44 protein-coding genes (2 of these 44 cut by a window edge) are annotated in these 57,671 nt (G+C 66.1%); 16 read left to right on the top strand and 28 right to left on the bottom strand.

The features are described from left to right. Both AB4Z00_RS22045 and AB4Z00_RS22040 read right to left on the bottom strand, forming a co-directional pair. Positions 1–1,150 carry the 5' portion of a carboxylesterase/lipase family protein gene (locus AB4Z00_RS22045; protein ID WP_442047255.1) on the bottom strand. 338 nt of this gene lie to the left of the window's left edge, so the window shows 1,150 of its 1,488 coding nt (coding positions 1–1,150); the start codon lies at positions 1,148–1,150; its stop codon lies off the left edge, out of view. A 132-nt stretch (positions 1,151–1,282) separates the two neighbouring features. Next, positions 1,283–1,765 (bottom strand): hypothetical protein, encoded by a 483-nt coding sequence (locus AB4Z00_RS22040; protein WP_442047254.1) that lies wholly within the window; start codon positions 1,763–1,765, stop codon positions 1,283–1,285. A 288-nt stretch (positions 1,766–2,053) separates the two neighbouring features. Here AB4Z00_RS22040 and AB4Z00_RS22035 point away from each other — a divergent pair, with 288 nt between their 5' ends. Continuing rightward, positions 2,054–3,706 carry an FAD-binding protein gene (locus AB4Z00_RS22035; RefSeq protein WP_442047253.1) on the top strand — a complete coding sequence of 551 codons (1,653 nt, stop codon included), beginning with the start codon at positions 2,054–2,056 and terminating at the stop codon, positions 3,704–3,706. A gap of 45 nt (positions 3,707–3,751) precedes the next feature. Here the strand turns inward: AB4Z00_RS22035 and AB4Z00_RS22030 are convergent, their stop codons facing one another. From AB4Z00_RS22030 to AB4Z00_RS21975, 12 genes are all read right to left on the bottom strand, one after another. Beyond that, positions 3,752–4,465 carry a GntR family transcriptional regulator gene (locus AB4Z00_RS22030; RefSeq protein ID WP_132265529.1) on the bottom strand — a complete coding sequence of 238 codons (714 nt, stop codon included), beginning with the start codon at positions 4,463–4,465 and terminating at the stop codon, positions 3,752–3,754. A gap of 30 nt (positions 4,466–4,495) precedes the next feature. Beyond that, positions 4,496–5,626 carry a Rieske 2Fe-2S domain-containing protein gene (locus tag AB4Z00_RS22025; protein WP_442047252.1) on the bottom strand — a complete coding sequence of 377 codons (1,131 nt, stop codon included), beginning with the start codon at positions 5,624–5,626 and terminating at the stop codon, positions 4,496–4,498. A gap of 91 nt (positions 5,627–5,717) precedes the next feature. Next, a complete protein-coding gene (locus AB4Z00_RS22020) occupies positions 5,718–7,196 on the bottom strand; it encodes an aldehyde dehydrogenase (RefSeq protein WP_132265527.1) in 1,479 nt (492 codons plus the stop codon). A gap of 13 nt (positions 7,197–7,209) precedes the next feature. Beyond that, positions 7,210–8,034: an FAS1-like dehydratase domain-containing protein gene (locus AB4Z00_RS22015; RefSeq protein ID WP_442047251.1), complete on the bottom strand. Its 825-nt coding sequence runs from the start codon at positions 8,032–8,034 to the stop codon at positions 7,210–7,212. Beyond that, a complete protein-coding gene (locus AB4Z00_RS22010) occupies positions 8,031–8,993 on the bottom strand; it encodes an SMP-30/gluconolactonase/LRE family protein (protein WP_442047250.1) in 963 nt (320 codons plus the stop codon). Before AB4Z00_RS22010 ends, AB4Z00_RS22015 begins: the two co-directional genes overlap by 4 nt. Positions 8,994–9,018: 25 nt before the next feature. After that, positions 9,019–9,894 carry an NAD(P)-dependent oxidoreductase gene (locus AB4Z00_RS22005; RefSeq protein ID WP_442047249.1) on the bottom strand — a complete coding sequence of 292 codons (876 nt, stop codon included), beginning with the start codon at positions 9,892–9,894 and terminating at the stop codon, positions 9,019–9,021. 19 nt (positions 9,895–9,913) lie between these two features. Further along, positions 9,914–11,107 carry a CaiB/BaiF CoA transferase family protein gene (locus tag AB4Z00_RS22000; protein ID WP_442047248.1) on the bottom strand — a complete coding sequence of 398 codons (1,194 nt, stop codon included), beginning with the start codon at positions 11,105–11,107 and terminating at the stop codon, positions 9,914–9,916. Next, on the bottom strand, positions 11,104–12,270 hold the full coding sequence (locus AB4Z00_RS21995) for a CoA transferase (protein WP_442047247.1): 1,167 nt from the start codon (positions 12,268–12,270) through the stop codon (positions 11,104–11,106). Before AB4Z00_RS21995 ends, AB4Z00_RS22000 begins: the two co-directional genes overlap by 4 nt. Before the next feature lie 10 nt (positions 12,271–12,280). After that, positions 12,281–13,489: an FAS1-like dehydratase domain-containing protein gene (locus AB4Z00_RS21990; RefSeq protein ID WP_314466205.1), complete on the bottom strand. Its 1,209-nt coding sequence runs from the start codon at positions 13,487–13,489 to the stop codon at positions 12,281–12,283. Between the two features lie 176 nt (positions 13,490–13,665). Then, on the bottom strand, positions 13,666–14,244 hold the full coding sequence (locus AB4Z00_RS21985; protein ID WP_442047246.1) for a cysteine hydrolase family protein: 579 nt from the start codon (positions 14,242–14,244) through the stop codon (positions 13,666–13,668). A 48-nt stretch (positions 14,245–14,292) separates the two neighbouring features. After that, complete coding sequence (locus AB4Z00_RS21980) at positions 14,293–14,943, bottom strand: GntR family transcriptional regulator (protein WP_207912925.1); 651 nt, start codon at positions 14,941–14,943, stop codon at positions 14,293–14,295. Next, the gene (locus AB4Z00_RS21975; RefSeq protein WP_442047245.1) at positions 14,940–16,166 is read right to left on the bottom strand and encodes a CaiB/BaiF CoA transferase family protein; all 1,227 of its coding nucleotides are present in this window, start codon (positions 16,164–16,166) and stop codon (positions 14,940–14,942) included. Before AB4Z00_RS21975 ends, AB4Z00_RS21980 begins: the two co-directional genes overlap by 4 nt. A 380-nt stretch (positions 16,167–16,546) precedes the next feature. On the opposite strand from AB4Z00_RS21975, the gene AB4Z00_RS21970 reads away from it, so the two are divergent. Further along, positions 16,547–17,758, top strand: coding sequence for an MFS transporter (locus AB4Z00_RS21970; protein WP_442047244.1), 1,212 nt, complete (start codon positions 16,547–16,549; stop codon positions 17,756–17,758). On the opposite strand, the gene AB4Z00_RS21965 is transcribed toward AB4Z00_RS21970, so the two are convergent. The 3 genes from AB4Z00_RS21965 to AB4Z00_RS21955 form a co-directional block, all read right to left on the bottom strand. Further along, positions 17,718–19,085, bottom strand: coding sequence for a DUF5690 family protein (locus AB4Z00_RS21965; protein ID WP_442047243.1), 1,368 nt, complete (start codon positions 19,083–19,085; stop codon positions 17,718–17,720). The genes AB4Z00_RS21970 and AB4Z00_RS21965 overlap by 41 nt on opposite strands. A gap of 340 nt (positions 19,086–19,425) precedes the next feature. Further along, positions 19,426–21,543, bottom strand: coding sequence for a phosphocholine-specific phospholipase C (locus AB4Z00_RS21960; RefSeq protein ID WP_442047242.1), 2,118 nt, complete (start codon positions 21,541–21,543; stop codon positions 19,426–19,428). 70 nt (positions 21,544–21,613) lie between these two features. Further along, positions 21,614–23,962, bottom strand: coding sequence for a TonB-dependent receptor domain-containing protein (locus tag AB4Z00_RS21955; RefSeq protein ID WP_132265509.1), 2,349 nt, complete (start codon positions 23,960–23,962; stop codon positions 21,614–21,616). Between the two features lie 207 nt (positions 23,963–24,169). Between AB4Z00_RS21955 and AB4Z00_RS21950 the strand changes: the two genes are divergently transcribed. Continuing rightward, positions 24,170–24,949, top strand: a complete 780-nt coding sequence (locus tag AB4Z00_RS21950) for a DeoR/GlpR family DNA-binding transcription regulator (RefSeq protein WP_442047241.1) — start codon at positions 24,170–24,172, stop codon at positions 24,947–24,949. An 11-nt stretch (positions 24,950–24,960) separates the two neighbouring features. On the opposite strand, the gene AB4Z00_RS21945 is transcribed toward AB4Z00_RS21950, so the two are convergent. Genes AB4Z00_RS21945 through AB4Z00_RS21935 form a run of 3 tightly spaced genes read right to left on the bottom strand, consistent with a single transcriptional unit; the run spans position 24,961 to position 27,387 of the window. Then, positions 24,961–25,968, bottom strand: coding sequence for an SMP-30/gluconolactonase/LRE family protein (locus AB4Z00_RS21945; protein ID WP_442047240.1), 1,008 nt, complete (start codon positions 25,966–25,968; stop codon positions 24,961–24,963). After that, positions 25,965–27,074, bottom strand: a complete 1,110-nt coding sequence (locus AB4Z00_RS21940) for a Gfo/Idh/MocA family protein (RefSeq protein WP_132265503.1) — start codon at positions 27,072–27,074, stop codon at positions 25,965–25,967. Before AB4Z00_RS21940 ends, AB4Z00_RS21945 begins: the two co-directional genes overlap by 4 nt. Positions 27,075–27,120: 46 nt before the next feature. Further along, the gene (locus AB4Z00_RS21935) at positions 27,121–27,387 is read right to left on the bottom strand and encodes a helix-turn-helix domain-containing protein (protein WP_132265502.1); all 267 of its coding nucleotides are present in this window, start codon (positions 27,385–27,387) and stop codon (positions 27,121–27,123) included. 334 nt (positions 27,388–27,721) lie between these two features. On the opposite strand from AB4Z00_RS21935, the gene AB4Z00_RS21930 reads away from it, so the two are divergent. Together AB4Z00_RS21930 and AB4Z00_RS21925 are read left to right on the top strand one after the other, a co-directional pair. Next, positions 27,722–29,068: a GntP family permease gene (locus AB4Z00_RS21930; protein WP_442047239.1), complete on the top strand. Its 1,347-nt coding sequence runs from the start codon at positions 27,722–27,724 to the stop codon at positions 29,066–29,068. 76 nt (positions 29,069–29,144) lie between these two features. Continuing rightward, entirely contained in the window at positions 29,145–29,822 is a 678-nt protein-coding gene (locus AB4Z00_RS21925) for a FadR/GntR family transcriptional regulator (RefSeq protein WP_132265500.1), read from the top strand. 113 nt (positions 29,823–29,935) lie between these two features. Here AB4Z00_RS21925 and AB4Z00_RS21920 read toward each other — a convergent pair whose 3' ends face one another. After that, entirely contained in the window at positions 29,936–30,421 is a 486-nt protein-coding gene (locus tag AB4Z00_RS21920; protein WP_314466179.1) for a gluconokinase, read from the bottom strand. Between the two features lie 212 nt (positions 30,422–30,633). On the opposite strand from AB4Z00_RS21920, the gene AB4Z00_RS21915 reads away from it, so the two are divergent. The 4 genes from AB4Z00_RS21915 (at position 30,634) to AB4Z00_RS21900 (ending at position 40,695) form a co-directional block, all read left to right on the top strand. Further along, positions 30,634–33,681: a glycosyl hydrolase family 28-related protein gene (locus AB4Z00_RS21915; protein ID WP_442047238.1), complete on the top strand. Its 3,048-nt coding sequence runs from the start codon at positions 30,634–30,636 to the stop codon at positions 33,679–33,681. Positions 33,682–33,822: 141 nt separating this feature from the next. Beyond that, on the top strand, positions 33,823–36,813 hold the full coding sequence (locus AB4Z00_RS21910) for a TonB-dependent receptor plug domain-containing protein (protein ID WP_442047237.1): 2,991 nt from the start codon (positions 33,823–33,825) through the stop codon (positions 36,811–36,813). A 73-nt stretch (positions 36,814–36,886) separates the two neighbouring features. Then, a complete protein-coding gene (locus AB4Z00_RS21905) occupies positions 36,887–39,934 on the top strand; it encodes a glycosyl hydrolase family 28-related protein (RefSeq protein ID WP_442047236.1) in 3,048 nt (1,015 codons plus the stop codon). Next, a complete protein-coding gene (locus AB4Z00_RS21900) occupies positions 39,931–40,695 on the top strand; it encodes a ThuA domain-containing protein (protein ID WP_431569069.1) in 765 nt (254 codons plus the stop codon). Before AB4Z00_RS21905 ends, AB4Z00_RS21900 begins: the two co-directional genes overlap by 4 nt. Positions 40,696–40,761: 66 nt before the next feature. Here the strand turns inward: AB4Z00_RS21900 and AB4Z00_RS21895 are convergent, their stop codons facing one another. Genes AB4Z00_RS21895 through AB4Z00_RS21885 form a run of 3 tightly spaced genes read right to left on the bottom strand, consistent with a single transcriptional unit; the run spans position 40,762 to position 45,649 of the window. Next, complete coding sequence (locus AB4Z00_RS21895; RefSeq protein WP_442047235.1) at positions 40,762–42,381, bottom strand: DUF5597 domain-containing protein; 1,620 nt, start codon at positions 42,379–42,381, stop codon at positions 40,762–40,764. Between the two features lie 14 nt (positions 42,382–42,395). After that, positions 42,396–42,782, bottom strand: coding sequence for an L-rhamnose mutarotase (locus AB4Z00_RS21890; RefSeq protein WP_442047234.1), 387 nt, complete (start codon positions 42,780–42,782; stop codon positions 42,396–42,398). 53 nt (positions 42,783–42,835) lie between these two features. Beyond that, positions 42,836–45,649 carry a TonB-dependent receptor gene (locus AB4Z00_RS21885; RefSeq protein WP_132265488.1) on the bottom strand — a complete coding sequence of 938 codons (2,814 nt, stop codon included), beginning with the start codon at positions 45,647–45,649 and terminating at the stop codon, positions 42,836–42,838. Between the two features lie 266 nt (positions 45,650–45,915). Between AB4Z00_RS21885 and AB4Z00_RS21880 the strand changes: the two genes are divergently transcribed. The 7 genes from AB4Z00_RS21880 to AB4Z00_RS21850 all read left to right on the top strand — a co-directional run bounded on the left by AB4Z00_RS21880 (position 45,916) and on the right by AB4Z00_RS21850 (position 54,851). Then, entirely contained in the window at positions 45,916–46,704 is a 789-nt protein-coding gene (locus AB4Z00_RS21880; RefSeq protein WP_314466164.1) for an IclR family transcriptional regulator, read from the top strand. Further along, positions 46,701–47,669 carry an alpha/beta hydrolase gene (locus AB4Z00_RS21875; protein ID WP_442047233.1) on the top strand — a complete coding sequence of 323 codons (969 nt, stop codon included), beginning with the start codon at positions 46,701–46,703 and terminating at the stop codon, positions 47,667–47,669. Before AB4Z00_RS21880 ends, AB4Z00_RS21875 begins: the two co-directional genes overlap by 4 nt. Then, a complete protein-coding gene (locus AB4Z00_RS21870) occupies positions 47,666–48,460 on the top strand; it encodes a GDSL-type esterase/lipase family protein (protein WP_442047232.1) in 795 nt (264 codons plus the stop codon). The genes AB4Z00_RS21875 and AB4Z00_RS21870 overlap by 4 nt, the downstream gene beginning before the upstream one ends. Beyond that, entirely contained in the window at positions 48,457–49,281 is an 825-nt protein-coding gene (locus AB4Z00_RS21865; RefSeq protein ID WP_442047231.1) for an SGNH/GDSL hydrolase family protein, read from the top strand. The genes AB4Z00_RS21870 and AB4Z00_RS21865 overlap by 4 nt, the downstream gene beginning before the upstream one ends. Next, complete coding sequence (locus AB4Z00_RS21860; RefSeq protein WP_442047230.1) at positions 49,278–50,906, top strand: alpha-L-fucosidase; 1,629 nt, start codon at positions 49,278–49,280, stop codon at positions 50,904–50,906. Before AB4Z00_RS21865 ends, AB4Z00_RS21860 begins: the two co-directional genes overlap by 4 nt. Before the next feature lie 112 nt (positions 50,907–51,018). Then, on the top strand, positions 51,019–53,382 hold the full coding sequence (locus AB4Z00_RS21855; protein WP_442047264.1) for a glycoside hydrolase family 31 protein: 2,364 nt from the start codon (positions 51,019–51,021) through the stop codon (positions 53,380–53,382). Further along, entirely contained in the window at positions 53,379–54,851 is a 1,473-nt protein-coding gene (locus AB4Z00_RS21850; RefSeq protein ID WP_442047229.1) for a GH1 family beta-glucosidase, read from the top strand. The genes AB4Z00_RS21855 and AB4Z00_RS21850 overlap by 4 nt, the downstream gene beginning before the upstream one ends. A 53-nt stretch (positions 54,852–54,904) precedes the next feature. On the opposite strand, the gene AB4Z00_RS21845 is transcribed toward AB4Z00_RS21850, so the two are convergent. The 4 genes from AB4Z00_RS21845 to AB4Z00_RS21830 all read right to left on the bottom strand — a co-directional run. Continuing rightward, positions 54,905–55,750, bottom strand: a complete 846-nt coding sequence (locus tag AB4Z00_RS21845) for an IclR family transcriptional regulator (RefSeq protein WP_314466153.1) — start codon at positions 55,748–55,750, stop codon at positions 54,905–54,907. Between the two features lie 91 nt (positions 55,751–55,841). Further along, positions 55,842–56,687 (bottom strand): fumarylacetoacetate hydrolase family protein, encoded by an 846-nt coding sequence (locus tag AB4Z00_RS21840; RefSeq protein ID WP_132265474.1) that lies wholly within the window; start codon positions 56,685–56,687, stop codon positions 55,842–55,844. Positions 56,688–56,709: 22 nt separating this feature from the next. Further along, positions 56,710–57,486, bottom strand: a complete 777-nt coding sequence (locus AB4Z00_RS21835) for an SDR family oxidoreductase (protein WP_442047228.1) — start codon at positions 57,484–57,486, stop codon at positions 56,710–56,712. Continuing rightward, a protein-coding gene (locus tag AB4Z00_RS21830; RefSeq protein ID WP_442047227.1) for an L-fuconate dehydratase crosses the window boundary here: on the bottom strand, positions 57,486–57,671 show its 3' end. It continues 1,089 nt past the right edge of the window; the window shows 186 of its 1,275 coding nt (coding positions 1,090–1,275); the start codon falls outside the window, past its right edge; its stop codon occupies positions 57,486–57,488. The genes AB4Z00_RS21835 and AB4Z00_RS21830 overlap by 1 nt, the downstream gene beginning before the upstream one ends.

The raw sequence follows: 57,671 nt of genomic DNA, 5'->3' as shown, positions 1-57,671 counted from the left end.
AGCGGAAGACCAGATCGTTCGCCGCATCTGTGAAGGCATGGCCCGGCTTCACCCCGCGGCGGCCCATGCCGTAAGCCTTGAGCAGCTTGCGCGCATGCGGATGGACGCGGTGGAACACGTACGTTGCCAGAAGCCTGCCGATCTTCTCGCGCAGCCCGCTCGGCACGAAGTAGAGGTTCATCTCCTCGGCATTGGTACCGATCAGCAGGTCTATTTCCGCGCCCGTGCCGGCCTTCAGCGCATCGAGCGGTTTCAACGGCAGGACATCGTCGCCATGGACCGGAACGAAGCGGCTGATGCCGAACACCGGTTCATGTCCTTCGGCGTCGCGCAAGTCGAGCCGGGTGGTGGGCAGGCTGACTTTCTCCACCGCGTCCAGCAACGTCTCGCCGGGCTCGACGCTGCGATAGCCTTCCGCATCCGGGGAAATGCGCAGGAGCTTGGCCAGCTTGCGGACGAGCCGCTGCGCCACCGCGATGTCGCGGGTCATGCGGCCGTGCCCGCTCTGGACGATGGCGCGGCGGAAAAGGCCCTTGGCGAGCGGCGAGGCCACAAGATCGGCGATCGCCATGGCGCCCGCGGATTCCCCGAAGACCGTGACATTGCCCGGATCGCCGCCGAACGAGACGGCATTGCACCGCACCCATTCGAGCGCGAAAAGCATGTCGCGCAGACCGAGATTGGTGGGCACGCCCGGAATGGGCAGGAAACCATCGACACCCAGGCGGTAGTTTATCGAAATGAAGACGATACCGTCCCGCGCGAAGCTGCTGCCGTCCTGGACCGGCGCGTCCTTGCTGCCGATCACGAAGCCGCCGCCATGGATGAACACCATGACCGGTCTTCTCCGGCCGTCTTCGGCCTGGCCATCCCCGGGCGCGAATACGTCCAGCGTCAGGTATTCATCGCCGTGCCGCCAGCCCTCGCCGACGAGCGCCGCCGCGTCGAGGCCGGGCACACCCTTGACGCGCTGCGGGGCATTCGGTCCGGGTTCGAGAGCGTCACGCACTCCGTCCCATGGCGCCGGATCGCGCGGGCTTGCAAACCGGGCCGCGCCGACCGGTGCCGCCGCATAAGGCACGCCCCTGAACCGCGCGACGCCTCCGTCCACGATGCCGCGTATCGCTCCCGCTGTTGTCCGGACGATCACCCTTGCCTTCTCCCTGCCATTCCTCGGCTTTTCAACGCGAGAATAGCGGCTTGGGGTCCTCCTCCCACCTGCTTTTACTATGCAGATCGGCGCAATTCGATTGCCTTCCGGCCGAGGAACGGAGCCGGGCGGTCAGAAATAGATGTCGATGTAGTCGGTCAACGCGTCGCACCATTCGAATTCCCGCAGCCGGTAATAGCTGCGGTTCTGAGTGATGGCGAAGTGCCAGGACTTGTCCTGCGAGCATGAGCGGCCGGGATCCGGCGTGTTCGTAATGCTGATGCGGCCCTGGAAGGTGAAGTAATCGGCGCCGATCTCGGTTATCGTGCCGTCCAGCACCAGCCTGCCCGGCCCGCCTGCTTCCGCCTGGGTGCCATGCAGCTTCCACACATCGCCCTCGCGCCGGACATCGGCGCTGCCGCGTCGATCCCAATCGATCCATTGCAGGGTCAAACCCTTGTTCGCCAGAAGCCGTTCCGCGCCTCGCTGGTCGAGTATGCGGGTCGCCTCGCTTCGGCTGACGGCGCGCGGCGGCGCCTCGTCCGCCTGCGCTGCGGGACCGCTGGCCGCCAGCAGGATGAGCGGCATGAGAATGTGCAGTGCAGTGGCTTTCATCGCCTTGGTTGCCTTCTTCGCTGCCGGGGTGGTCAATCGCCGGGCAGGATAGGCGGGGTTCGCCGCTCTTTCCAGTGGCTTGCGGGAAATGCCGGGTCGAGGCCGGCTCCTCCCGGCGGCGATGCGGGAACCTGTTCAATCTGACAGTCACGCTCAGAAAATCAGCCATTAGTCTCGTGCGCAAAGCAGCGCCCGCATCGAACGAGTCTCGGCAGGACCGGGTTGAGGCAGGGCCGCTCGCCCGAATAAAATCGACACGGGAAAAATCGAGCAAAAGGGAGACAAAGGATGGGCGAAGACCCCGAATGGGACCTGGAAGCTGACGTCGTGGTGCTCGGATCCGGCGGCGCGGCCATGACGGCGGCGATCTCCGCACACGATTTTGGCGCGAAGGATGTTGTCATCCTGGAGAAGACCGGAATGGTCGGCGGCACCACCGCCATGTCCGGAGGCATGCTCTGGATCCCGGGCAACCATCACCAGGCAGAGGCCGGTATCGCGGAATCCGACGAAGACGTGGTGGCCTACCTCGATGCCCTGGCTCCGGGCGCGCTCGATCCCGATACGCTGGGCGCCTTCATGGAATGCGGGCCGGAAATGATCCGCTATCTGGCCGACAGGACGCCGGTGCGCTTCCATGCCTACGCCGATTTTCCCGACTATCAGCCCTATATGCCAGGCGCGAAACCCGATGGCGGGCGCTCGCTGGACAACGATGCCTTTTCCTTCGAAAGACTTGGCAAATGGGCAACGCGGGTCAATCCCACGAAAATGGCCTATCCCGTCCGCGGCAGCCTCATGGAGGCGATCAACGGAACGCTGGATGAAGCCACACTCGCGGAGCGCGAGGCCGGCGACTACCGGGGGCTGGGCCAGGCGCTGGCCGGATCGCTGTTCCGGGCCGTGCTGGACCGCGACATTCCTGTCCAGTTCGAAAAGCGCGCCCGCAAACTGGTGAAGGACGGCGACCGTGTGGTCGGCGTCGTGGCGGAAGACGCCAATGGCCGCGATTTCCGCGTGCGCGCGCGCCGCGGGGTGGTGATCGCCACCGGCGGTTTCGAATGGAACGAGACACTGGTGAAGACCTTCCTGCGCGGTCCGCTGACCGGCCCGGTCAGCGTCCCGGAAAACGAGGGTGACGGCCTGCTCATGGCGATCGAGGCCGGCGCGCAGCTTGGCAACATGCAGCATGCCTTCTGGCAGCAAAGCGTGCTCGAATTCGAGCCACAGCACCGCGCGGCCAAGCCCAACTACCTGCTCGGCTCCGACGAACGCGCCCGTCCCGGGGCCATCCTCGTCAACCGCGCCGGCAAGCGCTTCGTCAACGAGGCAGCCAATTACAACGCCATGGGCAAGGCGCTGCACGCCTTCGACGCAGGCACCCACGCCTATGCCAACCTGCCTTACTGGCTGATCGTCGACCAGCGCTACCGCGAAAAGTACCAGACCTTCAACACGCCGCCGGGCGGCCCCACGCCTTCGTTCATGATGAAAGCTGAGACGCTGGAGGAACTGGCGGAAAAGGCAGGCATCGATGCCAAGGGGCTGACTGCCACCGTCGCCCGCTTCAACGACATGGTGCGCAAGGGGCACGACGACGACTTCAATCGCGGCGACAACACTTACGACAATTTCTATATGTGGGGCGATGCCGAATTCGACCCGCCTTACCGGACGCTGGGCGTGATCGATCGGCGGCCCTATTATGCCGTCAAGATGGAGTCCGGTGCGCTCGGGACTGCCGGCGGCCCCAAGACCAATGCAGATGCCCAGGTGCTGGACTGGAGCGGCCATCCGATCCCCGGCCTCTACGCTGCAGGCAATGCCATGGCGGCCGTGCTGGGCGAGGCCTATGGCGGCGCGGGCGGCACTTTGGGACCGGGGATGACCTTCGGCTATATCGCCGGGCGCCATCTCGGCACGTATATTCCCAATCACTGACGCGGGACGGACGGACCGGCGCAACCTTGTCCAGCGCCGGTTCCCTTAGCGAAAGCGCTGGAACAGGCGCTCGCTGCCCAGTGCCGCCCGGGCATGTTCGGCCATGCCGCGCTCCGCGGCCGGCGCATCCCCCAGTCTGATCGCGGCAATTACCGCCAGGTGATCGCGGTGCGCCGAATGGAGGTGGGCGAATTCGTCGGCCGGCTCGTTTTCCAGCGCGAGCGCAACAGCCGATGCGAACGGCAAATGGTCGTTCCGCTCCAGCGCCTGGCCGATCGAAGGGTTGCCGCTGGCCTCTACCAGCAGGTTGTGGAATGCCAGATTGTAGTCGTGGAAACGATCGACATCACCCTGGGCCAGAGTGCCTTTCGCGAAGATCGCCTCGCCCTCGGCAAGGCAGGCCGCAAAGCGTGCGTCTTCGGCCGGGGTCAGTCCGCGCACCGCGAGCCGCCGCGCCGCCAGGCCCTCCAGCACGCCGCGAACCTCGATCGCGCCGTGAATGTCGGCCGCGGAAATGGAGCGCGCCGCATAGCCGCGCGCCCCGAGTTTCTCGACCAGCCCCTCGGCCTCCAGCGCGCGCAGTGCCGTGCGCACCGGCATGCGCGAGACGCCGAGGGCCTCCGCGGTGGCGATCTCGGCAATCCGCTCGCCGGGACGAAAACTGCCTTCCGCGATCATCCGCCGCAACGAGATGATGACGTGCTGGCCGGGCTTCAACCGGCGACCGCCTTGCGCTTGGGCATTCCATTCATCGTCCATGGCCTGCTTTCGTCGGCACGAGGCGAACTGTCAAACCCCGCCGGCTTCCTCCCGCGCCGGCTCGGCGGGAAGATCGCCCGCGCTCGCCGCCCCGTTCGGCTCCGCGTTCTCGGCGGCGATGGCCCGGTCGATCATCATGCGCGATCGCACGCCGCCGGCATCGATGTTGAGCTTCAGCAACCGCCGTTCCGGCCAGCGCAGCAGGTTCGCCTGCTGTTGCTCCAGCATGTCGAGGTCTTCCGCGAAGATCTTGCCCTGGCCTTCGCGAATGGTATCCGTAAGCGCCGCATCATCGACGGCAAAGCGGCGCGCCATGCCCCAGAAGTAGTGATGACTGGTCTCGGTTTCGGGCGTGATGAAATCCACGACGATGCTGGAGGCCTTGGCCGCTTCCGGCGCGTCGTAGCCGCCCTGGCCCTCAAGCGCCACGCCCACTTCGATCATGACATGGCTGGGCAGCGAGAAGCGGCAGACCTGCCAGCGGTCGACCGTGGCATCCTCGCTGAGCCCGGCGCCGCGCAGCGCCATGCGCCAGAACGGCGGGGCCTTGATCCCTTCCATGAACCGGCTGGTGACCACTTCATTCTCGTCGGCCCGCGTGCGGACCGGCGCCTCGTCGATTTCCTTCTGGCCGATGCTGGCGGCATGGACATACGTCTCGTGCGTCAGGTCCATCAGATTGTCGATCATCAGGCGATAGTCGCAGGCGATGTGATAATAGCCGCCGCCATAGGCCCAATCGTCGCTTTCCGCCCATTCCAGGTGGTGCAGCCGCGCAGGATCGGCCGCCTCGGGATCGCCCGGCCACACCCAGATGAAGCCGAAGCGCTCGATCACGGCGAAACGGCGGCCGGCCGGGAAACCGCCGACCTTCTGGCCGGGCATTTCCGCAGCCTTGCCAAGGCAGTCCATCACCAGCCCGTGATAGCCGCAGACCAGCCGTCCCTCGCGCATGAAACCGAGCGAAAGCGGTGCACCCCGGTGAGGGCAGAAATCTTCCAGCGCCGTGGGGACGCCATCCGGCCCGCGAAAGAACACCATGCGCTCTCCGCAGATCGTTCGGCCGAGCGGGCGGTCTTCGATCTCATCGGGTGTGCAGGCGACGTACCACGCGTCTTTCGGCCAAATCCGGCCCTGCCCTGCTTGCATTGCGCTGCCCATACATCCGCTCCTGTGAATCGTTATTGGATCCAATAATGAATTTATTGGATCCAATGTCAAGGAGCGGATCGCGGCAGGCGCGGGTAGATTTTCAGAACTTCATGGAAAAGGGATCGCGCCGGTCGCCCGAAAAATCGATGAACACGTTTCTGGTCTGCTGGAATTCCTGGATCCCCGCCTCGCCTCTCACCCGGCCGAAGCCGGAGTCCTTCATTCCGCCGAAGGGCGCCTGCGGCGCGGCCACGCGGTAGGTGTTCACCCATAGCACGCCAGACTGCACGGCACGCATCATGCGCAGGCAGCGATTGATGTCCTGCGACCAGACCCCGCTCGCCAGCCCATAGGGCGTATCATTGGCGATGGAGACGGCTTCCTCCTCCTCGTCGAAGGGGATGATCGACAGCACCGGGCCGAAGATTTCCTCGGCAGCCACCTTCATGTCGTTGCGCACGTCGGCAAAGATGGTGGGCTCGATGAAGAAGCCCTTCTCCAGCCCCGCCCCCTCGGCCCGGCCGCCGCCGGCGACAAGGCGGGCGCCGTCGCCCCTGGCCGCTGCGATGAAGGAGAGGATCTTGTCGAACTGCGGCTCGTTCGCCGCCGTGCCCATTTCCGTTTCGGGCAGGCGCGGGTCACCCATGCGGATCTGCGCCGCCCGCGCGGCAAGGCCTTCGACCATGCGCTCGTAAATGCCGCGCTGCACCAGGAGACGCGATCCGGCGATGCAGGTCTGCCCGGTCGCACCGAAAATGCCCGCGAGCGCGCCGATCAGGGCGCGGTCGAAATCGGCATCGTCGAACACGATGTTGGGGCTTTTGCCGCCCAGTTCCATCGTCACCGGCTTGAGGTTCCCGCCCGCCACCGCCGCGATCTTGCGGCCGACGCCCGGACTGCCGGTGAAGCTCACCTTGTCGACCAGCCTGCTGCCCGTCAGCGCCGCGCCCACGTCGCCCGCGCCGGTAACGACCTGCACCACGCCTGCCGGAAAGCCTGCCTTCTCGCACAGCTTCATCATTTCCAGCGTGGTGGTGGACGCATGTTCGCTGGGCTTGAGGATCACGCAATTACCCGCAGCCAGAGCGGCCGGCAGCGTGTTCGTCAGGATCGCCACTGGAGAGTTCCACGCCGTCACGCAGGCCACGACACCGTAAGGCACGCGTATGGCGAAATCGAGCGTGTCCTTCTGGTCCAGCGGAACGACATCGCCGTGCATCTTGTCGGCCCAGCCCGCATAGTACCGGAAGATCCGCGCGGCATAGCCCATCTGGTTGTGGGTCTCGCGAATGACCTTGCCGTTGTCGGTGGTTTCCAGCAACGCCATCCGGTCGGCATCGGCGTCGAGCAGGTCCGCCACGCGGTTGAGCAGCTTCGCCCGTTCACCCGGGGTGGTCTTGCTCCAGACGCTATCGAAAGCCCGCCGCGCCGCGGCAATGGCGGCCTCGACGTCCTCGGCCGTGGCGACGGCGATATGGGCGTGGATCGACTGGTCGTAGGGATTGATGGCGGGTAGCGTGCCGCCATCGGCAGCCGCGCGCCACTGGCCGTCGATATGGAGCTGGTACGTCTCGGTCATCGTCTTCTCCCGGTCAGGTGGTGCGCACGGTGGCGATCATGTTCTTCGCCTCGCCCTGCTGGGTCCAGAATTCGCCGCCCTGGTCCGTCACGTTGCCGCAGACGTGCAGGGGGATGCCGTCGAAGGCAGGTTGCTGCCCGCGGAAATCGAAGCCGGTGACAGGCCGGCCAAGTGCCTTGCCCGCCAGTCGGATCAGGAGCGCCGCCTGTAGCGGACCGTGGACGACCAGCGCGGGATAGCCTTCCTCGCCCATCGCATAGGGCCGGTCGTAGTGGATACGATGGCCGTTCATGGTGAGCGCGGAATAACGGAACAACAGCACCGGATCGGGCGCGACCGTTTCCGCCCAGGCCGCATCCGGCACGGGTACCGCGACCGGCAGCGGCAGGACGCCGGGCGCGGGATCGCGGTAGACCAGATCCTGCTCCTCGCTGACGGCGATGCCGCCTCCGGCATCCAGTTCGTGGCGGACGGTGACGAAGACGAGCGTGCCGCTTTTCCCGACCTTTTCAGTGATGGCCGTGATCGTCGAAGTACGCGTGACGGTTTCGCCGAGGTGAAGCGGCTGGAGGAACGTCAGGCGTCCTCCCGCCCACATCCGGCGCGGCAGCGGCACGGGCGGCAGGAAGCCCCCCTTGGCCGGATGGCCGTCCGTGCCCAGCGCGGCCGGCGGCTTCACGTCCCAGAAGTGCAGCCAGTGGTCGAGCAAGGGCAGCGCATCGCCCGCCGTCAGAGCGCCCGCGCCGCCCAGCGCCATGTCGAGCGCATTGCTGCGGGCGGGATCGAGCACGTCGGTCGCGGTCTGGCTGCGGCCGACCCAGTCTTCGTAGACGCTCAAGCGGTAACTCCCATGCGTTGGTGCAGCAGCGGCAGGCCGGGGCGCGGCCAATCGACCGCGATCAGCAGGCCGCGGCCGGAAACGGTGATCCAGGCGGTCTTCATGGCGGGGCCGCCAAAGCAGATATTGGTGCAGTAGGGCTCCGGCCCCTGCCAATATTCCAGCTTCTCCCCCTCGGGTGAAAATACGCTGATGCCGCCGGTCACCAGGGTCGCGACGCAGATGTTGCCATTGGCCTCCAGCGCCATGGAATCGAAGCGCTGGTAGCCGGTCGCCTGGCCGTGCAGGATCCCGCCGTTGGGGGAGGGCCATGCCTGTTTCGACACTTCGCCGCGCCCGGAGATCGGCCAGCGCCAGAGGCGGCCGGTCTCGGTCTCCGAAACATAGAGCGTGCGCTCGTCGGGCGAGAGTCCGGCGCCGTTGGGGGTCACCATCGGGAATATCGCCTGCCGGATCCACGAACCGTCCGCCGCCGCGTGGTAGACGGCGCCGCTATCCATGACGCGGCCATAAGTCTTGCCGTGGTCGGTGAACCACATGTCGCCATTCGCGTCGAAGACGATGTCGTTGGGGCCGTTGATCGGCACGCCGTCGCACTGGGTGTAGAGCGTCGTGACCTCGCCCGTCTCGAGATCGACCCGCTGGATCGATCCCCCCGCATAATCGTGCGCGCGGCCGTGGGGCCGCATATAGCCACGGGTGTCGAAGATGTCCTCGGTCAGCCAGTGAAAGCCGCCGTTGTTGGCGACGTAGCAGGCGCCGTCCGGGCCGATCGCCGCGCCGTTGGGACCGCCGCCCAGCTCGGCCACGACCTGCTTGCGCGCATCCGGCCAGACCCGGATCAACCGCCCGCCCTTGATCTCGACGACCAGCACCGAGCCGTCGTCCATTGCGATGGGGCCTTCGGGGAACAACAGTCCCTCCGTGACCACGCGGTAGTCCAGCTTGCGTTCCTGCATCGGGCTCTCTCCCATCCGGCCGCCGCTATCTGCGGTCGACCACCTCGATCACGCCGGGGAAGTAACTCTCCCCGAGGCCCTGGTCGATTGCCGCCTGGTAGTATTCGGCGGCCAGGCGCGGCAGCCGGGGCTCGACGCCCATCTCCTCGGCCAGTTCGATCGTGTAGCCCAGGTCCTTGAGCGTATAGGCCATCGGGAAGGCCTTTGCCGGAAAGGCCCGCGGGACCATCGCCTTGAGCCCGTGGTTCCGCAGCGCGAAGCTGTCTCCCGAGCCCAGCGAGACCGCCTCCACCAGTTTGGCAGGCGCTACCCCCGCCCGCTCTGCCACCACGAACATTTCCGCCAGTGCGGCCACTTGCTCGAACAACAGGGTATTGTTGATGAGCTTGACCACCTGCCCGCAGCCCACCGCGCCGCAATGCGTGACGTCGGAGCCCATGTAGCGCAGCAGCGGCTCGATCCGCGCGAAGAGTTCCGGATCGGCGCCGACCATGATGGAGAGCGTACCGTCGATGGCCGCCTGCCGCGTGCGCGCCACCGGCGCGTCCGCGAAAGCGATGCCCTTTGCAGCCAGCAAGTCCGCAACGTCGCGCGCTTCGGCCACGGCCGTGGTGGACAGGTCTATCACCACCGTCCCGGGCGCGGCATGGGCCGCGATTTCCGCGCAGACCGCCCGCACCTGCTTGCCGCCGGGGAGCGAGAGGAACACGACCGAGGCCGCGCGCGCCACTTCCGCCACTGAAGCGGCGCCCCGCGCGCCGCCATCGACTTGCGTCCGCAGCGCCTCGGCATTCATGTCGAAGGCATGGAGCGGCGCGCCGTGCTTCTTCACGGCATTCGCGCACATACCGCTGCCCATGACGCCAAGGCCGATGAAGCCCAGGCTTGCTGTCTCGCTCATGTCCATCCTCATCCCGCGATCAGTGGATCACTTCGGCCGCCTCGAGCGCGAGACGCTCGGCGCGCCCCATGCCCAGGATCTCGCCGTAAACGTAGTCTTCGTGCTCCCCCAGCCGAGGGGTTCCGCGCAGGATACCGATGTCCTCCCCCTTGGAAAGGCGCAAGGGGACGCCGACTGCCGCGCGCAGCGTACCGTCCGGCTCCGCCACCGAAACGATCGCTCCGCGCTGCCGCAAGTGCGCGTCCGCGGCGATTTCGGGCGTGGTCCAGGAGGCATGGGCGGCAACGCCGGCGTGCTGAAGCTGCTCGGCCGCCGCGTTCGCCTCGACACCGGCGCTCCAGTGCGAGACCAATGCGTCCAGCGTTTCGCGGTGCCGAACGCGCGAGGCGCCGTCCGCAAAGCGGGGGTCCGAAGCAAGGTCCGGTCGTTTCATCACCCCGCAGAGCGCAGCCCAGGCCGCATCGTCCTCCACCGCAACCGCCAGCCAGCGGTCCTCCCCGGCAGCGGGATAGACGCCGTGCGGCGCCATGCGGGTATGGGCATTGCCGATCCGCGCCGTTGCGCCGCCTGCCGCCGCCAGCAGGAGCAGATCGCCGACCAGCGAAGCGGCGACTTCGCGTGCGGCAACGTCGACGTGAACGCCCTGCCCGCTCGCGCGGCGGCGATGCAGTGCTGCCATCAGCGCGACTGCCGCATTCATGCCGACCGTATGGTCCATAACGTGGCGGATCTCCACCGGCGGCCCATCCGCGTAACCCGTCAGCTCGCCAAGGCCGCCCCAGGCGCCGAACAGCGGCGCATAACCCGCAAAGTGCGAATCCGGGCCGCTCTGCCCCGAGGACGAGACCGACAGCATCACGATATCCTCGCGCACCGCGCAAAGGTCGGCATAGCCAAGCCCGAGCCGGTCCATCACGCCGGGGCGAAAGCTCTCGGAGGCGACATCACTGGCCGCGACGATGCGCTTGGCCAGGGCGACGCCTTCGGCCTTCTTGAGGTTGATGCGGACGGACAGCTTGTTCGAAGCCACCTGGTCGAACGTCGCCGGCCCTTCGCGGCCATAGACCGGGTGCGGCTTGCGAAAAGCGTCGAGGCGCATGGCGCTCTCGATCTTGATGACTTCGGCGCCAAGCTGCGAAAGCAGGTGCGTGCAGAAGGGACCGGCATTGTGCACGGTGAAGTCGGCGATGCGGATGCCCTGCAGCGGCCTCACGGCGTCACTTCCAGCATCTCGGTCAATGCAGGCGGCCCGCTTCGCAGCGAAAGCGCCGCGCCGCCAAAATGGAACGGCGAAACAAGGACATCGAGCAGGCCCGCGCCTCCCATGTCAATCGACTGGAACAGGCCGCGATGCGCTTCCTGTTCGCCCGAGAGGATTTCCGCGGGCGACTTGTAGCGCGCCAGGGGCACACCGAGCTTCTGCCCCTCGGCGACGATGTCGTCCACGCGCCGCACGCTGGCCCATTCGCGGATATGCCGGTTGATCTCCGGCCCGCGCCGCCCACGCTCGATACTGCTTGCCAGGGCAGGGTCCGTCGCCCAATCGGGGCTGCCGAGCAGCCGCACCAGGCCATCCCACTGCCGCTGCTCAAGGGTCAACAGTTCAAGGTGACCATCGGCGCAGGGGATCACCCCGCCGTAGCGGAAGCTGCGCTCCACCCGGTGCTCCACCGAACCGTCGCCAAGGCGCTGGATGGCGAAAGCGCCCACCGCCAGCATCGCGTCCTGGCTGGATATATCGACGGCCTGCCCGCCCGCCTCCGGTCGTGCCCAAAGCGCCGAAAGCGCGCCGAGAGCCGCGGCGATGCCGCCCTGCATCTCCCCGAAGTGACCGCCGATCTTGAGCGGCGCGCGGCCGGGAAACATTTCGACCGCAAGCCCGTTCGGCAGCAGGTTGCCCTCGCCGCCCGCGTGCTGGACGATCAGGTCGGCGCCCTTCCAGCCAGCCTTGTCACCTTGTGCGCCGAAGGGCAGCACCGAGACATGCAGCAGGCGGGGAAACCGCGCAGCAATGCCCGCTTCGTCGAGAGCCACCGCCGCGCGCTCGTCTGGCGGCGTATCGTCGAAGAAGATGTCCGCTTCGGCCAGGTGCCGGTCCAGAGCCTCGCGTCCCGATGAAGACGCAAGATCGATCACCGCGCTGTCCATGCCCGCCGCCAGATAGGCGAAGAGTGCGCTCACCTCGGTCTCTTCGCCAGATGGTCCGGGGAGGAAGGGCGGCTCCCGGCGCAGCGGCGAGCCGCCGGCCGGTTCCACCAGCAGGACGCGCGCGCCCATGGTTGCCAGCAGCCGTGCGGCATAGGCCGCCGCCACGCCCTGGGCGATGGCGACGATCCTTATGCCTGCCAGCGGTGCCTGATCTTCCTGCCCCGCCATTGCCCCTGCCTCAGCGCACGACCGGCAGTTCGAGATCGAGACCCGAACCGTCTACGAAGACCTTGGTGTTGGGATCGAGCGATGGCAGCACCACCGTCGCCAGGCCAGGCGTGGTCAGTTCGCCGCGCTGGTTCTCGCCCTTGATCTCGATATCGACCAGGGCATAGCCGTCCTTGATATATTTGCGCGTCACGGTGCCGCGCGCCCAGGTGCAGTCGCCCATGGTGTTGAAGCGGCTCATGCGCGTCTTGATGCGCTTGAGGAAACCGGCGTCGCCCATCCAGTTGGTGACCATCGACGCCATCCAGGATGAACGCTGCGGGCCGTAATCGTAGACGCCGGGGACGCCCACTTCCTTCGCGGTGGACTCGCGGTGGTGGCCGATGCCGGTATATTCGATGCCGCCGCCCGCCTCGGGATTGCGGAAGAAGTGGCCGGGATGCTTCACCGCGTTCTTGAAGATCACGCCGTGGGTGTGGCCGCGACCGCAGCCGACCAGGAAGCCCATCGTGTCCATCAGGCTGAGCGGGCCGCGCACGATCTCGGGAAGCTGCTCGCCTTCCTGCACTTCCTCCCAGTAGCGTACATTGCCGCCGCGGATGTTCTTTTCCTCATCGAGGATCGCGTTGTCGATCCGGTCGAACTCTTCCGGCGTATACTCGTGAGTCTTGATGTCCGCGTATTTGCCCGCATCGCGCGCCGCCTTGCGCTCGTGCCGGGTGCAAGTGCCCAGCGCCTTGGCGACGAGTTCGCCGCGCTGGTTGAAATAGGTCGCCTCGACATATTGCAGCACGAGCGTCCCGGAGAACTGGCTCTCCTTCACTTCGACGCCGACCACGCGCTCGATCGCGCTGATACGGTCGCCGGGGCGAATGTGGCGGAACAGTTCCCAGTCGTTGCCGGCGTAGAAGCCATGGACGCCGGGCAGACCCCAGCGGGTGCGGCCGACCCAGCCGAAGGCCATGGGGAAGTTCGGGTGCGCCAGCATCGAACCGTGGCGCGTCAGGCGGCCACTCTCCAGATCGCGGTAAAGCGGGTTGAGGTCACCGATGCCGTTGCCGAAGTTGCGGATCGTGTCTTCCGTGGCGTCCTGCAGATAAGGCCCCTCCGGGCGCAACTGCATGCCGATCATGTTTTCGGCCGCCTTGATCGCCTCGGGGGTGATTTTGCCTTCCGCCGGCGCGCCGCCGACTTCCTTTTCCTTCAACTCCACCGTCATCGCTGGGCTCCCTATCGCGGCAAGCGCATTCGCTGCCGGCTGCATTTGATGGATAATGCATTATCTAGGAGCGCATCATGAGTCCACGTCAACCAAGGTAGGCCACAAGCATGATCGCTGGAGCGTTAGAGGCCTATTTCCGCAATTCTATGGATCTTCCGCCGATCCGGCGGCCGTCATTCCGCCCAGTTGAAGGCGGTGCTGGGCACGATGCGGGCGTAACGGCCAAGGCAGGCCAGGGCATGAGCGTGTTCCTCCATTGTCGCGCCGGCGCAGCAGTCTTCCAGGATCACCACCTCGTAATCCCGATCGTGAGCCTCGCGCGCGCCCGAATGCACCACACCGTTGGTGGAGACGCCGCAGAGCACCAATCGTTCGATCCGAAGCGCCCGCAATATCGCCTCGAGCGAGGTCGCGTAGAAGGGGCTGACACGGTGCTTCACGATATCGAAGTCGCCCTCGCGCGGCGCCAAAGCCTCGTGGACTTCGGCGCCCCAGTTGCCAAGCTTGAAGATGCCGTTCTGGCGGGCACCGGAAAAGATCGGCGAGTTTTCAGGTGCTTCCCGGTAGTCTGCCGAGAACCCGATCCGGACGTAACCCACCCGCGCCCCTGCGCTTCGCGCCGCCGCCAGAGCAGCTGCGGTATTGGGCAGAACCTTGCGCTCCGCCACCTGAACGCCGTAGCTCCCGGCGCTGAAACCGTCTTCGGCGACGAGATCGTTCAACATGTCCATGACGAGGAAAAGCGTTTTCATGGGACGTGGAACTCCTGCCTGAGGATGATGGAATAGAGCGGGCGGACCTCAGCCCGCCACCGAACGGCGCAATTCGTTGAAGCCGGCCTCGATGTGCTGGCGGGTAGCCAGCATGGCCGTGGCGGTGTCCCCGGCGATAAGCGCAGCCAGCAATTCGTCGTGCTCCTCGGCCGCGCGGCTGACGCGGCCCTTGAGGCGATTGATCAAATCGAAGGGATAGCGCGCCCAGAGGATCTGCACGAAATGCAGGGTCTGCGGCATTCGGGCGATTTCGAACATACGATGATGAAAACGATAGTTGGCCGCCCGCACCGCCTCGTTCTCGCCGGCTTCGAACGCCGCGGCGAACTTGTCCGCCAGCACCTTCAATTCGGCGATATCCTCGCTCGTCACGCATGCCACCGCGCCGCGAACCAGTTGCGTTTCCAGAAGAATGCGCAGCGCCAGCACTTCACTGGAAGCCTCGATATCGAACGGGGCCACGGTCGCGCCGCGGTAATTGTCGCCCAGGACGTACCCCTCGGCCGCGAGCAGTTTGAGCGCTTCGCGGACCGGCGTGATGCTGGTGTTCAGCATCGTGGCGATTTCCTGCTGCTTGAGCCTGGCCCCGCGCGGAAAACGGCCGGAGATGATGCCTTCACGCAAGAAATCGGCGACTTGCTCCTCTTTCGTGCGATAATGCATCATCTTGTCCGTCATCTCTTGTCCCGTACCGGCGCCCAGGCGAAATCGCCGGCCTGATAGGCCCTGGCAGCGCCCGATGACAATAGGTTCTCCACCTCCGCCGCCCCGTACCCGAGTTCCTCCAGAAGCGTGGTGGTATGTTCGCCGATCTCGGGCGGCGGGAGATTGGACGCAACTTGCGGCTGACCCGGAAATTCAGGGACCTCGAAGTCCAACCCGCGGAAATCCAGCGATCGAAGCTTGCCCGGCTGCCGCGCCTGCGGCGCATCCAGGACGCGCTCCAGCGGCATGACTTCGTTGAAACCGATGCCCGCATTGCGCAGCCGAGCGGATATGTCCTCGAAATCGAAACCGGCCACTGCCGCCTGTACGGCTGCCTCCACCACATCGCGCGCCTTCTTGCGATCGCGCAGCCTGGCGTAGTCGGGACTGCCGTCTTCCGGCATGTCCAATGCGCGGGTCAGCTTCGCCCAATGCGCGTCGGTCAGGATCAACAGATAGACCCAGCGCGCGTCCGCCGTGAGATAGGCGCCATAACCCGGCATCGAGAACTCGCCCCCGCCCTCCTTTTCAAGGCGGCCCAGAAGCTGCGTTTTCAATTGCATTCCGGCCAGGTCGCGAGCCGCCAGATGAAGTCCGGTCTCGTAGAGTCCGATCTCGATCCGGCGCGCGGCTTCCGGCGCTTCGGGATCGAGCAGCGCGCCCAGCACGCGGATGACGGCGTAAGTTCCCGCGAACTGGTCGTGGTAGGACGGCCCGAAACGCGTGGGCCGCTGGTCCACCCGGTGATCGTCCATCGCCCCCGTCGCCGCTTCGGCGATCGGGTTCGTCATGAGGTCGTCCGCCTGCGGGCCATGGGCATAGCCCTTGATGTGGACGTGGATCCCCCTAGGATTCTCCGCGAGGAAATCGTCCGCGGTGACACCCAGCTTGCGGGCCGCCGAAGGCGCCAGATTGTGGATCACAACATCGGCGCTCGCGGCCAGCCTGCGAAAGACGTCCTTGCCTTCCTCCGTGGTCAGGTCGAGGCAGATCGCCCGCTTGGAATGGCTGTAGGCGATGATCGTGCCCGACGGTCCGCCGCGAACCAGCGACCGCGTGGTATCGCCTGCGGGCGGCTCGATCTTGATGACTTCGGCGCCCATCTGCGACAGGATATGCGTGGCAAAAGGGGCCGCGATCATGGTCCCAAGCTCCAGGACGCGCTTGCCGGCAAGAGGCATGAAAGATGTGTTCATGGGCAATCGTCTATAGATAATGCATTTTACATCAAGGTGAGGCAGGCCCGTTCGTTGCGTTTGAAATCTCGCCACTGCCGATATCGCCACAGCGGACCGCATGGACGGCTATGGCACCATTTTGCGCGCGGATATTCGGCATCCCCAGACCATTCCATGGTCGACGGGTTGATGGCAAGTACTGCACGGAATATGATCGAACCTGCACTCTCGCACCGGTTTGGCGTCAATTTTAGGTGTTCGCTCCTCATATCGCCGGGCTGATACGCGGTCGCTTGATGCATCCTGCACGATGAGCGAAACCCTTGCCGATAATGCCGGTGGTCTGAGCCGTGTGCACAGCCTTCCGGGCGAACTGATACGGGTTTCGGAGAGGGAAGATGCCGGCATACCTTCAGGAACTCCGCGCCCAGTGGCGCCCCTTGCTGGCGGCCGTCATCGGCCTCAGCTCGGGCTATTCGATCACCAGCTATATCACCAGCATCATGGCCCCGCACCTGCTGCGCGAATTCGGCTGGTCCAAGGCCGAGTTCGCTGCGGTCGGCAGTCTCACGCTGGTCTGCGTGCTGGTGTTCCCGTTCATCGGGCGCCTTACGGATGTTGTGGGCGTGAGGCGCACGGCCTTTGTCGGCGTGATCGCCTGCCCGATCGGATACGGCCTGCTGAGCCGCATGAACGGCGACATCCGCGTCTATATCGCCCTGTTCGTGGCGATGGGCCTCATCTGCATCACGACCACGGCCACCGTCTATAGCCGGGTGGTGGTGCAACATGTCGTCCATGCCCGGGGCGTGGCGCTGGCGATTGTGGCGTCGGGACCGGCCGCGATGGGCGTGCTGGCCGCGCCGCTGCTCAACCAGTATGTGGAAGCGCAGGGCTGGCGGGCCGGCTATGTCCTGGTCGCCGTGGTCTCCGCGCTGCTTGGCGGACTGGCGCTGGTGCTGATGCCTTCGGAAAAGCGTGGCGGCGGGGCCGGGGTCACGCGCCGCGCCGCGCGTGAGGACTATCCGGCCATATTCCGCAACCGGGCGTTCTGGGTGCTGGCAAGCGCCATGCTGCTCTGCAATCTCCCGCAGATCATCGCGCTCACGCAGCTGAACCTCATGCTGCTAGACAAGGGTGTCGGCGCGGGCGGCATTGCCGTCATGATCTCCGCATTTGCGAGCGGCACGCTTGCCGGGCGCTTCGCCTGCGGGCTGGCGCTGGACCGGCTCCCCGCACACCTCGTGGCCTTCGCAGCCATGGCGCTTTCGTCCGTGGGCCTGTTCGTGATGGCATCCCCGCTTTCATCGCCGGCCATCGTGGCTCTTGGCGTCGTGCTGATCGGCCTGACCATCGGGGCCGAAGGCGACCTCATCAGCTACCTGGTCGCGCGCGCCTTCGGGGTGCAGGTCTACAGCACGGTCATGGGCATGATGACGGCCATCATCGCCGGCGCCGCTTCCACGGGTGCGATCATACTCAGCCTGACCTTGCGCGGCGGGGGCAGTTTCGGGCCGTTCCTGACGTTCTGCGGCGTGGCGGTCCTGGCGGGCGCGATCCTTCTGCTGTTCATGCCGAACAGCCCGCCGGGCGAGCCGGTTCCGGCCTGACGAACGCAGCAGCCCGCTCCCGCGGCGCAGCGCGCACGGCTTTCCCGCCCTGCCCCAGCCTTACGCGGAAGTACCAGGCAGAGGCTGCCATCATCGCCAGGCAAGCGGCGGACGATGCATAGGCGAGCCAGATGAAGAAGTGCAGCCAGTCCAGCGAAACGCCCGGGACGTTGCGCAGCAGCGTGAGCGCGACGCTGCCCCCATAGCCCGAGGCATCGGCCACGTAGATCAGAAACCCCGCTGTCCCCGCCCTTCGGCTGGCCGCGACCAGCCGGTCGAACAGCATGGCGTTGAAGGGCGCGTAACCCAGGTAGAGCCCCAGACCGGAAAGGATCATCCACGGCAGGGGCGCGATCCACGAGAGCTGGAACGCCAGGGTGGAAAGTCCGATCAGCAGCGCGCCGGCCATGACGATGACATGCACCGCCATCAGAGCCCGGCGGTTGTCCCGCACCATCACGAGGCTGCCGAGGATCGTCAGCGTCACCACCGCGATCGGCAGCTCGCTGGCGGTGAAGACCTCGGAAACGCCCGCATAGCCCAGTTCGCTCCAGATCTCGGCAGCGAAGTTGTCGCGCAAGTCTCGCAGTGCGGTGAAAAGGACGTAGGCGAGCACCAGAAAGGCCACGCCGGGGCCGTAATCGCGCAGGAATTCGCGGCGCGCAGCGGCGGCCATCGGGGGGCGGGCCATGCGTTCGGCCTGTTCTTGCGGACTGGGCGGCGGCATTTGGGACAGGCCGACGACCGCGACGAGCAGCACCGGAAAGAACACCAGTCCCGTCGCCGCGGGCATCCAGAACTCGCTGATGTCCATGGCCGTCATCAGCCAGAGGCCGACCGACTTGACCACGCCGGACGAGACGATGAAGCTGGCGCAAAGGATGGATGCCAGCACTTCGCTGGTGCGCCGTCCTTCGACATAGCCGAAGACCAGGCCCCAGATCATGCCCAACGGCAAGCCGTTGAGGAACAGCGCCAGCACTTTCCACGAGAGCGGCAGCACCGCGAACAGCACCAGCGCTACCCACGAAAACGCCACGAGGCCGACGATGGCGCCGGCGCGGCGGGTCGCCGCCATCTCGGACACGACCTTCACCCCGATGAACTTGGAGAGCGCATATCCGGCCACTTGCGCGATTACGAGCGCGACCTTGAAATCCACCACGCCCTCCCAGCCCGGCACGTCCGCATATGTCGCGGCGGTAAAGGGCCTGCGGAAGGCATACATGGAGAAATAGGCCGCGAAACTGGCCAGTCCCCCGTAGAGCGCCAGCATCCAAGAAGGCCCCCGGGCCAGTGCCTGGCCCAGCGAGGGCCGCGTCTTCATGGGTGCATCCGGGCCGCTCCAGGTCGGCATTCGCTCCGCCGCCAACGTGTTCATGTGGCGTGCCCGATCAAGCCCGATATCGCGCCGAAGTGTTCCGGGATGCCGCAGCATGGGCACGCCGAAGGTGCCCGAAGCTTCGCCCTTTTCCGACATTCGGCAACAATTCCGGGCATCCTGCGACCTCCTAGCGAGAAAGCACCGGTTGCGGCACCTGCGACTCGCTCGCCAATGGCGACGGCTGCCCCCATGCCTGCGCCGCACGTCACCACGGTGACATGCGGCAACGGTCTCTGCTGCCGAGAGGTGATGGACGCCGCGGCGGACGCTCTGTTCGAACGGCTTATTCTAAGGGCGTGAAGGGATCGCTGGTCGTCGCCTGACCAACCGCATCGAGCCGTCCGGCAAGGCGGCGCTGCCAGAGGCTGCCCTGCGCGGCCGTGACGGTGACATCGTACCAGCCGCGCGTTTCGCGCAAGGACAGGCGGGCATGGCCGCCCTTCAGCGCCGCTTCCTTGCGCTCTCCCTTCAGGCCGAGTGACAGGACCTGCAGACCGGCCGCCTTCGGCGCAGCGGACCGCAAGGACAGGCTCGCCCCGCCAAGCCGCCACGTCAGGTCCGGCGATGGATCGTCGCGGTGACCCACGAAGTGGCGGTGGAAGCCGTTCGGCCCCAGCACCCAGAGATCGTAGCCCCCCGATGCGCTCCAGCCCCAGCGACCGTCCAGCGCCTGGCCAGCGCTCACGGTGTAGCGGCGAGGTGGAGCCGAAAGCGCGTGCCGATCGTAGACGTGGAAAACGGCGCCCGCACCCTCAGCCGAGAATTGCAGGAGGATCCCGCTTTCGCCCAACCGGTCGGACACTTCCAGCCGGTAGGGCAAAGCGCGCGAGGGCCTGAGGCCCGGCTCCTGCCAGAGCATCTCGTCCGTGGGCGGCGCGGCCGGATCGGGCTGGCGTCCCACGGCCGCGGCGCGCAGGGCGTCCGCACCGGGGTCCGGCAGGGGGCCGAACGGGTCGCGATCTGCCGCCGTGAAGTCGAAAGCGGAAGTCAGATCGCCGCACACGGCACGGCGCCAGGGCGAAATGTTCGCCTCGTGAATGCCGAAGCGCGTCTCCAGGAAACGGATCACCGAAGTATGGTCGAACACTTGCGAGTTGACCCAGCCGCCACGGCTCCACGGCGAAACGACATACATCGGCACGCGCGGGCCAAGGCCATAAGGACGCCCCCGGAGTTCCGGCAGGTCGATCTTCGCCTCGCCGGGGGCGGAGCGCTCATGATATTCACCGGCGAGGTCGACGCTGGAGGCGCCCAGCACTGTCCCGTCTGACAGGCGCGAAGGCGGCGCGGGAGGCGGCGCATGGTCGAAGAACCCGTCGTTCTCGTCGAACATCACGAGCAGGACCGTGCGCGCCCAGACGCGCGGATTGGCGGTCAGGGCATCGAGCACCCGGGAAGTATAGACCGCGCCCTGTGCCGGGCTGGAGGGGCCGGGATGCTCGCTGCTGCGCGCGTCCGCAACTATCCAGCTCACTTGCGGCAATTGGCCTGCCACCACGTCGGACCGCAGCTGGTCTAGCGCCTGGGTGGTGAGGGCCCGTTCTTTCAGGGCCGGATCGCCCTTGCCCCGGTGCGCCTCGCGATAGGCGCGGAAGCCGACCAGAGGATTGTCAGTGAAGTTGTCCGCCATGTCCTGGTAGATGCGCCAGTCGATCCCCGCCGCCTGGAGGCGCTCGGGCACGGTGGTCCAGAGATAGTCGTCGGCCGCACCGCCCTTTTCCGGAAATTCATCGTGCGAATTGCCGATGGCAGGGCCGCCCGCCCGACCCTGCGGGTCGTTGGTGCCGCTCCAGAGGAACAGGCGGTTGGTATTGGTGCCGGTCTGGATCGCGCAGTGATAGGCGTCACAGATGGTGAAGGTTTCCGCCAGCGCGAACTGGAAGGGAATGTCGGCGCGGCGATAGTGGCCCATGGCGCGCTGGTGCTTCGCCTCCGGCCAGTTGCCCATGCGGCCCTCGTTCCAGGCGGCTTGAGCATCCGGCCAGGTGTGCGGCGTGCTCTCCACCCGCATGAGATCGAATTCGCGCCGGGTGTCGAGATGGAAAGGCGCAACCATCCGTGCGCCGCCGGCGGCATGACGGTCCTGCTGCTGCCAGACCTTGCGTTCGCCGCCCATGCCGCTCGCAGCGCCCGTCGCCGTGCCCGGTCCTGCACCGGAATCCGGCGCGGCCAGCGGGATCGGCAGGCGGTCGGCAAAGCCGCGCACGCCGCGCAAGGTGCCGAAATAATGATCGAAGCTGCGGTTCTCCTGCATCAGGATCACCACATGCTCCACATCCGCGATCGTTCCGCTGCGCACCTCGGGCGCGATGGCCGCCGCGCGGGCGATGGACGCCGGAAGACCTGCCAGCATGGCGGTTCCAGCTCCGGCAAGAAGCGATCGGCGGGAGAGATCGGCCATCGAGTATCCTCAGGGAGAACCGGGAGCATGGGGCTTTGCAGCCGCCACACTCCCGGTCTGCAATTTCAGTTCAGAAGTCGAACGTCAGCGATGCGGTTACCGTGCGCGGTGCGCCGAGGAAAGCCGCGCCGCCGCCGCCGCCGCCCAGATAGCGCTTGTCGGTGATGTTGGTCGCCTGGAGCGTCACCGCCATGCCGCGCAGCTTGTCCGAGAAGTCGGCAAGGTCCACCCCGATATAGCCGCCCAGCAGCGTGTAGGACTGCGCCACTTCGCCGCCCACGGTATCGATGAAGCGATCGCCGACGAACTTGGTCGAGAGACCGGCCTTGAAGAAGTCCCGTTTGTAGTCGGCCGAGAGCACCCACATGTTGCGCGGCGAGCTTTCGACCTGAACGCCCGGCGTGATGCCGACGTCCGCATCCTGCTCGGCATTGCCGGTGCCGATGTAGACGGCGTGGTTGTAGCTGTAGCTGCCCGAAAGCATCAGGCCCATCGGCAGGCGATAGGCCAGCGCCGCCTCCACGCCGCGGCTGCGCACGCCGCCGACGTTGAGATAGACGCTTTCCTGCTGCTCCAGATAGTCGATGCCGGTGACCAGGTTGGAGGAGATCGAGACGATGTGGTTGTCGAACTTGATGTCGTAAGCGGTGATCGAGGCCTGGACGCGCGGCGTGCTGTAGCGGGCGCCCACTTCGATGCTGTCGGCCGTTTCCGGCTTGATGCGATCGATCACTTCCTGCGATTCGCCCAGAACGCCGTTGCTGATGGCCGAGAAGTTCTGCGCATAACCGGCGAAGAATTCCAACCCGTCGATCGGCGCCTTCCAGGTCAGGCCCGCTGAGATCAGCGGATCGGAATGCGAGGTGATACCGGTGCTGACCTGATCATCGAACAGCTCGGCCCGCGTCTGCTTCAGGAAGTACTGCTTGATGCCGAAAGCCGCCGTGAGGTTGCCGTAAGTCACGGCGTCCTGCGCGTAATAGACGAATTCGTTAGTGTCGTAGTCGGTGCTGAACTGGACCCAGTAGGGCGTCGTGTCATAGGCCAGGCCGAGCAGCGGGTTCTTTACACGGTGCCAGTCGCGAACCTGGTTGGCATTGACGTTCTCGTACCAGGCGCCTGCGCGCAGGGTGTTGGTGATCGCGCCGAAATCATGGGTCCAATCGGCGTCAGCGGTGAAGCCGACGCGGTCGTTTTCGTAGTGGGTGTGGCGGTAGGACATCGCGCCGGTGGCATCGGCGGCATAGCAGCTCGGCGAATACTGGGCCGGGATGCCGGCCGTGCCGGTGCAACCTGCGATCATGGTCGCCGCAGCGCCGGTGGGCGTGAGGAAATAGACCTGGCCCAGCGCGCTGCCGCCGATCACGGTGGAGCCGCCCGCATATTCGCTCTCGGTCGCCCCGGCGCCATCTGCGGTCACATCCACGAGATAGGGCGGAAGCCAGTCACCCCGGCCGCGCATCCGGTGGTAGTAACCGGTCAGCGAGAGCTTCACTTCGCCCAGGTCGACCTTTCCGCGCAGATAGCCGAACAGGTTCTTGCGCAGTGCGCGCGAACCGGCGCGGTAGTTCTGGTCGATATAGGGAATGCCGGTCCAGTTGTCGGTATAGACGTCGTGGTCGGGATCGGCCTCGAACTGCGCCAGCGAGACGGAGCCAAATTCGGATTCGTCGGCATCGTCGTAGGACAGGAAGCCGGTCAGATTGACGTTGGAGAGCGTGCTGGTGATCTTGGCGCTCAGGTGGTCGCGGCTGGTCTTGCCGGCGCCGCCGATCCAGTCGTGCGCCTTGGAGTGCGAGGCGCTGATGTAGGCGCGGGTATCGGGTGCGAATTCACCGGTATCGACGCGGGCATAGAACTTCTGCGCGCCATAATCGCCCGCTGCGCCCGAAAGGCGAACGCGGAAGTCGTTCTCGGGATCGGAGGTCACGTAGTTGAGTGTACCGCCGAGCGCTTCGTTGGAGCGCGAAGAAATGTCGGCGGTGCCCTGCGACACTTCTACCGTCCGCAAGTCCAGAACGTCGATGTAGCGGTTCGCCTTGGAGCCGCCGCCATAGCCCGAGCCGCCGTTGGGCAGACCGTCGATGGTGGTGCCGATCTGCGTGAAGCCACGGATGGAGATGGAAGTCGCCCAGTCCGACGAACCGAAAGCATCGCCTTCCGAAACGAAGACGCCCGGAAGCTCGTTGATGACATCGTTCACGCTGGTCAATGCCGACTGGCGCTCGATCATCTCGGGAGTGACGCGGGTATTGGCGAAGTGCACGGCCTCGCCGGTGACGACGATGTCCTCGTTCGACGCCGTGTCACCGCTGTCGGGCGCTTCCGCGGTCGGCGCTGCCGCCGCATCCTCGGCGTGCGCCTGCGTCGTTGCCGCAGCGATCGCGAGGATCGCCGTTCCGATCATCCATGTCTTCATTTCTGCTTCCCCTGAAGATGCGGCACCCTGGCCTCGGCCATTCAGCCGTTGACGGCGAGCTAGGCGCCTCCGATTACAGGTCTGTGACATTTTGTGGCTTTGCTGGATTAAATCCACATAGACCGACATGATACGGGCAAGAACCCACTTGCCCTCACAAGCACAAACAAGCATGGTCGGCAGGCACGTTCGTCAGGGGGAAACTGCATGATACAGGCCGACCGCATTTCCGCGATCCTGGCCGCGTTGGACGAGCGAGGGTCCTGTTCGATCTCCGAGCTGGCCCTGCGCTTCGACGTCTCCGAGGAGACGATCCGCCGCGACGTGCGGCAGCTTGAGGCGAACGGCTCGGTGATCAAGGTGCATGGCGGCGTCACCCTGCCCGCGCCGCGACTGGAAGCGCCCTATCGCAAACGCCTTCGCGAGCAGCTCGAAGCCAAGCGCTCGATCGCCCGCCACGCCGCGGGCCTGGTGCAGGACGGGATGACGGTGTTCATCGATTCCGGCACCACTTCCTTCTGGGTGGCGCAGGAACTGGGGCATCGGAAAGGGCTCACCCTGGTGACCAACAGCGTCGAAGTGGCGGCGGACGTGCTGGGCCGTTCCGACCACCGCGTCTTCCTGGCGGGTGGCATGCTCAATGCCGACTACCGCGCGGCTTTCGATGCCGACGCGGTCCGCATGGTCCGCGGTTTCCTGCCGGACATCGCCATCTTCTCCATGGGCGCCATCGACCCGCACCATGGCTTTCTCGATTTCGATCCGGACGAAGCCGCGTTCAAGCGGGCCCTTCTGGACCGCGCGCGGCGCATCGTCGTCGTGGCCGACCACACCAAGTTCTCACGGGTGGGCACCGTCCATGTCGCGGACTTCGGCCAGATCCATGACCTCGTGACGGACCTGCCGCCCCCGCCGCCGCTCATCGACGCTGCAAGAGAAGGCGGGACGGCGATCCACCTCAGCGAACCGGCCCTTCAGGGCGGCTGACGGCGCGGCGATCAGGAACTGCGCAGCGGAATCGCGGCCAGACTGTCGGAAGAGGTAAGGAACAGGACCTTGCCGCCCTTCCCTATCGCGCAATTGGCGATCGCCTTGCCCGTCTCGATCACGCCGAGCAGCCGCGCGTCGGCCGTGCAGACGTGGACGCCGCCCGGCCCTGTCGCGAAGACGTGCCCGGAGGCGCCGACCTTGATCCCGTCGGGCAGGCCCGGCCGGCCGGCATCATGCTGCGCGCGCATGTCGAGGAACTGGCGGCTTTCACCGGTCATTCCGTCCGTGCCGAGTGGATAGGCCAGCACTTCGGGACGGGTCTCGTCCGACAGCGACAGATAGAGTGTGCGCTCATCCGGCGAGAGCGCGACGCCGTTGGGGCGGCGATGGCTGCGGTCCAGCAGGTCCACCCGGCCGTCCGGCGATAGACGATATAACCCGCACCACGCCACTTCGCGCAGCGGCGAATCGTCGCCTTCCGCCAGACCATACGTCGGGTCGGTGAAATAGATCGCGCCGGACCTGGCGACGCAAAGATCGTTGGGGCTGTTGAAACGCTTGCCGTCGAAACGGTCGGCCAGCGTTTCCCGCTGGCGCGTGGCGAGGTCGATCCGCACGATCGCCCGCGAGCCGCTGTCCGCCGCAATCAACCACCCTCGCGCATCCAGCGCCAACCCGTTGAGCCCCGGCTCCCGGATCGCGGCAGGCACCGGCGTCTGCAGTCCCGAGGGACGGAGGAATATCTCGACGCCCTTTGCCGCCGTCCAGCGGTGGACGGTATTGCTTGGCGGATCGCCGAAGAGCAGGCAGTTGCTGCCGGGAACCCAGACCGGGCCTTCCGCCCAGCGAAATCCTTCGGCAAGACGCGTCACCGAAGCGCCGGGCGCGACGATCCTGTCGAGCGCCGGATCGAGACGGCGCACGGTACCGATCACCGGCGCCTTGGCCGCGGCGCCCACCGCGTCGAGCAGCGGCACGGCGGCGAGGCCGGCCAGCATCATGCGGCGATCGATCATGCCTTCAACTCGACGATGCGCCGCTCCGCCGCCGATCGATAGATCGCCTCTATTATACGCATGTCCGCAAGTCCTTCTTCGCCCGCGACGATGGGGGCACCGCCGGTCAGCACGCATTCGGCGAGGTGATCGAGCTGCCCGGCGAACTGGTTGCGCGCGGGCGGCGGCAGCGTCCTCGGTGCAGTGACACCGTCCTTGCGGATCGTCATCGCCTGCCCGGTGTAAGGCGTGGCCGGCTCCATCGCGATCCACCCCTGGGTGCCATGCACGCGGTAGGCATTGTGCGAAGAACTGTAGCTGGAGATGCAGTTCGCCTGCACGCCCGAGGGGAAGCGGAGCACGAAGCTGACGCGGTCCTCCACGGTGCGGAAGCGCGGATCGGCGCGGTCAGTCGATTCCACCGCGCTCACTTCCACCGGCTCCTCGCCGGTGAGGTAGCGGGCGGCGTTGAGGCTGTAGATGCCGATGTCCATCATCGAGCCGCCACCGGAAAGCGCCTTGTCCAGCCGCCATTGATCGGGCTGAATGGGAAAGCCGTGCTCCGCCGTGACGAGCCGCGTCGGACCGACATGACCGCCCCGCGCCAATTCGATCGCCAGGCGGTTGTAGGGCTCAAACCGGGAGCGATAGCCGATCATCAGCTTCTTCCCGGCCTTGCGACAGGCCGCGATCATCGCCTGGCATTCCGCCACCGAGGTGGCCATGGGTTTTTCGCAAAGGACATGCTTGCCCGCCTGAGCGGCGCGGATGGTGTATTCGGCATGGAGACTATTGGGCAGGACCACATAGACCGCGTCGATATCCGGGTTGTCGCGAATGCGGTCGAACTCGGCATAGTTGTAGCGATGCGTCCTGGGGATGCCGTATTGCGCGCCGTACTGCTCCAGCTTGGACGGCGTGCCGCTGACCAGCGCAACCAGCCGCGACTGTTCGCAATTGGCGAAGTTCGGCAGGATCTGCCGGGTGGCGTAATAGCCCAGGCCGACGACGGCATAGCCGATCTTGCGCGGCGCCGCGAAGGCCTGCGCAGAAAACCCCGCAGCGACTCCCGCCGCCGCCAGTCCCGCGCCCATTCCCAGAACCTCGCGCCGCGAACCTGTCGTCATCGTCCTGTCCCCACGTTGCCGTTCCAGCCCCACGGCGGATGCGCGATCACGCGCGCGCCAGACGTCCCGCCGCGATGGCGACTTGCGTTCGGTTGCGCACGTTCAGCTTGCGCATGAGCGCCGTCATGTGGACCTTCACCGTCGCCTCGGCCATGCCGAGTTCATAGGCGATCTGTTTGTTCAAAAGCCCCGAACGCACGCAGCGCAGGACTTTGAGCTGGGTCGGCGTGAAATGGAGCGGTTCGGCCGGAGCCTCCCGCGCGGCAACATCCTGACTGACGGGAACCGTGCACAGATCTGCAACCAGGTGCATCTCTTTCTCTCCCCTAAATGACTCGGTTCTTGAGGTACCGCGCATGCCCGCTGAGAGCCTGCCGCACCGGAGTTCGTTGAGCCTAGTGATAATGGAATCAGTCTGACAGGTTCAAGAGAAATCTTACCTCTCACACTAAATTGTCTAGAATATGCCGATCTTCCAGCTATAACCTGTCCAACAGGTTTGGGTGGTATTGCCAACCCGATCACAAAGCAAAGACTAGGGAGAGGCGAGGGATGACCCTGTCATTTCGTCGAGCGCGGGCGTGTGGCCCATGGAAGAATGTCCGGTTCCCCGTAGCAGCATCGACCGCATCGGAATCGCAGGCATCATGACGCCGGAAGACATCAGGCTCGTCCTGTCCGCCATCGTCGGCATCGCGCTGTCGATTTCGCTCATCGTCCGCGGGCGACTGCATCCTTTCGTGGGACTGCTGTGCGGCGCCTTCACCGTCGGCGTGCTGGCCGGCATACCGCTGGATGAAACGGCAAAGGCCGTGGAGAAGGGCGCCGGCTCGATCCTGGGTGGCACCGGCCTGGTGGTCGCCCTGGGTCTCGGGCTTGGCGCCATGCTGCAACTGTCGAACGGCGCGGCCGGGCTGGCGCGAGCCGCGCTCGGCGTGTCGGGCGTCAAGGGCGCGCCCTGGGCCAGCCTCTTCACCGCACTGCTGATCGGGTTGCCGCTGTTCTTCGAGACCGGGCTGGTGCTGCTGCTGCCGATCGTCGCCTCTGCCGCGGCGGCGCTGCCCAAGGGCCAGGACGATGACGCTTCCAAGCTGAGGCTGATGCTGCCGGCACTGGCGGGTCTCTCGGTCGTCCACGCCCTCGTGCCGCCGCACCCCGGACCGCTGCTCGCCGTGAATGTCCTTGGCGCCAACCTCGGCCTCACCCTGGCTTACGGTCTGCTGGTGGGCATTCCCACCGCGATCATCGCCGGCCCGGTGCTCGCCCGCTTTACCGCGCCCGGCGTGAAACTCAGCCCGCCGCTGCTGGCGCCCGAGACGATCGACGTGGCGACGCCCTCGGTCGGCCGCACCCTCACCGCGGTCCTGCTGCCGGTGGTGCTGATCGCCGCGGGACAGGCCGTCGCCATCGCTCCGCCAGCGGTCGCCGCGAAGCTGGCCTGGCTCGGCTGGGTGAGCGATCCCGTCATCGCCCTGCTCATCGCCAATCTCGTTGCCCTGCCCCTGCTGTTCGGAGGCCGCCTCGGCGAGCGCCGCATTCAGGACGCGATCTGGCTGGAGGCCATGGCGCCCGCGGGCGGCATCCTCCTGGCCATCGGCGCCGGCGGTGCGCTCAAGCAGGTCCTCGTCACCGCCGGTCTTTCGGACATGCTGGTGCGTCTGGCGGGCGGCGGGGCGATCTCGCCCTTGCTGCTGGCCTGGGGCGTCTCGGTCTGCATCCGCCTGGCCACCGGCTCGGCCACCGTGGCGACGATCACCACGGCCGGCGTCATGGAAGGACTGGTCGCCAGTTCGGGCGTGGAGCCCGAATGGATGGTACTGGCCATCGGCGCGGGCTCGCTGTTCTTCTCGCACGTCAACGATCCGGGCTTCTGGCTGGTGAAGAGCTACCTCGGCACGGACATGCCAGGAACGTTCCGCACATGGTCGATCATGGAAACCGTGGTCGCCGTGGTCGGACTGCTGCTGGTGCTTGCGGCCAGCAGCATCATCTAACAAAGGACCATCCCGATAACCGGCCCGCATTGGCGGGCCGCCGACTGCAAACGATGATGGACAAACAGGAAACTCGATGAACCAGACGCGGCTTTCCGATCAGGCCTATGCGGGCATCGTCGAGATCATCAAGTCCAGGAACCTCGGGGTCGGCTCACGCCTGCCGTCCGAGGCGGGCCTGGCAGAGATGTTCGGCGTATCGCGCGCCATCGTGCGCGAGGCCTTGGTGCGGCTGGCCTCAGACGGCATCACCGAGGCGCGGCGCGGGGCAGGCTCTTTCGTCAAGAGCCGCCCTTCCGAGCGTCTCGCCGCCTTCATGCCGATGGCAGAGCTTCCCGCTACCCTGGGCAGCTACGAAGTACGGTTCGTTCTGGAAGCGGAGGCCGCCCGCCTGGCCGCAACCCGGCGTACATCGGTGGAAATGGTCCATGTCGAGGACGGCATGGAGTTGCTGCGCAGCGCCCTGCTGTCCAACGCGCCCGCCCATGCCGAAGACATGGAGCTGCATCGCCGCATCGCGGCCGCCACCGGGAACCCGGCGTTCCTGGTCGCTTTCGATGCGCTCTGGTCCGATGTCGAGAAGATCATGCGCGCCGGCGTGGACATCTCCCGTTCGCGCCCGCCCGAAGTGATCGCCACCATGCTGCGCGAACACGAAGTCATCGTCGAGGCCATTCGCGCGCAGGACGCCGAAGGGGCCGCCCTGGCGATGCGCTGGCACCTCTGGGAGGGGCGCCGCCGCCTGATGCCCTGAACCTGAGAAAGGCCCCACAGGCCTTGCCAGGCGGCGTGGGGGCGTGTGCCGCCAGGCGATGTGGGGGTGTGTGCCGCCAGGCGGCGTGGGGACTGCGCCGAAGGCCTGGAGGTTCAGCCGCCGCGAAGCATGCGAAGCACGGAATCGCGCAGGATTTCCGGCGGCTGTTCGCTGGGGAGCACCACGGCCTGCTCGCGGTCCAGCGGCGCTTCGAGCGTGGCGAGCTGGCTGTCCAGCAGGCTGGCAGGCATGTAATGCCCCGGCCGGTTCTCCAGCCGCGTAAAGAGATCGTCGCGGCTCGCTTCCAGCAGCACGAAGCGGGCGCCCGCCTCGATGGCCGCACGCAAGCGGTCGCGGTAGACCAGACGCAAGGCCGAGCATGCGACGATCACCCGGCCATTCTCGCAAACCGCCTCGTCCGCCGCCCGGCCCAGGCGGTCAAGCCAGGGCCAGCGGTCTTCGTCGGTCAGGGCATGTCCGGCGCGCATCTTCGCCACTGCTTCCGGCGAGTGATAGGCATCGCCTTCCAGAAAGGCGCAATCGAGCGCCTCGGCCAGCAATGCGCCGAGTGTGGACTTGCCACAACCGCTGACGCCCATGACGATGATCGCGCCGCGAGGAAAGGCGCTTCCTGAGGATTTTGGCAAAACGGGGTCCTTGCAGCCCGGGCGATGCCGCAAAGCGCACCGCGATGATGGGCGACCTATAGAAGCGCGGCGACCGACCTGGGAACTACGACCTTTGTCGCAAGTGCCAAGTCCGCCCTTCCGCATTAGCAACAGGCGAAGATAAACCGACAGGGAGGCGGGAAATGATCGGACGCGGCGGAATAACGGCGGCCTTGCTGGCGGCCAGCGCGCTCGTTCCCGCGGGCGGCGCGGCCGCTGCCGTTCCTGAGAGCGGGCCTTCCGTATTTCCTGTCGCCCCGGCCGAACCGCGCGCGGTGACCGTGAAAGCCGCCGGAGACGGCCGCACCGATGACACGGCCGCCATCCAGCAGGCCTTCGACAAGGCGCGCGACTCCAGCGAACACGGCATCGTTTTCCTGCCTTCCGGCCGCTACCGGATCACCCGCACGCTGGTGGTTCCGGCAGGAGTGCGGGTCTACGGCGTCGGGCAGGAGCGCCCCACCATCTTCCTGGCCCCGCGCACCCCCGGCTTCCAGAAGGGCGTATCGACCATGATCGTCTTCGCCGGAGGCGATCAATACGCGGTTGGCCAGGTGCCCGTTCCCGTGCCCACCGTGGTTCCGCGCGACAAGAACGTGCGCGACGCCAATTCCGGCACGTTCTATTCGGCCATGAGCAATCTCGATATCGAGATCGGCGAAGGCAACCAGGCTGCCGCCGGGGTGCGCTTCCGCATGGCGCAGCACGCCTTCCTCAGCCACATGGACTTCCGCCTCGGGTCGGCCTTCGCGGGCGTCTACCAGGCCGGCAACGTGATCGAGAACGTGCGCTTCCACGGCGGCCGCTACGGCATCGTTACCGAGAAGACCTCTCCTGCCTGGCAATTCACGCTGATCGATTCCAGCTTCGACGGCCAGCGCGATGCCGCCATCCGCGAACACGAAGTTGGCCTCACCATGGTCAATGTGCTGATCCGCGACACGCCGGTGGGAATAGAGGTCGACCGCGGCTACGGCGATTCGCTCTGGGGCAAGGACGTCCGGTTCGAGAATGTCAGCAAGGCGGGCGTCGTCATCTCCAACGAGAACAACGTCTTCACGCAGATCGGCTTCGAGAATGCCCTTGCCAGCGGCACGCCGGTCTTCGCCCGTTTCCGGGACAGCGGCCGGTCGGTCGCCGGCAAGGGCAAGGCCTACAAGGTCTCCGACTTTTCCTATGGCCTCGCCGTGCCCTCGCTCGGAAGCGACGGCGATTACGCGACGAAGGCGGATATGGAGGCCCTCCCCGCCCTGCCCGCCGCGCGCAAGCCTGCCATCCGCGACTTGCCCCCGATGTCGGAATGGGTCGACGTGCACAGCCTGGGCGTCATGGGCGATGGCCGCACCGACGATACCGCCGCCCTCCAGCGCGCCATCGACGCCAATCGTGTGCTCTACCTTCCGGCCGGGTTCTACAAGGTCACCAACCGCCTGACCCTGCGGCCGGACAGCGTGCTCATCGGGCTTCATCCGGCGCTGACCCAGCTCTACATTCCGGACGGCAATCCGGCCCATGCCGGGCTCGGCGCAGTCCTCCCGATCCTCGAAAGCCCGCGCGGCGGAGACAACGTGCTCTCCGGCATCGGCCTGTTCACCGGCCGCATCAACCCGCGCGCGAGCGCCCTGCTCTGGCGCTCAGGCGAGAACAGCCTTGTCGAGGACGTGAAGATCATGGGCGGCGGCGGCACGCCCACGGCCGATGGCAAGCCCCTTGGTTCGCTCGGCGCACGCAGCGGCGATCCGGTTGCCGATGGACGCTGGGATGCCCAGTACCCCAGCATCTGGGTGACCGACGGCGGCGGCGGCACTTTCGCTGACGTGTGGAGCCCGAATACGTTCGCGCAGGCGGGCTTCATGGTGACGAACACCAGCACCCCCGGCCACGTCTACGAGATGTCGGTCGAGCATCACGCCCGCAACGAGATCGTGCTCGACAAAGTGGAGAACTGGGAGTTTCTGGCGCCCCAGACCGAGCAGGAAGTGGGCGACGGGCCGAACGCCGTTTCACTGGAAATCCGCAACTCGCGCAATCTCCTCTTCGCCAACTACCACGCCTACCGGGTGACGCGCAGCTACCACCCGGCCCGCAGCGCCGCCAAGCTGTTCAACTCGGGCGAGATCCGTTTCCGCAACGTCCACGTCAATGCCGAAAGCGGCTACGCGACCTGCGACGACGAAGGCTGCGGCACCTTCCTGCGCGCCAGCAAGTATCCCTTCGACAATGCGATCGAAGATGTGTCCAGCGGAAGCCTGGTGCGCGAGCGCGAATTCGCCAGCCTCGACATCGGCGCGCCGGGCAAGGCTGGCGGTACGCCCGCACAACCTTCCGCGATCCCCGTGGAAAAGCTGGCGGAAGGGTTCTGGTCGATCTCGGGCGCGGCCGCGGATGCCAGGGGTTCGCTCTATTTCATCGACCGCCGCTTCCAGCGCATCCATCGCTGGACCGCGGACAAAGGCCTCGAAGTGGTGCGCGACAACGCGCTCGACCCCGTAAACCTGGCCGTCGATGCCTCGGGCCAGTTGCTGGTCCTGTCCTCGCTCGGCCCGAAGGGGGGCGTCTACGCCTTCGATCCCGATGGCCCGAAAGACGCGATGACCGTGATCGCGCCTACGCCGGTACGCGGAAAATCCGCGGCCCGCACGTTGCTCCCCGTCAACTGGTGGATCAATGGCGAATTCCGCGACCAGATCGATCCGAAGACCTACCAGTTTACCACCCTGGCCGAGATGTTCGCGCAGGATGCCGGGTCCGCCAAGGCCATGGAATATGTCTCGCCCGACGGCAGCCTGGCGCTGCCGGCCTTCCGCGTCTGGCAGCAGGGGCCGGAAGACCACGTCGGCTGGCGTTGGTCGCATAGCCTCGATGCCAACGGCCTGATCGGCGGTAAGCCGGGCGAGCGCGTCTTCGTCACCAACGGTTCGCAGAACATGACTTACAGCGCCACGATCGGCAGCGGCGGCGCTCTGCAGGGCCTCAAGCCCTTCGCCGGTCGCGGCGGCGAGAGCGTGGCGGTAGACCGGCAGGGCCGCGTCTTCGTCGCGAACGGGCAAGTCTACATCTACACGCCGGATGGCAAGGAACAGGCGCGCATCGACGTACCGGACCGGCCGCTCCAGATCCTGTTCGGCGGAGCGGACGGCGGCACGCTGTTCATCCTGACACACCACGCACTTTACGCCGCACGGCCATGAACGAGGCGGTCATGAACGGAACAGACATGAACGGAACAGGCCCGAAAGCAGATCGGCCCGAACATGGTCTGCAAAATGCGTCATCAGAAAAAGGGAGGGTCGTCTTGGGAGAGACGGCCCGGAAGTAAAAGGGGAAGGACGATGAAAATGAGGACAGCAATCCATCGACAGCGCGCCGGGGCCAGCCTCGTTGCGCTCGTCGCCGTAGCCCTCGCTGGCACGGCGCAGGCCCAGGAACAGACGCAGGACGCGCCGGAAACGGCCGCACAGGCTCCTGCTCAGACCACGCCCACAGGCGCCGCAGCCCCGGACCGTCAGGCCGCGGAGATCGTGGTCACCGGCTCGCGCATCACCACCAGCGGGTTCAACGCGCCGACGCCCACGACCGTCATCGGCGAAGAACAGATCACCGCCAACGCCCAGCCGAACATCTTTACCACGATCGCGCAGCTGCCCTCGCTCCAGGGTTCGACTGGCGCGTCGACGGGCACCTTCAGCACGTCGAGCGGCCAGCAGGGCCTCAGCTCGTTCTCGCTGCGCGGCCTGCAGCCGATCCGCACGCTGACCCTGCTCGACGGGCAGCGCGTCGTCGGCGCGAACGTGACCGGCGTGCCCGATATCAGCATGTTCCCTCAGCTTCTCGTCAAGCGGGTGGACGTGGTGACAGGCGGCGCCTCCGCTTCCTATGGCTCCGACGCGGTCGGCGGCGTCGTCAACTTCATCACCGACACCCGGTTCGAAGGCTTCAAGGGCAACATCCTTGGCAGCATCACCAAGTACGGCGACGATGAGACCGCGCTCGTCCAGGCGGCATGGGGCAAGTCGTTCCTCGACGACCGCCTGCATGTGGTGGTCAGCGGCGAGTACGACCACGAAGGCGGCGTCGGCGCCGGAGACTTCGGCACCGACCTTGCGGGCAGCCGCGACTGGTATCGCGCGACCACGCTGATGAACACCGGCCAGACCAACAACGGCCTGCCGCAGTTCAACTATCGCGACTTTGCGCAGCCCTACCAATATGCCCGCTACGGCCTCATCAACAACGGCCCTCTCCAGGGCATCGCCTTCGATGCCAACGGCACGCCCTACAACTTCAACTACGGGTCGAACGGCCAGCCGCTCGGCAATGGCCAGGTCAGCAACTGCTATCGCGGCAACAGCTTCTGCGAAGGCGGCGATCTGTCCGGGGCACCGGGCTCGGGCGCCTCGCTCAAGTCCGCGCTGGAGCGCATCAACGGCTATGGCCGCATCGGCTACGACTTCGCCGAGAACAACGAAGCCTACGTCACCGTCAACATCGCCCAGGTGAAGACCCACAATCAGCCCAGCCCCGGCTACAACCGTCCTTCGCTGACGGTGCAATGCGCCAATCCGTTCCTGCCGCAGCTGGTGCGAGATCGCTGCACCGCCGCGGGTATCACGAGCTTCGGATTCGGCACCAGCAACGGCTCATTCCCCGATCCGCGCGTCGATACCGACCGCAAGCAGTACCGCTTCGTCGGCGGTCTCAAGGGCGCGTTCGACGCGGTGGGAACCTCGTGGAACTATGACGCCTACTATGAGCACGGCATCACCATCTCGGACATCAGGGTTCGCGACATCGTGCTGCAGAACCGCTACGTGGCGGCGACCAATGCGACCACGCTGAACGGCGCCATCGTCTGCGCCGATCCGGTGGCCCGCGCCAACGGGTGCCAGCCGATCAACATCTTCGGCAACTTCGCGCCTTCCGACGCCGCGCTCGCCTATGTCGCCCCGCACGAAAACGGGCCGTTCCAGCACACCAAGCTGACCCAGGACGTCCTCAGCGCGAACTTTTCGGGCAATCCCTTCGATTCTTGGGCAGGCCCGGTCTCGGTGGCGTTCGGCGGCGAATACCGACGCGAGTTCTACCGCGTGAATGCCGACCCCTATGGCGCGGGCGTCTCCGACATCAGCCCCAACAGCGCCGACTATCCGGCCGATCCGCTGCTCAACTCCACGCTCGGCAGCAACTGGGCGGCAGGCAACTACAAGAACGGCAGCGGCAAGTACGACGTCTACGAAGGCTACGTCGAAGTCGACCTGCCCCTGCTCAACAGCGAATCGATCGGCCGCGCCAACCTCAACGGCGCAGCGCGTGCCACGCATTACAGCACTTCCGGCACCGTCTGGACCTGGAAAGTCGGCGGCACCTGGGACACCCCGCTCGACGGCATCCGCCTGCGCGCGGTCACCTCGCGCGACGTCCGCGCGCCGAACCTCTCCGAACTGTTCGCCGCGCCGACGGTCACCACGGTACCGAACTTCAACGACCCGTTCCGCAACCAGGCGGTACAGATCTTCCAGAACACCATCGGCAATCCCAACCTGAAGCCGGAAGTGGCGCGCAACACCGAACTGGGCATCGTGCTGTCGCGCCCCTCGTGGCTGCCGGGCCTCAGCCTCTCGTTCGACTACTACCGCATCAAGCTCGACGGCGTGGTCTCCACCCTGTCGGCCGACCAGATCGTGCGCTTCTGCTTCGAGGGTAATCAGGCCTTCTGCGGCGGCTTCCAGCTGGATGGTCCGCAGGGCACCAACTTCGTCAACGTCCAGCCTTTCAACCTCGCCTCCTGGAAGACCAGCGGTTTCGATATCGAGGCGAGCTACCAGTGGCAGCAGCCGCTGGGCCTGCCTGGCAGCTTCACCGTCCGCGCGCTGGCCACGCATATCCAGAAGTTCATCGTCAGCGCCGGCATCGCGGGGGTCGATCCGGTCGACCAGGCGGGCAACAACGCCGGTGCCACGCCCGACTGGAAGTGGCTGGCGGTGCAGACCTACGACAGCGACCGCTTCAGCCTGACCCTGCAGGAACGCTGGATCAGCGATGGCACGTTCGGCAACCAGTACGTCGTGTGCCAGTCGTCCTGCCCGGTTTCGACCGGCAACCATCCGACCATCGACTACAACACCATGAAGGGCGCCTTCTACGTGGACGTCGGCGCGACGATCAAGTTCGGCGACAACCTGCAACTCTACGGCAAGATCGACAACCTGTTCGACAAGGATCCCGTCGCCTCGCCGCAGACCAACACCGGGCTCGACGTGAACCCGGCCCTCTACGACACCCTGGGGCGGATCTACCGCGCCGGCATCCGCTTCAATTTCTGAAGCTTTCGTCGTCCCGGGTCGCCCCCGGGACGACGACAGGATACACGTGCCTTGAAACCCGGAGAGAATTGACATGAAACGTGGACCGATCGGCGCCTCGACGGCCCTGCTGGCCTCCCTTGTAGCGATCCAGCCCGCCTACGCCTCGCCCTCGGTCTACACCGCAGCTCCCGATGAACCCGGTGCCTTCACCGTATCCGGCAAGGCCGATGGCCGCGCCGATGATACGGCCGCGATCCAGCAGGCCATCGACGCCGCCGCCGAAAAGGGCGGCGGCGGCATCGTGTTCTTGCCCGCCGGCACCTACCGCATCAGCCGCACCATCTTCCTCTGGCCCGGCGTGCGCATCTTCGGCATCGGCGAAAAGCGGCCGACGATCGTGCTCGGTCCGCGCACGCCCGGCTTCCAGAAGGGCGTCGGCCACATGGTGATGTTTGCTGGAGGACGCCGCGAGCGGGACCCCAAGGATGCTCGCCCCGTCGCTTTCGCGCCGCCCGGCAGCGTGCCCTTCAACAAGGACATCCCGGACGCCAACCCCGGCACGTTCTACTCCGCGCTCGGCAATATCGACTTCCGCATCATGGACGGCAATCCGGCCGCCACCGCCATCCGCTTCCACTCCGCCCAGCACAGCTTCGTCAGCCATGTCGATTTCGACATCGGCTCCGGCCTCGCGGGGCTCTATCACGTCGCCAACGAGGCCGAAGACCTGCACTTCCGCGGTGGCCGCTACGGCATCCTGGCGGAGAAGCCCTCCCCCGCCTGGCCCTTCGCCCTGGTGGACGCCACCTTCGAAGGCCAGCGCGATGCGGCGATCCGCGAGCACGAAGCGGGTCTGACCCTGCTCAACGTCTCCATCCGCGACACGCCGGTGGGCATCGAGATCGACCGCGGCTACGGCGACTGGCTCTGGGGCCAGGATGTCCGCTTCGAGAATGTCTCCAAGGCCGGCGTGCTGATGTCCAACGAGAACAACGTCTATACCCAGATCGGCTTCCAGAACGCGGTGGCCACGCATACCCCGGTCTTCGCGCGCTTCCGCGAAAGCGGAAAGACGGTCGCGGGCAAGGGAGAGACCTACAAGGTTTCCTCATTCACTCACGGGCTGACGCTGCCGGCCTTCGGGCAGATGGGCGCCTATCGCACCCAAGTCGATGCCGAGCCGCTCTCCGCCCTGCCCGCGCCGTCCGCCCCCGCCATCCGCGCCCTGCCGCCGGTCTCCGACTGGGTGAACGCCCGCAGTCTCGGTGCGAAGGGAGACAATCAGAGCGACGACACCGCCGCGCTTCAGAAGGCCATCGACACGCACCGCGTGGTCTACCTGCCTTCCGGCTTCTACAAGGTCAGCGACACCCTGCGGCTGCGGCCCGATACCGTGCTGCTGGGCCTTCATCCCAGCCTGACGCAGATCGTCCTGCCGGACGGATCTCCCGGCTACGCCGGCGTCGGCGCGCCGAAGGCGCTGGTGGAGAGCGCCTCGGGCGGAGACGCCATCGTCGCCGGCATCGGTCTCAATGCCAACGGCAACAACCCGCGCGCCGCCGCCCTGATGTGGAAGGCGGGGGCCCGCTCGATGGTGAACGACGTGAAGTTCCAGGGCGGCCACGGCACCAATCGCTTCGACGGCACGCGGATGGATCCCTACAACAACAACGCGACGGCCGATCCCGATGCCGCGCGCCGCTGGGACGGCCAGTACGCCAGTCTCTGGGTTACCCAGGGCGGCGGCGGCACTTTCGCCAATATCTGGAGCCCCAGCACTTTTGCGCACCCCGGCATCCTGATTTCCGACACGACCACGCCCGGCCGGCTGATCCAAGCCTCGGTGGAGCACCACGTCCGCACCGAGATCGGTCTCAACCGCGTCTCGAACTGGGAACTGCTGGCTCCGCAGACCGAAGGCGAGGCCGGCGAAAGCGGCGATGCGGTGGCGCTGGAAATCCGCAACTCCAGCAATATCCTGGTCGCCAATCTCCACGCCTACCGCGTCACCCGCACGCGCAAGGCGGCGCCGGCCGCCATCACGCTCTACAATTCGCAGGACATCCGTTTCCGCAACGTCCACGTCAATGCCGAGAGCGGCGTCGGGACTTGCGACGAGAACGGCTGCGCCACGTTCCTTCGCCTCACCAAGTTCCCCTTCGAGAATGCCTTGCGCGACGTGACGCACGGGCTGGACGTGCGCGAACGCGAATTCGCGGTGCTGGACGTCAAGGCCGCCCCCCAGCCCGTCGCACCCGTCACGTTCGAAGGCGCCCGCATCGAGAAACTGGCAGACGGATTCCACTCCATCGGCGGAGGCGCGGTGGACGCGCAAGGCAAGCTCTATTTCATCGACCGCCAGTTCCAGCGGATTTGGAGCTGGTCGGACAGCGGCAAGCTGGAAATCGTGCGCGATGCCGCGCTCGATCCGGTGAACCTTACGGTTGACCGCTCGGGCAACCTGCTTGTGCTGTCCTCGTTCGGGCGCAACGGCACCGTCTACAGCCTCAAGCCGGGTTCGCCCGATACCGAGCTGACAGTGATCGCGCCCCGACCGGCGGGCAAGTCGGGCAATGCCGCGACGGTGCTGCCGGTCAACTGGTGGATCAACGGCGAGTTCAAGGATCAGATCGACCCGAAGACTTACGCTTTCACCACGCTTGCCGAGATGTTCACGCGCAACATGGCGCTGCCCAAGGCCGAGGAATATGCCTCGCCCGATGGCAGCGTGGTCCTTCCCGCCTGGCGCGTATTCGCCCAGGGTCCGGCCGATCACCGGGGCCTGCGCTTCTCGGACTCGCTGGACAGCTACGGCTTCATCCAGGGCAAGCCCGGCGCACGCGTGTTCCTGACCAACGCCTCGGAAAACCGCACGTATAGCGGCGTGGTCGGCGCGGAAGGCGCCGTCACCGGGCTCAAGCCCTTTGCCGAGCGCGGCGGAGAAGGCGTTGCCAGCGATGCGCAGGGCCGGGTCTACGTGGCCAACGGGCAAGTCTTCGTCTACTCGCCAGAGGGACAGGAGGTTGGACGGATCGACGTGCCCGAGCGGCCGCTGCAACTGGTGTTCGGCGGCGAAGACGGCAAGACGCTCTACATCCTGACGCACCACGCCCTCTATGCCGCGCGGACCGGCCGGTGACGCGCCTGATCCGGGCGCTGCTGCTCCTGCTCGCGCTCGCCTGCCCGGCGAGCGCATGGGCAGAAGCGCAGTACCGACTGCTCGTCCTCGCGATCCCGAACAAGTACCATTACGAATATATCCCGATCGCGCGTGACAGCCTGGAGCATCTTGCCCGGCTTCACGATTTCGACCTGACGTACACCAACGATCCCAAAGTCTTCGAAGGCGACCTGCAGCGCTATGCCGCGGTCATGTTCCTCAACACCCCGGGCGAGGAACTGAACCCGGCCCAGCGCCTGAACTTCGAAAGCTACATGCGCGGCGGCGGCAACGCCATCATCGTCCACCGCGCGCTCATCATGCCGCCGGGGAACTGGCCCTGGTATGAGAAGCTGGTCGGCCGCAGCTTCGTCAATCATCCGATGCTGCAGACGGGCGTTGTCACCGCCGCCGATCCCGGTTTCCCGGCAACCTTCGGCCTGCCTTCGCGCTGGATATGGAGCGATGAATACTATGTGCTGACCAATCCGCACGGGATCAGGATCGAGCCGGTGCTGCGTGTCGACGAAACGAGCTACGACCCCACCCGCATCTGGCCGGGACAAGTCGCGAAACCGATGGGGGACCACCCTGTCGCCTGGTATCACCGTTTCGAAAAGGGCCGCGTCTTCGTCACCACGCTGGGCCATAGCGGGGAGGCCTACCGCGAGCCGCAATACCTCGCGCACCTGATGGGCGGGATCTACTGGGCCGCCACCGGGCTGGGCCAGCAACGCTGAGAACGCGCTTCCGCGGGGACGCGAAGTCCCCGCTCTTTACCCAAGCGGTTTAGCGCAGGCGCCTTCTTACCTGTAGCGCCCCATCGTGACCTTCAGCCACACGGGCCGCGCGGTGAGATTGATGCCGTAATCGGTCTGGTCCCCGTTCCACACCCGGTCCGTGACCCATTCGTCCTTGGCGAAGTGCCCTTCCTCGATCCTGAGGACCATGCCGTTCGGCGGGCTGCCCGTTGCCGATGCAAACGACACTCGGGCGTGATCGCCTGTCAGCAGGAACGTATCGGCCGAAAGCTGCGCGACGGCGATGCCGCCGACCGGCTCCGAGGCCCAGGCCGGAAGGTCGGCATCGGGGAACCATTCGCGCTGGCCGAACTGCCACTGGCCGAAGCTGGCCGTGATCTGCCAGTTGCCCATGGTCGTCTCCTGCGCCGTGCCGTCATCGGGCTTGGCGGCGCCCCAGGTCGGATGCTCGAAGGCGATCTTCGCCCAGGGCCGCATCGCCTCCGACAGCACGCGGTACTTCGCGGCATAGGCGTCCAGCGTGGCCTCGTCGAAGCTCTTGGCGCCGAGCGGGAAGTTGAAATAGTCGCTGCCGTCCATGCCGAACGGCGAGAACCCGATGGCGCCGCGCCCCAGCGCCGGCCAGAAGTACCGGGCATATTCGCGCGCATTGCCGATTTCCGGCACCATCAGCGCGTTGTCCGGCCGGGTATAGAGATCGAGGTGCTTCAGGACATTGCGGCTCTTGCGATCATAGATGTCCGGCGCCGCGAAATCGAGCGAAGGCGCCGCCGCCTTCCAGATGTCGAGGACATCGCCCTGCGGCCCGCCGCTGGCGACGCTTTGTGGGTCCGGTTCCTTGAACGGATCGGCCAGTGCGGCGTTGACGTACATCGGCAGCGGCTTGATCGCCTTGCCCGCCGCCGCCAGTTCCTCGATGTAGCGCGCCGTGAACCAGGTGTTGAAGGCCCGGTCCGCCTTGTCGCCGAAGACCTGGCTCCAGGTGCCGGAGCGGCCGCCGAGCCGCCGCGTCAATGCCTGCGGCACGGCGCCTGCAAACAGCTTCTGCGCCGCTGCCCCGTAATCGCGGGGATTGCGGTAGCTTCCGACCTCGTTCTCGGGCTGGACCATGACGATGGTGTTCTGCGGATCGTGGTCCCGCACATAAGTCATGAGCGCCAGGAAGGCCCGCTTGTCCGCGCGCAGCGTTTCCGCGCTGTGCGGGGTCAGGACATCGTGGTCGCTGCCATCCGGCTTCTTCATCCGCGGGAAGCGCCGATTGTCCACCTTCACCCAATCGGGCGTATAGGCGAGGCCCGTGTTCTTCCAGGCACCGAACCACAGCAGGACCACGCGTTTGTCATGGCTGCGCGCCTGGTCGAGCAGGGCCTGGACGAAGCTGAAATCGAACTGCCCCTCGCGCGGCTCCAGTTGCTGCCAGGCGACGGGAATTTCCACCGTGTTCGCGCCGATGCGGTCCAGCACCGGCCAGGCGGTCTGCAGCGGCTTGGGATAATTGGAGCTGTTGTTGACCTGCCCCGCCAGCATCAGGAACGGCGCCCCGTCGACGATCAGGGCATGGCGCCCCTGGCGCGTCTCGATATGCGGGACCTCGCCCTGAGCCAGGGCCGGGGCAGCCACGGAGGAGAGCATAGCGCTGGCCAGCAGGATTGCAGAAGATCGCATCGTGCGGGTCGTCCTCAGGGCTGTTCTTGAAGGGAAAAGATGCGGCTGGCCGCCGTCCATTTGCTGTCGGCGGCGGCCCAGGCAAGCGGACGCTGGAACTGGTCCATCAATTGCTCCCAGGCCTGCACGGCCGGGTCCGCAGCATCGGCGGCCGCCTTTTCGGCCGGATCGAAGCCGAGCTCCGTCTCCATGACCATGACCAGCCGGTTCCCGGTGCGGTAGATCTCCATGTCGCGGATCCGCGCGGTGCGAATGCTCTGCACGACCGCCTCCGGCACCGCGCCCGCCGCATGCCAGCCCTCGTAGCGCGCGATGGCTTCGGCTTCGTCCGCAAGATCTATCAGCAGAACCTGTCGCATCGCCTTCCCCTCTTCCGTGGCATCGCCGGCGGCCGGCGTCATGAGCGGCCGCCTCGCCTGCGGGATAGCAAGCGAGGCGGCCGCAGCAAGCCGGATCAGTAGGTCAGGCGTGCCGTCAGGCTAACGCGGCGATCGTTCAGAACGTTCGACTGCGGCCTGCTGGCGATACCGTAATAAGTGCGGTTCTCCGTATTGGTCAGGTTCACGCCGTCCACCGTCAACGCGAAGTTCGGCGTCACGGTATAGGTGATCGAGGCGTCAAGCTGACCGCGCGCGTCGTTGAAGATCGGCAGATTGCCGCTGCCGTTGCCACGCGTGGTCACCACGTACTTGCTGCGCCAGTTGTAGGCCACGCGGGCCGAGAGCGGCCCCCGATCGTAGAAGCCGATCAGGTTGTAGCTGTACTTCGAGAGCAGTTCGAGCGGCACCGACAGCTTGTTGCCTTCGTTGTCGGCCGCGTCGGGGCTCGGCGCCTTGCTGTCCACATAAGTGAAGTTCGCCTGGACACCGAAGCCGGACCATATGCCGGGCAGGAAGTCGAAGAAGGTGTTGCCACCGATCTCGAAGCCCTTGATCTTGCCGTTGTCGCCATTGAGCGGGCGCGTGACGTCAACGGTGAAGGGACCATTGCCGAAGTCATACGTCTCGGTGCTGGTGATGTTGGCGATGAAGCCGTCCACCTTCTTGTAGAACGCCGCGCCGTAGAGCGAGCCGGTCTGCGAGAAGTACCATTCGAGCGAGGCGTCGAACTGCTTGGCTTCCAGCGGCTTCAGGAAAGGATTGCCGCTGGAGGCAGTGCGCAGGCCGCTGCCGGAATTGAACTCGACGATATTGATGTTGGGGTTCAACTGCGAGAAGTCAGGGCGCGTCAGGCCCTTCGACGCGGCCAGGCGGAGCTGCAACTTGTCATTGAAGTGATAGCGCAGGTTCAGGCTCGGCAGCGCCTTGGTGTAGTTGGAATTCACCCCCAGCGCCACGTAGGAGATGGGGCCGTTGCCCGGCTGGCCGTCGATGATGACCTGGGGGGTCTGGACGATGAAGCCGTCGGTCGAGACCTTGGTCTTGATCACGCGGACGCCGATATTGCCGTCCAGCGGGAAGCCGGCGTCGGCGAAGTCGAACTTGGCCAGGCCATAGGCGGTATAGGTCTTCTCGCCCTGGGTGTTGCGGTCGCTGGGGACGTAGCTCACGCCGTCAAGCAGCGACTGGCGCTGGGAATCGCTGACATAAGGCGCCAGCGCCTGGCGGGTGGCGTCGTAGTCGAGCACGATCCCGCGGCTGAAGAACACGCCGCCGTCCGGCACGCCCTGATAGCCGCGATAGAGATCGCCGCGGAACGGGTGGACTTCATAGAGGTTATCGGCCAGCGCGCTCGTGCCGTAATAGGCGTAAGTGCTGGAATCGGTGACCGCGGAACGGTCGGTATAGCGCAGGCCTGCCGAAATCGAGCGCAGGATGCTGTTGTCGAAGCGGTATTCCGCATCGAGGCGCCCGGCGTATTCCTTGCCCACCGAGTGATCGATGTGGTCCAGGTACCCGCCGCCCAGCGGGGCGTAGTTCGCCACGTCGGTGACGGAGCCGTTGCCATTGCTGGGATCGTTGTCGGGCAGGATGTCCATCGTCGGCACGCCGCTGCCGACCACCTGATAGAGCCGCTCCGCATTGGAGTGCAGGATGACGATCGAGCGCTGGCCGTCCGTGGTGCCACGAATGTACTGGAAGTCGCCGTTGACCGACAGGTTGTTGGTCGGCGTCCACTTCAGGTTAAGCGAGAAGTCATTGGTGACCGACTTGCGGCGCTCGAGGCTGGTGTTGGAATCGATGGGAACGCTGGCGAAAGTGCCGCTGCGGAAATTGCCGTCGTCATCAAAGGTGAACGGCTGGGTATAGTCCGGCGTGATCGGATTGTTGCCGGTATAGGCGAAGAAGCTGTAGTCGCCGTACTGGAACTTGTAGTCCGAGCGCACATATTCGCCCGTGACGAGCAGGGTGTCGGTCGGCTTCCACTGGATCGCCGCGTCCACGCCCAGGCGGCGGCGGTCGCCCAGGTACTGGCCGATGCCCACGCCGTGCGGCAGGTAGGTGTCCTTGCCCAGGCGGCCGAGACCGGATGCCACGGCATAGTCGGTGGCGTTGTTCGGATTGCCGTTCGCATCCAGTGACTGGTCCAGTTCGTAGAACGGCTGGCTGGAGATCTGGTCCTGGCGGAACGCGGTCTTCTGGTAGGCGAAGTCCACCATGACGCCGATTTCGCCGATGCCGGTATTCCAGCGGTCGGAGAGCAGCAGGTTGGCCTGCGGCGTCGATTTTCCGTAGAGATCGTAATAGTTGATGCTGGCGCTGGCCGAGGCCTTGAACCCGTCGAAGTCGAAGGGCTTGCGCGTGCGCAAGTTGATCAGGCCGCCGATGCCGCCTTCGATCTGGTCGGCCGAGGGGTTCTTGTAGACGTCCACGCCGGCCAGAAGCTCGGAAGGCACGTCTTCGAGGCTGAGGTTGCGGCCGCCGTTGGCCGTGAACACGTCGCGGCCGTTCACTTCGGTGCGCACCTGGCTGAGCCCGCGGATGGAGACCGAGCTGCCTTCGCCGAAGCTGCGCTGGATCTGGATGCCGGTGATGCGCTGAAGCGCTTCGGCCACGTTGCGGTCAGGCAGCTTGCCGATGTCTTCCGCCACGATGGAATCGACGATCACGTCCGAGTTGCGCTTGATCGACTGCGCGTTGCTGAGGCTTGCGCGCACGCCGGTCACGACGATGTCTCCGGCCTGGCCTTCCGCATCCTGCGGCGCGGCGGCTTCCACGCCCGAAGCGTCCTGAGCGCTGGCAGGCGACATCACGCCCAGAGCGACGGTTGCAACCGAAATACCCGTAAGCAGACGCGCACGGCGCGATGCCTGATCAATCGTCCTCATGGACTTCCCTCTCCCTGGCTCCTCGGCGGAGCACATCCTCAAAAGTCGCATCGCCGGGCGGCCTTGGCCCGTTACCGACCTTGCCCGTTCCCGATCCTGCTTCGCCTTGTCCGCACGAGCGCGGTGACGACGAGCGACTCATTACTCGCAATTGACACATTGTGAAATATAAAAATTGATTTCATATGTGGATTGTGGTCGATGGCACATGGAAATTCCGCGCTCCCTCGGCGAATAAGGGGCGGGCAAGGGATCGGAGAGGATCGATGGACGGCAAGACGCGCTATCAGGCGCCCGCGCTGAAAAAGGGGCTGGAAATCCTCGAACTTCTGGCAGGTTCGAGCGAGCCACTGATCATGTCGGACATATCGGCGGCGCTGGGCCGGTCGGTCAGTGAAATATTTCGAATGTTGCAGGTGCTGGAAGAGCACGGCTACATCGCGCGGGCCGAGGACGGCTACCGGCTGACCAACCGGCTGTTCGCGCTGGGCATGAGCCAACCGCCGATCCGCGACCTGGCCTCCACCGCGCTTCCGGTCATGCAGGAGCTGGCCCGCGGCGTGGGCCAGAGCTGCCACCTCGCCGTCGCATCGGGTGCCGAGATGATCGTCATCATCGCGATCGAAGCGCCGGGACTTTCGGGATTCGCCGTCAGAGTCGGCTATCGCCGTCCGCTGCACCTCTCGAACTCCGGCCGCATCCTGCTCGCCTTCCAGTCGGCCGAGTCGCGCGCCGCCATGCTGGGCGACATCCGCAGCGCAAACCCGGCCTTCGATGAAGGCGAGCTGATCGCCAGGCTCGAAAAGGTGGCCGCTGCCGGCGGCGCCAGCGAGCCCAGCCCGATGCTGACCGGGATCACCGACCTTTCGGCCCCCATCCTGTTCGGCGGGATCGCGCGCGCCGCGCTCACCGTGCCGTTCGTCGCCGGGCCTGCCAGCAAGACCACGATCGAGGAATGCAGCGCCAGCGTGCGCCAGGCAGCGGCCGCGATCGGCAATGCCATGTCCCCGATCCGCCAATGGACATCCCCGGAGCTTCAGGAGCAGACCCCGTGACCCAGTTCACCCGCCGCACCACGCTGGCCGCCGCGGCCGCGCTGACCATCCTGCCACGCCTGGCGCGTGCGCAGACCAGCGCTCAGGACGAAGTCGTGCCGCTCTGGCCCGGCGCAGCGCCCGGTGCGCCTGCCGCGCCGATCCACCGCAAGGTGGCGGACCAGTCCAGGGACCCCGCAAAGCCCGATCGCTGGGTGACGGGGATCGACCGGCCCGTTCTGGTGGTGAAGCGTCCGGCCCGGCCCAACGGCAGCGCCATGCTGATCGTGCCGGGCGGCGGCTACGGCTTTCTGTCCTACGACAACGAAGGCACGAGCCAGGCGGCCTGGCTCAATGCCAGAGGCGTGACGGCCTTCATCCTGCTTTACAGGCTCCCCGGCGAAGGCTGGAGCAAACGCGAGGACGTTCCCCTGCAGGATGCCCAGCGCGCCATGCGCCTGATCCGCGCCGGCGCGAGCCGGTTCGGCATCGATCCCGGCAAAGTGGGCGTGCTCGGCTTTTCCGCGGGCGGCCACCTGGCCGGATCGCTCGCCACCCGCCATTCGGAGCGCGTCTACCAGCCGGTCGATCAGGCCGACAGCCAGAGCGCCGCGCCGCAAGTGGCCGGTCTGGTCTATCCCGTCGTCAGCCTGCTCGCGCCCTTCACGCATGTCGGTTCGCGGGACAACCTGCTCGGACCGGGTTCCACCCCCGCCATGCAGAAGGCCCGTTCGGTGGAAGAGCGCGTCGACGGGGCGACCTGCCCGACGTTCCTGGTCCATGCGGCCGACGACGGCCTGGTGCCGCCCGCCAACAGCATCGCCCTGTTCCAGGCCCTGCAGGAAGCCAAACGGGCTAGCGCCCTGCACATCTTCGAGAACGGCGGCCATGGCTTCGGCGTTCGCCTGCCCGCAACCATGCAGGCAGCCGCCTGGCCTTCGCTTTTCGCCAGTTTCGCCGCCACGCACGGAGTGACCGCGGCGTGAGGGCAGGCATGGCCGCCCTGGCGCTGGTTGCGGGCCTCGCTTCTGTCCAGGCGGCGGCGCAGCAATATCAAAGCTCTCCCGAGCGCAGGACCGTGGAGGAAAAGGACTGGGGCCAGTGGCTCGGGCCGTTCCGCGCGAAGCTCGTGCCCAGCCTGATGCAGGACTTCGGCGAGCGCTATCTCTATGCCCCCGCCAACGCAGCCCTTCCCGCACCGCGCCCCGGCGAAAAGCGCGTGGTCTTCCTGGGCGATTCCATCACCGATCGCTGGAACCTGACGGCCAGCTTTCCCGGCAAGCCTTACGTCAATCGCGGCATCGGCAGCCAGGTGACCGCGCAGATGGTCCTGCGTTTCCATCAGGACGTGGTCGCGCTGAAGCCTTCTGCGGTCGTCATTCTGGCGGGAATCAACGACATCCAGGGCTTTCTCCAGCACGAGACGCCCGATCAGATCGAGACGAATTGGGAGGCCCTGGCCGACCTGGCGGATCGCCACGGGATCAAGGTCGTGTTCGGCGCCCTGCTCCCGGTGAACAACTATACCCCGGCAGCGAAAGACGTCGTGAAGGAGCGCGATCCGAAGGAAATTCTGGCGCTCAATGCCTGGCTTCGCGCCTTCTGCGCCAGGCGGGGATATGGCTTCGCAGACTACCACACCCCCATGGCCGACCGTGACGGCCTGATGGCGGCGCGCTTCACCGAAGACGGCGTCCATCCGCTCGACAACGGCTATGCAGTGATGGCGCCAATCGCCCAGCGCGCCATCGAACAGGCCCTGAAAGGCAAGAAATGAAAACGAGCCGCCTGCTCCCGGTCGCCGCGCTGGCACTGGGCTTCTGCCTTGCTCACCCTGCCGCCGCGGAAACGCGCGTGCCGGGAGATCCCCACGCCGAGGATCCGGTCGGCATCGTCACCGATCCCTGCCCGGTCCATCCCGCACCTGCGGATGCCGCCGGCTGGCAACTCTGGAACCTCCACATGCTGACCCGCGATTTCGGGCAGCTCTGCCGCTATGCAGAGGCGAACCGGGCGCTGGCGGGGCAGAAAGTCCGGGTCGTCTTCATGGGCGATTCCATCACTGACAACTGGATCAACGCCGATCCGCAATTCTTCACCGGCGGCATCGTCGATCGCGGCATCAGCAGCCAGACCACCGCGCAGATGCTGGTGCGCTTCCGCCAGGACGTCGTCGACCTGAAGCCCGAGACCGTGCACATCATGGCCGGCACCAACGACATCGCGGGCAATACCGGCGCGGCGACGATCGACACGGTCATGGGCAATATCCAGAGCATGGCGGAACTGGCCCGCGCGCACGGGATCAAGGTGATCATCGCCTCCGTTCCCCCCGCCGCCGCCTTCCCCTGGAGCCCGGGCAAGCTGCCTGCGCCTCAGGTGGACGAGATGAACAGGCGGCTCTCCGCCTATGCCCGCATCAACCACTTCGGCTATGTCGACTACCACCGGGCCATGGCCCAGCCGGACGGCGCCATGAAGCCGGGCCTTGCCAGCGACGGCGTTCATCCCACGCCGGAAGGCTATGCCGTCATGCGCCCGCTGGCCCTCGCCGCCATTGCCGCCACCATTACCGGAACTTCGGGAGCCCCCAAATGATGGACCTCAAGCGACGCTCCTTCCTGGCCGGCGCCGCGGCGCTGGGCCTCGCCCGCACCGCGCGTGCCGCCAGCGCCATGGGCACGATGCCCGGGCCGGTGCAGGCCAACTGGCCTTCGCTGGTGGCGAACTACCGCTATCCCGACTGGTTCCGGGACGCGAAGCTGGGCCTCTGGGCGCACTGGGGGCCGCAGTCGGTTCCGCAGCAGGGCGACTGGTACGGGCGCTTCATGTACATGCAGGGCCACCCGATGTACGAACATCACCTCAAGACTTACGGCCATCCGTCGGTGGAGGGGATGAAGGACATCCAGAACCGCTGGACGGCGGAACGCTGGCAGCCGGAAGCGCTGGTGGAGCGCTACAAGAAGGCCGGCGCCAAGTATTTCGTCGCCCTCGCCTGCCACCATGACAACCTGGATTGCTACGACAGCCGCTACCACGCCTGGAACAGCCTGCGCGTCGGCCCGCGCAAGGACGTGGTGGGAATCTGGGAGAAAGCCGCGCGCCGGGCCGGGCTGCGCTTCGGCGTCTCCAATCACGCCGCCCACGCCTGGCACTGGTACCAGACCGCCTATGGCTACGACCCGACCGGACCGGATAAGGGCCGCCGCTACGATGCCTTCAGCCTGCGCAAGGCCCATGGCAAGGGCCAGTGGTGGGACGGGCTCGACCCGCAGGAACTCTATACCGGCGGCCATGCCGTCATGCCCGATGGGATCGACAGCATCGCCGCGATGAACGCGTGGCACGAGGCGAACGACGGCCAATGGATCGAGACCGGGCCCAAGGACGACCCGGCCTACGTCACCCGCTGGCTGCTGCGCCAGACCGACCTCATCGACAAGTACCGGCCCGACCTGGTCTATTTCGATGACTACGGACTGCCGTTCGGCCCCGTTGGGCTGGAGGCGGCGGCGGACTACTACAACCGCTCGATCCAGTGGCACGGCAAGATCGACGTCGTCCTGACCGCCAAGCAGCTCTCGCCCGAGGCCCGCTTCGGCGTGGTCCAGGACGTCGAACGCGGCTATACCGACCATATCTGGGACGAACCCTGGCAGACCGACACCTGCATCGGCGACTGGTTCTACAACGTCGCCCGCCTCAACGACAAAAGCTACAAGACCGCCGAGGAAGTGATCCAGCGGCTGGCCGATGTCGTGTCGAAGAACGGCAACCTGCTGCTGTCGATTCCGCAGCCGGGTGACGGCTCGATCGACAGCGAGGAAGACCGGATACTCGACCAGATGTCGGAGTGGATGGAAACCGGGGGAGAGGCGATCTTCGGCTCCCGTCCCTGGCGCCATTACGGCGAAGGCCCGAACCGTCCGGTGCTGGGCATGCAGAGCGAGGACAAGGCGAAACCCTTCACCGCGCGCGATATTCGCTTCACCACCAACAAGGGCGCGCTTTACGCGCTGGTGCTCGGCAAGCCGGAGGGCGACGTCACGATCGCGACGCTGGCTGCCGGCCGCGAACCGGGGGTGGTCGAAAAGGTGACCCTGCTTGGCAGCGGACCGCTGGTTCACCGCCGCGACGGGCAAGGGCTCCATCTTGAAATGCCGCGCGGCCACCGCGGCTTCGTACCGGTCGTCCGTATCGACGGGCGTGGATTGATCTGAATTGCAAAACGACATTGCAGGCGAACAGGGGACAAGAGGAATGATCGCAGGAAGCCTAAAAGCCCGAATGAAGGCTCAGACGACAATGGCCAGATCGATGAAGGCCAGATCGATGAAAGCCGGCGCGCTGGCGAGCGTTGCGGGCGCGGCCTGCCTCGGCCTGGCCATGCCCGCGCTGGCAGCGCCGATGGCATTGCTGGACCGCAACGGAACGCGCGTCGCCGTGGAGCCCTATGCGCCCAACATCGTGCGCGTAACCATCGCTCTCGATCCCGAACTGGCCGAAGCCGCGCCGGGCGAAGGCCCCAATGCCGCGCCGGACGCCGCCGGGTGGAACCATAGCGCCGGCACCGACGGCGACATCTTCGCATCCTCCGCGCTCAGCCTCACGGTCGATGCCAAGCCCTGGCCCAAGGCACCGAGCCAGATGGAGCGCTATTTCGCGCCTTCGCTGCCGCCGGTCAGCCTGTCGATCCGCGACGGCCAAGGGGAGTTGCTGACGAAGATGACGGGTTGGGACATGGCCCCCGTCACCGTCAACGGCGAGAAGACCTTCAAGGTCGGCGCGACGTTCGAGGCGGTGTCGGGCGAGCATTATTACGGCCTCGGCCAGAACCAGGAAGGCACGCTCGATCTCAAGGGCCGCCAGATCGACTGCTCGCACAGCTATGACGCGCCGGCGGGCGAAACCGTCTGCGTGCCGTTCCTCGTCACCACCAAAGCCAACGGCAAGCTCTGGGGCATCGTCTGGGACAACCCGGCGCGCACCCTGGTCTGGCCGGGCCTTCATTCGACCACCCGCTTCCAGTCGCAAGTGGGTGAGCGCGTCTCGTTCTTCGTCATCACCGGCAAGACCAGCGACGAACTTTACGCCGGTTACGCCAAGCTGACCGGCGCCACCCCGCTACCGCCCAAGGCCGGCTTCGGCCTGATCCAGAGCAAGGCGCGCTACGAAAGCCAGCAGGAACTGCTCGGCATCGCCAATGGCTATCGCCAGCGCGGCTATCCGCTCGACGTCATGGTGCTGGACTGGTTCTACTGGACCCGCATGGGCCAGCTCGACATCGACCGGACGTACTACCCCGATCCGAAGGGCATGAACGACACCCTGAAATCGATGGGCATGCGCTCCATCATCAGCGTCTGGCCCCGTTTCGAGCGGGAATCGCGTTACTTCGACATGCTGGCGGGCAAGGGCTGGTTCCTGAAGGACAAGGACGGCAAGCCCGTGGACGGATTGCCCATGCGCTTCGACCGGGCCGGTGCGCTGATCGACAGCACCAATCCCGAGGCCCGCGCGTGGTTCTGGGGCAAAGTGCGCGACAATATCCTCAGCCAGGGCTTCGACTGGCTCTGGCTGGATGAAACCGAGCCCGATCTCATTCCGGACGGCTATTTCTACTCCATCGGATCGGGCGATCGCTACCACAACCTGTTCCCGCTGGTGCACACCTCGGGCGCGGCGGAAGGCTCTGCGCGCGACCGGCCCGGCATGCGCAACATGATCCTGTCGCGCGCCGCCTACCTCGGCTCGCAGCGCACCGGCAGCCTGTTCTGGTCCTCGGACGTGAAGTCCACCTGGGAAGCCCTGCACCGTCAGATCCCCACCGGCCTGAACTTCACCGCCTCGGGCCTGGCCTATTGGGGCAGCGACATCGGCGGCTGGCAGTGGCCGAGCGGTCCGAAAGCCGAACATCCCGTGCTGGTCGATCCCGCCGGAGCGACCGCCATGGCGCCCGACTATCCGGACTATCCCGAACTCTTCGTGCGCTGGTTCCAGTACAGCGTCTTCACCCCCACCCTGCGCATCCACGGCCAGCGCCCAGCCACGGCGATCTGGGAATACGGCACCGCCGCCGAGCCGATCCTCGCGGACTACCTGCGCCTGCGCTACACACTCATGCCCTATATCTATTCCCTGGGACGGCACACTTACGAGACCGGCGCGCCCTTCATGCGCGCGCTGTTCATGGACTTCCCGAACGATCCCAAGGCCGCGACGCTGGGCGACGAATATATGTTCGGCCCGGCCTTCCTGGTGGCGCCGGTCACCGAGCAGGGGCAGACCCGCAAGTCGGTCTACCTCCCCGCCGGCACCGCCTGGTACGATTACTGGACCAACCAGCGTTTCGAAGGCGGACAGAGCGTGGACGTCGATGCCTCGATCTCCCGCATTCCGCTGTTCGTGAAAGCGGGCTCGATCGTGCCGATGGGCGCGGCCGTGAAGAGCACGGCGGAGCAGCAGGCGATCGAAAGCATCCGGGTCTATCCGGGCGCAGACAGCCACTTCACGCTCTACGACGATGACGGTACGACGAACGCCTATCGCAAGAGCGACGGGCGCAAGGCCGAGCTGGTGTGGAACCAGGCGGCCGGAACGCTCACGAGCAAAAGCAAGCTCCCCACCGGCCAGTCCGTTTCCGGCCTGGTGCGCGTGATCGGGGCGGGTACGGCAGGACAGGAAGCAGGACAATGACCGGTATCAATCGCAGGGAACTCGGGCTGGGGCTGGCAGCAGCAGGCCTCGGCACGGCACTGGGCGCCTGGCCCGCCTCCGCGCAACCTTCCGCCCCCGGCACGGGGCCGCGCACGGATCGCGGGACTCAGGACCCGCTGGGCTTTCCTGCCGACTTCACCTGGGGCTGCGCCACCGCGGCCTACCAGATCGAAGGCGGCGTCAAGGAAGACGGCCGCGGTGAGACCGTCTGGGACACGTATGCGCACACCCCCGGCAAGACGACGGACGGCGGCACGGGCGATGTCGCCTGCGACAGCTATCACCGCTATGCCGAGGATATCGCGCTGCTGAAGGCGCTGGGCGTGAAGGCCTACCGTTTCTCGGTGGCCTGGTCGCGCATTTTCCCGAGCGGCAAGGGCAAGCCCAACCAGAAGGGGCTCGACTACTACAACCGCCTTGTCGATGGCCTGCTCGCCGCGGGCATCGAGCCGCACATGACGCTGTTCCACTGGGACCTGCCCACCGGCCTCCAGGGCGGCTGGCAATCGCGCGATACCGCCCTTGCCTTCGCGGACTATGCCGGCTTCATGGCCAGCAAGACGTCCGACCGCGTGAAGCACTTCATGACGGTGAACGAACTGCGCTGCTTCACCGACCTTGCCTACTGGAACGGCAACAAGGCCCCCGCGCTGCGGCTGCCGATGGATCAGGTCAACCAGGTGCGGCACCACGGCGTGCTCGCGCACGGGCTCGGCGTCCAGGCGATCCGCGCCCATGCCAGGGCCGGAACCCAGGTCGGCCTGGCCGACAACGCCACCATCTTCGTCCCCGCCATCGAAACGCCTGAGCACATCGAGGCGACCAAGAAGGCCATGCGCGAGGAGAACGCCATGTTCCTCACCGCGATCATGGAAGGGCGCTATATCGACAGCTACCTTGCCGCGCAGGGCAAGGACGCGCCCAAGGTGCAGGCAGGCGACATGAAGGCGATCGGCAGCCCGCTCGATTTCGTCTCGCTCAACGTCTACACCGCGAACACCGTGCGGGCTGCCGCTACGGCGAGCGGCTACGAGATCCTGCCGCATCTCGCCAATTCGCCGCGCATGGCCTCACCCTGGCTCTACGTGACCCCGGAAGCGCTGTACTGGTCGATCCGCACCGTCAGCGAGCTGTGGAAGCCGAAGAAGCTCTATATTTCGGAGAACGGCTGCTCGGCCGACGATCCCGTGGCCCAGGACGGCAAAGTCTACGATGCCGACCGCGTGATGTACTTGCGCAATTACCTGACCCACCTCCAGCGGGCAGTGAGGGAAGGCTATCCCGTGGACGGCTACTTCCTCTGGAGCCTGATGGACAACTTCGAGTGGGAGGACGGCTATACCAAGCTGTTCGGGATCCACCACGTCGACTTCAAGACCCAGAAGCGCACGCCGAAGCTCAGCGCCGACTGGTACCGCGAACTGATCCGCAGCAACAAGCTGGTCTGACTGTCGCGCCCCCCGGCCGGTCCTGTCCGGCCGGGGATACCGCGGCGATGGGCTCAGTCTTCTTCCCGCGGCGGCAGCCAGCCGAGTCCGGCGGAGATCTGCCGCGCCGCTTCGCCCAGCATCCGGCGCGTTTCGTTGAGGTCGGTTCGCTGGGAGCCGTCGATGGTCAGGAGAAACGGCAAGGTGAGCGCGGCGCTGACCTGCCCGTCGAAGCCGAAGACCGGGAAGCTGATGTCGGTCACGCCGGACGCCCGCGCACTCGGCTGCATTTCATAGCCCTGCTCGCGGACCGTATCGAGGCGTTTTTCAAGCCGCCGCAGCGCTGCCTGGCTGGCGTCTGGCAAATCGGCGATCGCGGCCGCCCGGCGCTCCGGCGAGGTGAAGGCCAGGAGGACGTGCCCCGAACAGCTCGTCATCATGTCCACCACCGTGCCCAGCCGAATGCCGAAGCCTACCGGCCCGGCGTTCTCCTGGCGATGGATCACCGTGGCGGCAGCGCCGGTGCGGACCACCAGATGGCACGACTGGTTGGTATCGATCGACAACTGGTGCATGACCGGCGCCGCGACATTGCTCAAGGTATGTGCGGGCGTGGCGCGAAAGGCGACATCCAGCACGCGGTAGGACACGCTGTAGCGGTCGTTGGCGGGATCCTTGCGCAGCCAGCCGCGCCGCTCCATCACGATGATGATGCGGAACACTTCGCTGATCGAACGTTCCAGCCGCTGGGCGATCTCGCTGATCGTAAGGCCGCTGGGATCGCGCGCGAAAAGTTCGAGGATCTCGATCCCTTTTTCCAGCGCGGGTGCGGAATAGGCACGCTTGCCGTCCGTCTCACCGCTTTCGGTGTCGGATCCGCGCTTTGCCCCTGATGCTCCTGCGGAGCGGACGTTGCCCAAAATCTTTGCCCTTCCTTGCTCCTGCCCGCCCCCCGCGAGCCACGCGGCGGGGACCGTCCCCGCCGCGATCATCCTTGACGGCCGTTCGCGATCAGCCGGCCGCGACCACGCGCTGGTTCTGCTCGCCCAGACCCTCGATGCCCAGGCGCACGGCCTGGCCCGCCGAGAGGAAGCGAGGCGGATCGAAGCCCAGTCCGACACCGGCGGGCGTACCCGTCGATATCACGTCGCCGGGCTGAAGGCTCATGAACTGGCTGAGATGCGAAATGATCGCCGCGACGGGGAAGATCATTTCGGCCGTGGTGCCGTCCTGCACGCGCTCGCCGTCCACTTCCAGCCAGAGGCGCATGTCGTCCAGCGCCGGAGCCTCGTCGGGAGTGACCAGCCAGGGGCCGATCGGGCCGAACGTATCGCAGCCCTTGCCCTTGTCCCAGGTGCCGCCGCGATCGAACTGGAAGCTGCGTTCCGACACGTCGTGAACCACGCAGTAGCCGGCAACGTGGTCCAGGGCTTCGGCTTCGGAAATGTAGACCCCGCCCTTGCCGATCACCACGCCGAGTTCGACTTCCCAGTCCATCCGGTCCGAGCCGCGCGGCTTGACGATATCGTCGTCCGGCCCGCAGATCGCGCTGGTCCACTTGTTGAACACCACCGGTTCCGACGGGATCGCCATGCCGCTTTCGCGGGCGTGATCGCGGTAGTTGAGGCCGATGCACACGAACTTGCCGACACCGCCCACGCAAGGTCCGATCCGCGCGCCCTCGGGCGCGAGCGGCAGGCTTGCCAGGTCTAGCCCGCGCAGTGCAGCCAGCCCCTCCGGCGTCAGCACGTCACCGGCGATATCCGGGACGATCTGCGATATGTCCCTGATGCGGCCTTCACCATCGAGGATTCCCGGGCGTTCCTGCCCCTTCTCACCGAACCGCACTAGCTTCACAGCATACTCCTTCGAAAGATAATCACGTCAACAGCCGGTCGAGGTGCGTATAGCCGCCGTCCGGAAATATCCATTGTCCCGTCGTGTGGCTGGCCCGCGCGGAGAGCAGAAAGACCACGGTGTCGGCCACTTCGCCGGCCATGGTCATGCGCCGCCCCAGAGGTACCCGCTCCGAAATCTCCGCCAGCTTGGCGCCGGGATCCTCGAAACTCTCGATCCACCGGGCATAGAGCGGCGTCATCACTTCGGCGGGCAGCACCGCGTTCACGCGAATGCCGTCCGCCAGCAGCGCCGCCGCCCATTCGCGCGTGAGGCCGAGCTGCGCCGCCTTGGCGGCGACGTAGCCACTGGTCTGCCCCTGCCCGGTCACCGCCGTCTTGGACGAGATGTTGACGATGGCACCCCGGCTTTCGCGCAAGTGCGGCAGGCAGTGATGGGCGAGCCCGTAGTAATGCGCAAGGTTGGCGTGGACGGAGGCCATGAAGGCCTGCGTTCCGGCCTCCAACCCCACCCCGTCGTTCGCCCCGGCATTGTTGACCAGACCGTGGATCCCGCGGCCGTCGGCGGCGATCTCGGCGATCGCGTCCCGGCAGGCATCGTCGTCAGTGACATCGACTTGCCGGAACAGCGCATCGCCTTGCAGTTCGCGCAGCTCGGCTTCGAAGTCGGCGGCCAGGGGACTGCGCCCCAGGATCGCCGGTATGGCGCCTTCGCGCGCGAGGGCCAGCGACACCGCGCCGCCGATACCCGCCCCGCCGCCGCTGACCACGACGACCTTATCCTTCAGTTCCAGGTCCATCAGTCCACCCGGTACTGGGCGATCGATTCCGCCTTCATCTCGATGGAGAAGCCCGGACGCTCCGGCGGCATATAGGCAGCATCCCGGATCACGCAGGGGTCAACGAAGTGCTCGTGCAGATGGTCGACATATTCGATCACTCGGTCCTCCATCGTGCCCGAGAAGCAGAGGTAATCGATCATCGA

It is taken from the genome of Novosphingobium sp. YAF33 (assembly GCF_052113265.1).
Lineage (GTDB): Bacteria > Pseudomonadota > Alphaproteobacteria > Sphingomonadales > Sphingomonadaceae > Novosphingobium.
The sequence above is the reverse complement of the archived record's forward strand: the minus strand, read 5'-3'. Positions and strand labels throughout refer to the sequence as shown.

Coding starts and splice junctions, on each gene's coding strand:
- AB4Z00_RS22030 (WP_132265529.1), bottom strand. CDS start 4,465: ATGGACGATGAATGGAATGCCCAAGCGCAAGGCGGTCGCCGGTTGAAG.
- AB4Z00_RS21945 (WP_442047240.1), bottom strand. CDS start 25,968: ATGATCGATCGCCGCATGATGCTGGCCGGCCTCGCCGCCGTGCCGCTG.
- AB4Z00_RS21935 (WP_132265502.1), bottom strand. CDS start 27,387: ATGCACCTGGTTGCAGATCTGTGCACGGTTCCCGTCAGTCAGGATGTT.
- AB4Z00_RS21865 (WP_442047231.1), top strand. CDS start 48,457: ATGAAAACGAGCCGCCTGCTCCCGGTCGCCGCGCTGGCACTGGGCTTC.
- AB4Z00_RS22040 (WP_442047254.1), bottom strand. CDS start 1,765: ATGAAAGCCACTGCACTGCACATTCTCATGCCGCTCATCCTGCTGGCG.
- AB4Z00_RS21910 (WP_442047237.1), top strand. CDS start 33,823: ATGAAAATGAGGACAGCAATCCATCGACAGCGCGCCGGGGCCAGCCTC.
- AB4Z00_RS22020 (WP_132265527.1), bottom strand. CDS start 7,196: ATGACCGAGACGTACCAGCTCCATATCGACGGCCAGTGGCGCGCGGCT.
- AB4Z00_RS21860 (WP_442047230.1), top strand. CDS start 49,278: ATGATGGACCTCAAGCGACGCTCCTTCCTGGCCGGCGCCGCGGCGCTG.
- AB4Z00_RS21965 (WP_442047243.1), bottom strand. CDS start 19,085: ATGAAGACGCGGCCCTCGCTGGGCCAGGCACTGGCCCGGGGGCCTTCT.
- AB4Z00_RS21990 (WP_314466205.1), bottom strand. CDS start 13,489: ATGACGGTGGAGTTGAAGGAAAAGGAAGTCGGCGGCGCGCCGGCGGAA.
- AB4Z00_RS21905 (WP_442047236.1), top strand. CDS start 36,887: ATGAAACGTGGACCGATCGGCGCCTCGACGGCCCTGCTGGCCTCCCTT.
- AB4Z00_RS21855 (WP_442047264.1), top strand. CDS start 51,019: ATGAAAGCCGGCGCGCTGGCGAGCGTTGCGGGCGCGGCCTGCCTCGGC.
- AB4Z00_RS22005 (WP_442047249.1), bottom strand. CDS start 9,894: ATGAGCGAGACAGCAAGCCTGGGCTTCATCGGCCTTGGCGTCATGGGC.
- AB4Z00_RS21950 (WP_442047241.1), top strand. CDS start 24,170: ATGATACAGGCCGACCGCATTTCCGCGATCCTGGCCGCGTTGGACGAG.
- AB4Z00_RS21880 (WP_314466164.1), top strand. CDS start 45,916: ATGGACGGCAAGACGCGCTATCAGGCGCCCGCGCTGAAAAAGGGGCTG.
- AB4Z00_RS21890 (WP_442047234.1), bottom strand. CDS start 42,782: ATGACGCCGGCCGCCGGCGATGCCACGGAAGAGGGGAAGGCGATGCGA.
- AB4Z00_RS21915 (WP_442047238.1), top strand. CDS start 30,634: ATGATCGGACGCGGCGGAATAACGGCGGCCTTGCTGGCGGCCAGCGCG.
- AB4Z00_RS21920 (WP_314466179.1), bottom strand. CDS start 30,421: ATGGGCGTCAGCGGTTGTGGCAAGTCCACACTCGGCGCATTGCTGGCC.
- AB4Z00_RS21925 (WP_132265500.1), top strand. CDS start 29,145: ATGAACCAGACGCGGCTTTCCGATCAGGCCTATGCGGGCATCGTCGAG.
- AB4Z00_RS22010 (WP_442047250.1), bottom strand. CDS start 8,993: ATGCAGGAACGCAAGCTGGACTACCGCGTGGTCACGGAGGGACTGTTG.
- AB4Z00_RS21960 (WP_442047242.1), bottom strand. CDS start 21,543: ATGGCCGATCTCTCCCGCCGATCGCTTCTTGCCGGAGCTGGAACCGCC.
- AB4Z00_RS21895 (WP_442047235.1), bottom strand. CDS start 42,381: ATGCGATCTTCTGCAATCCTGCTGGCCAGCGCTATGCTCTCCTCCGTG.
- AB4Z00_RS21980 (WP_207912925.1), bottom strand. CDS start 14,943: ATGACGGACAAGATGATGCATTATCGCACGAAAGAGGAGCAAGTCGCC.
- AB4Z00_RS21940 (WP_132265503.1), bottom strand. CDS start 27,074: ATGACGACAGGTTCGCGGCGCGAGGTTCTGGGAATGGGCGCGGGACTG.
- AB4Z00_RS21930 (WP_442047239.1), top strand. CDS start 27,722: ATGACGCCGGAAGACATCAGGCTCGTCCTGTCCGCCATCGTCGGCATC.
- AB4Z00_RS22035 (WP_442047253.1), top strand. CDS start 2,054: ATGGGCGAAGACCCCGAATGGGACCTGGAAGCTGACGTCGTGGTGCTC.
- AB4Z00_RS21885 (WP_132265488.1), bottom strand. CDS start 45,649: ATGAGGACGATTGATCAGGCATCGCGCCGTGCGCGTCTGCTTACGGGT.
- AB4Z00_RS22025 (WP_442047252.1), bottom strand. CDS start 5,626: ATGGGCAGCGCAATGCAAGCAGGGCAGGGCCGGATTTGGCCGAAAGAC.
- AB4Z00_RS21975 (WP_442047245.1), bottom strand. CDS start 16,166: ATGAACACATCTTTCATGCCTCTTGCCGGCAAGCGCGTCCTGGAGCTT.
- AB4Z00_RS21985 (WP_442047246.1), bottom strand. CDS start 14,244: ATGAAAACGCTTTTCCTCGTCATGGACATGTTGAACGATCTCGTCGCC.
- AB4Z00_RS21970 (WP_442047244.1), top strand. CDS start 16,547: ATGCCGGCATACCTTCAGGAACTCCGCGCCCAGTGGCGCCCCTTGCTG.
- AB4Z00_RS21835 (WP_442047228.1), bottom strand. CDS start 57,486: ATGGACCTGGAACTGAAGGATAAGGTCGTCGTGGTCAGCGGCGGCGGG.
- AB4Z00_RS21995 (WP_442047247.1), bottom strand. CDS start 12,270: ATGGCGGGGCAGGAAGATCAGGCACCGCTGGCAGGCATAAGGATCGTC.
- AB4Z00_RS21850 (WP_442047229.1), top strand. CDS start 53,379: ATGACCGGTATCAATCGCAGGGAACTCGGGCTGGGGCTGGCAGCAGCA.
- AB4Z00_RS21955 (WP_132265509.1), bottom strand. CDS start 23,962: ATGAAGACATGGATGATCGGAACGGCGATCCTCGCGATCGCTGCGGCA.